Consider the following 57,671-nt stretch of genomic DNA (forward strand, 5'->3'; position numbering starts at 1 on the left):
CGGGCTGAACAGGTAAATCAAAAGCTCCTGTGTATCGAACTAAAATTAAAGATGAATGTGTTTGAAAAATTCTATGAACGCATTTATCTATTTGTTGGTCAGGGAAAGAACGCGCGAGATTATAGAGAGAGCGCTTATAAAATACAAATCAAACCGAAGACGAATAGCATGCCAAATGTTAAGCTATCGTCCTTATTAATAAGGCTTTTATTGCTAAGCACTATCGGCTTATACAACTCTTAGCCACATAATTGCACAGTCGGCGAAAAACTGAGCTATTTGTGTTCAAGAGTAGTGCAATAACGGAAGATATTCAAAATACTTGTCTATACTCCAGCTAATAGAATTGACAATCCTTGGCGTAGCCTTATAGTTGTCCTCCGCAATTTTTCCGCTGCGACAGCATTTCTGCCTTGCCAGACGACAATTCCTTTCGAACGTGAAGTACTTACATACAGATACAGGAGTCATTAATGACCAACAAGAAGGCCCAACTCGTTATAGACGGCGCTCAGCCAATTGACCTACCTATCCTTTCCGGTTCAACAGGGCCCGATGTTATTGATGTAAAGAGCCTCACGGCAAATGGCTATTTCACCTACGATCCCGGCTTTGTTTCTACGGCATCCTGTGAATCTAAAATTACTTATATTGATGGCGACAACGGTATTCTCTTACACCGAGGCTATCCCATTGATCAACTCGCAGAGCATTCTGATTACTTAGAAACCTGCTATTTACTCCTACACGGTGAATTACCTGATCCGACTCAGAAAGCTGAGTTTGTCGATATCATTACTCACCACACCATGGTTCACGAAGGTATCGTCAATTTTTACAAAGGTTTTAAGCGAAGCGCGCATCCAATGGCGATCATGTGCGGTGTTGTCGGTGCGCTGTCGGCGTTTTATCACGACTCTCTAGACATCCATAACGTTGAACACCGGCTAATTTCAGCACACAGAATGATTGCCAAAATGCCCACACTTGCGGCAATGTGTTACAAACACCATATCGGTCAACCCTTCCTCTACCCCAGCAACTCCCTCAGCTACAGCGAAAACTTCTTACACATGATGTTCGGAACGCCGTGTGATCCACCTAATGTAAGCCCTGTACTCGCCAAAGCAATGGATAAAATTTTCTTGTTGCACGCTGACCACGAACAGAATGCATCAACGTCGACGGTTCGTCTTGCCGGCTCTTCTGGCGCCAACCCTTTCGCTTGTATGGCTTCGGGTATTGCTGCTTTATGGGGTCCTTCACACGGAGGCGCTAACGAAGCCGTGTTAGAAATGTTGAATGAAATTGGCGATGTGAAAAATATCGACAAATACGTTGCGAAGGCAAAAGACAAAGATGATCCTTTCCGCTTGATGGGTTTCGGTCATCGAGTTTATAAAAACTTTGACCCACGCGCAAAAGTGATGAAACAAACCTGTGATGAAGTATTAAGCGAGTTAGGCATCGACAACGACCCATTATTACCGATCGCCAAACGTTTGGAAGAAATCGCCTTGTCTGACCCTTACTTTATCGAGAAAAAACTCTATCCGAATGTCGATTTTTATTCCGGCATTATTATGAAAGCAATTGGTATCCCAACGGATATGTTTACCGTGATATTTGCAACGGGCCGAACCGTTGGTTGGATCGCGCACTGGCATGAAATGCTTAGCAGTCCATTCAAAATTGGCCGTCCACGCCAACTTTATACTGGCCACACTCAACGCGATTATCCAGCCAAGTAAAAGGTATTACCTAGCCAAGTAACGGGCTAAAAAACCTACCACAACATTCCCACCTCCGCTTTTAATTCTGCGGAGGTGGGAAGATTCAGCAACTCCCAACCCTCCTCATTAATTCCAAACCTAATTTAATTCCAAACCTAATTTAAAAATTACTTTTAATAAAATTGGTAAAATTGGGGTTAAAATTGGGGTCAGATGAGAATTAAATTTGCCTCCTAATTTTCCAATCGGGGTCTACCAACGACACCTCTCGTCACACGCCGTTGATAGAGCTGTTCAACCTCCTCCTTAAATCTTGGGCTTCCCAAAGCGAGCCCTTGATTTACAGTTGCACTTATCTCCGCAATTAAATTTCCGCTGACATGAACTTTGAATAAATCGCGATAAATTTCCAACCTTCTTTTCTCATTTTTATCGAGATGTAAATATTGTTCGTGAGGAGTGCAAAGCCTAATTCTTTTCCCAAGCGCATTGGCACTGTAACTCGACCACGCGTATTCAGAAGGATCTACCACCATACCGGCACGAACCGGATTTAATTCGATATAACGTTGGCAAATTAATAAATACTTGTCCGATTGCACAAGACAACTTTTAAATCGTCCCTCCCACAAAGTCCCCGATCGACTATATTCACGATTAAAGTAACGAACATAGCGCCGCCCTAATGCCTGCATCATTTTCGACAAACCTTCACGCTTATTGGGTGTTGCTAAAAGATGAATATGATTAGTCATAAACACCCAAGCATGGACGGACACATCGAACTCTACAGAATATTCATACAACCAATTCGCATAGACGGCAAAGTCTTGCGAACTCGCAAAACAAACCTGGCGATTATTACCGCGCTGAATAATATGCTGTGGAAGCCCGACTGGGCAAAAACGTCGAAGACGTGCCATTGTTACATCCTTGTAAACTAATGGTGAATTTGAATTGGAGTACTGAAAAACTTATTGAATTTATTGCAAGTTAATTCTCATCTGACCCCAATTGATTGAACTCTACAGAATATTCATACAACCAATTCGCATAGACGGCAAAGTCTTGCGAACTCGCAAAACAAACCTGGCGATTATTACCGCGCTGAATAATATGCTGTGGAAGCCCGACTGGGCAAAAACGTCGAAGACGTGCCATTGTTACATCCTTGTAAACTAATGGTGAATTTGAATTGGGGCACTGAAAAACTTATTGAATTTATTGCAGGTTAATTCTCATCTGACCCCAATTGATTCATTCTCATCTGACCCCAATTGATTATTACATCCTTGTAAACTAATGGTGAATTTGAATTGGGGTACTGAAAAACTTATTGCAAGTTAATTCTCATCTGACCCCAATTGATTCATTCGGATTCGCACCCCAATTGATTCCGTTTTTTCGAATTGATTTATTCTTTGATTTGTAAAGAACCGACCCATTTATTTGGGATCCCATCAAAATAATCACGCAATCTGTCTTCAACATGCGACGCACTCCAAACCGCAGCCTTTTCTAGCCCTATGCACTCTTCTCGGCTTGCTGGCAATACTTTTGAATCCCTATACAAATACAGCTTTTTACTAATCGAATCTTGCTTGAAAAACGTCACCGATTTCAATAAAGATTCATCTAAATCTAAATGTCCTACGATTGGCCATCTACCAGAAGTAACAGCATTGTTCATAACCCAAATTTTAAACAAAATTTCTTTCGATACTATTTCCTCCACAGAAGGGGTTGCCGTAGCTCGAAAACCATAAAAAGCCATCAATGGCTCTTTAAGAACTCGACCAAAAGCAAAATACCCATTCTTTAAATCAATTTTGACAATGTCTCCTACTTTACGTTTGCTCATTTATTTCATACTCATTAATTCGTTTCATAGTTACTCATTGATTCTGCATCATCTGCAGCCTTCAAATACTGCTCTCTCTTTGCGTTTTTCTCAGAAATACCGTTTATTTCATTGCCCGATGTTCCTCCTGATCTTTTAGCACCTCCATTACTTTCAATCACCCTCTGCTCCCTCCCTCTTATAGCGTCAGGGTTGGTTGATGACCTGTCAAGATCGGCTGGCGCGAAGCCTTTCTCGTTCATATGATGGCCAGAATCCCTCCTTGCTATATTTTGCTCAGGGGTGCCGCATCCACTAGTCCTTCCACAGTAGACCTCTCCAGTTTCAGGGTTAGTTTTAGTGTAAGTTTGATATGTTTTCTCATTAGGTTTTGAATCTTGATCCCCCAAATCACTCTTCTTATCCGCTCCAGTTCCATTTCGATTTGCTCCATTCGGCTGAGCGTCGACCCCAGGTGCATCAGCTTTATCCGATCCTCTAGTGAGCTTTTGAAAACCGTCCGATATTTTATCCTCAATAGCTTTTACTTGATTGGGTGCAATTTTCTCAACAATATTCTTAGCATATTTTGCCTTTGACAGTACAATCGTCCCACCAGCCGTTATAGCAAGGTTTTTTACAACCCCCGCTCCATCAATTTCCCCCGTTTCCTGATAATTATCATAGGCTTTCTTAGCCTCTTTCACAGTCTGAGAAGCCCCATAAGCCGTCATTCCCCAGCCAACCACTTTAATCCCGATCATTACTGGAACAAAAAACAGTTCGCCAGTAGGATCTGAATACTTCAAAGGATTATTTAATACATAACTATAACGATTGTAACTTTGACTAAAATAAGGAGCCTGGATATACGGGTCTGCAGACATAAACCGACCCAATATTGGATCATAGACTCTACCATTCATATGAATGAGGCCTGTGGTCTCTAAATGCTCGTGCCCAGTAAAACCTCGGCTGGTATGTTGATACTGATCCTCGATACTTTGCTCAGGCGCTAACTGAGTCCAGCTTTCGTCACGTCGCTCACCAAATGGGTCAAACCCATTATTCCGCACAACGCTCCCTACATCATCAGTAATAACATCTATCGAGCCCAGGTAATCTGTGTGTAAATATTCAAAGCGCGTAGTGGCTCCGGCTAACGTTACTTCTCGTATGTGGAGTACTTCGTTGAATTTGGTTTTTTCATAAGCATTTACATTCCCTTCGGCAGGAATATTTAATTCAAATTTCCCATCATAAAGGTAAATCGTTTTATCGTAAGCGGAGCTTGGCCAAGCAATTGTTGTGTCATCTTGATTCAAAGTTTCTTTATAGAAACGCTTACCGTCGGCGTCATATTCGAAGGTATCTTTCGCCACAGGAGTATTAAGATCACCTTTAACTATTTCAACGGGAAGGCCCGATGCGTCATAAGTTATCCTTCTGTCTTCATCATCGGTAGGCGTATCTTCGAATATCATGTTTCCAGCATTATCATAATCGTAGTCATGCTGGACACCATTAACCTGTACGCTGTTAACGCTGTGCGGGCGCCCGTCATCGGTATAAGTGTAATTGGTTAAGTCATTGCCCCCACCCGTTTTTGCAAGTACGTTGCCAAGCTTATCGTATTCAAAGTCTAGATTTCTTGAGCCGCCAGAATAATTTGTCTGAGCGATGTCTAAGCGGTTGAGATTGTCATAGGTAAAGGTTTCAGTAGCACCCACTCTTAAATTGGCACGCTGGTGCAAGGTGCCATTTGACCACCAATCATAGGTATTATTTTGAACATTTCCGCCGACGCCAGTTTGCAAGGACGTAACCCGACCATTCTTCGAATCGTACCCTCGAATTGATTGCAAACCATTGCCAAATGTTTGCTGAACGATATTACCAAACGAATCGGTGTTATTAACTAGTGTTAGTAACTTGTTCGTATTGTGTTCGCGAAATTCACTGGAATAACCTTGGGCATTATATTCAGAACGCGTAGTTAGTCCCGAAGGGTATTGCTGGGTTTTTTCTCGACCGAAATTATCGTAGGTTAAATGAGAAGTAAATGAATTAGTATAATTTGGTAAATCAATTGTGGTGTCGATACGATCAACCTGTCCAAGGCTGTCGTAGTTGTAACTTTCAAAAAAACCTGGACTCGCTCGCGAACTTAAAAATCCGACCAGCAACGTATCATAATTCCAAATATGAGTTGCAGGCTGCACACCACCAAAATCAACAATACGCTGATTCAAACGCCCAATATCATCGTAGCTAAATTGCGTCGTTAATTGTCGCGCGTCTATCTTGGTTTTTAACTGATTCAATCCATCATAAAAATAGTTAGTTGTACCTGTATTTGGATCACTCAATAAAACCCGATTGCTAGCGCCATCGTAGCTCATCAAAACAACGGTAGTATTATCGCCATTGACCCTGGACCACCTTAAATTATCCAGTTGGTCATACTTAAAATCGCTAACCACCTCATCAAGAGTGCCCGAGGCATCAATCTTTTTAATAACTAAACCGAGGCTATTGTATTCTTCTACAGCAACCTGCGTCTTGCTTGCTCCAACCCTCGCAACAGTCTCGGTCGTTGTGACTCGATACTTATCATTGAGCCGCTCATATTCCGTATAAACCGAACCAGAATCTGGATAAGTACTACGCTCAAGCAAATGGAAGTCGTTTTCATATTCGTAGATAACAAACTCAGGTGTCGCTGTGGGCGTAACAACATAAGGTAAACTCCGCTGCTCAACCAGCCCTAGATGATTATAGAGCGTATCAACAGCTACCCATTCTCCCGTGTTAAAGCCTTCCTTTTCGGTTCGTATTACACGGCCTAATGCATCAAAATATTTAATATCTGTAGGCGCGCCTTTGATATTTTCAAACGGGTGTGTCGTTGTGATGGTAATTTTAAACGCGGGATTTACATAATCAAAACTACGAATAGAACCGCAACTGCCACTACAAAAATCGTAACTTGTCGATATCACAGTCCCATTGGGCTGTATTTTTTGAATTAACTGTCCTAGATCATTGTAAGTTTCGGATGAACTTAAACCGGTATTAGTATCTACCGAATGACTTACCTCTCCGAATCTAAGATCGTAAGTGAAATCATTTGAAAGTGCATGTCCAGTACCGGTCGGCTTGACGACAGTACCAGGATAAATATCGTCAACATAATTCAGATGTTGTGTGGTTCTTGTATTAAAATCACTTCCGGATACTATCGTGCTTATTAAATTACCTTTAGCCGAATAGTCCAATGTCGATGTCGACTTTTGGTAAAAACCTTGCCCGTCGTTAACTGATTGAATTAACTGTCCTACTTTAAAAGTATTGTACCCGGGAAAAACAAAATATTCGTTTTTGACACCCTTACTTTCGGATAGATCGGGAACTGAAATATCTGTTTCTATTTTAGCTTTAAAAGCGATAATCCAATTGGCAATATCGTTGCTATAAGTCGTTGTCGTTGTACTTTGTTTTTCGATTTTTGTAGCGATCGTCTCTCCGGACGTATCGTAACCAACAACGGTTGTCGCGGTTTCACTGTTGAGAACCCCAAGGGCAGCATCCCAATCGTAAGAGTAACTTGTATAACTCCCTCCTATAATATCCCCTTGTTCATTTAAAAAATGTTCTTTGTATGATGTAGGAACTTTGTACATCGTTGTTGAAAACAAAAAAGAAATCGGGTGAGGTTGTCCATTAGACCAAACAAGATCTTGCACATCATTCTCAACAAATGATAGCCGCCTAGCGCCAGGCTGACCGGCTATTCCAGAGTACCTAGCTTGCCGGTAGACGTGCCCCTCACCTGAAACTACTCCGCTTAACTCGGTATTTGCGTCATTAGTAGAACCCCAAGAGGCCGGATAATAGCTGGTATACAGATAGGTTCCGTCTGGTAAGGTTTTTCTTACCACCGTATTCCCTTTCGCAACACTCGGTAAATCTCGATATCTATAATCTGTAACGCGTTGCCCACCGATGCCGTCATCAACCCTTATTTGAGTAACAAATTGGTGGGTGAAGCTGAGGCCGGCTGTATAACTACCATAGTTATCTACAGGAATTTCAGTATCTGGAATCTGATAAATTGAAGCGTCCGAATCAACGGGGTTCTTATAATCAATTTCCGTTCGAATCCCAAAACCGTTGGTAATAGCATCCAAGGTAGTTAAACCAGGAACCTGGCCAATGGTCCAATCGAAAGTTGTAGCAGCCGAACAACTTCTCGCTGAGCCAGTCTGATCAAATCCACATTTCTGTATAGTGTTAAGAAGCTTTCCACTTGCTCCACCAGGAGGATTACGCTCTAATCGATATTCTGTAACGGGCACCCCATTAACTAGAATCAAAATATTCGTTAACACCGTATCTATAGTAACAATCGGATCGTTAGTATAAGAAAACTCTACCCTTCGACCAGCGTACTCTATTGACGAAACATTTTTATAGGCAATGCTCCCATCATAATTAATTGATATTACATTCCCAAATTCATCTTCGATTTCTTCTAGTAGCCAATTATCATTGCCAGGCCCATCGAAACATGTATCGGTCCTTCCAGATGACGTTATTCCATATTTATATTTTTTCCCGTCCTTAAGAGCGATATACCAAGGGTCGCCGTTAGCATCGGTTTGTTTTTCGACTCGTGTTTTATAATTTAGAATAGACCGATAAACTTCACCATTTGTAGTATCAACATCTTGTACAAGCGCACCATCTCCCGATAAGCCGAGTCCTATTAAAAGTGTTGACGGTGAACAAGATCGATTTATCTGGCTTACCCCTCCCAATTTCCATCTGTTAACGTGCCACGTGCTGCTTTGGTGGTAATTAAATCTCAATGAAGGCGTTAGCCCATTCACACCTTCAGGCACATCGATCCCGATACTGAGCGATAAACTACCATTTGCATCCACATCCACTAAATGTTCCAGCACTCCAGGTATGGTAGCCGGGATAATCGAAGGTGTTGTCGTTACAGAAACCCCAACCACCCCACCCCAAGCCGAACACGCACCAAAGTCACAAGCTCTAACCCGATAAGAATAAGAATCAACCACCAAACCAATTTCGTTACGAATTGCTGAGCTGTTGTTTTGAATAGTCGTCCAGCTACCGGAGACCGATTTGCGCTGTAGTTCATAAGAGCTAGCGCCACCTGGTGATAAACCCCACGAAAGATCGAAAGTCCCATCGTTATCAGGATTTGAATAACTGATCGCTCCGGGAACAGAAGGTGCATTTGCATTAACAGTGATATTGATTCGCTGAGTATCACTGAATCCAGCGGAATCAGTTATTAATGCGGTAATCTGATGATTCCCAACCGACAGCACGTTAGTACTAAAGGAACTTCCTAGACCTAAAACACCATCAGCATGAGAACTCCACTGTACAAAAGCGCTCAGATCGCCGTCTTGGGCATCAGTAGCGCTGGCTGTAAAAGTCGCGTTAGAACTTTGCGAAAAGGTCGAGCCTTCGATCGGAGACGTAATTGAAATAGTAGGCGGCGTATCAATCACGGCAACAACGTCAACGGTAATAACATTTGTACTCATCGAGCCGTCTAAATCAGTAATACTCGCTGTAATTTGATGAGGACCTAAACTTAAACTACTGACGTTAATTAATCCGCCGCTACCTAGGATACCGTCTAGGTTGGAACTCCATTGAATCGATGAACTTAAATCACCATCTTCAGCATCATTTGCCATTGCAGAAAATATTACTGTTTGGCCTTGCGGAAAACTGGAAGCACCGGTTGGCGCAATGATGTTAACGCTGGGTGCGGTGTTACTGGGTACACCACCGGTCGCGGTAAGGACAACGTCATCAATCCACATTGACGTAAATTCACCGGCAGAGGTTTTGTAATTGTTGTAGGCACCAATATCGATAGTATGCGTGCCCGCACCTAACTGGCCCAGATCAAATGTTTCTGTTATCCACCCGTTGGTACTAAGTGCAACACCGCCGTCGCCGTCGCCTGCTACGTGAAACAAATAGTCGTTACCTTGTGTTCCAATTTGTACACCGTCAACAGCGAAGATGGCTTCGCTGAATTCACTCGGCTCATAGTTGGGGCCTTGATCGAAAAAATAACGGAAGGAGATGGAAGCTGACTCGCCGGCATTGAGGGTGAAGCTTTTCTGCCAAGCACCGGACATGTCAGTAATGTTGTTACTGTCGATCCCGGCGAGTTCGACATAAAGGCAACCGCCGTTATCGCAACTGGAATCAATGACATGATTGCCACTCGCGTAGTTGGGGCTCGCGGAGTTTTTGAATACATCATCCAAGTAGATAAACCCTTGGGTATCTCCAGATGAGTCAAAAGTGCCACTAAAGACTTCACGGTTGCCTGATCCACCCGACCCAGAACCGGAATTCAAAACGGTAAGATTGGTGCTCGCTAAAGCGGATAAGCCCGAACTGTTCACCACACTGGCATTAATGATGTGAGTTCCAACGCTGAGCGAATTTACTGTCACGTCATCACCGACACCGAAAAGGCCATCAATATTTGAAACCCATTGCACGTTGCCACTAAGATCACCGTCAATCGCATCGGTTGCAGAAACGGAGAAGGTGACGGAATTTCCTACTGTGATTTGACTACCCATCGAAGGCTGGGTAATCGACAGTGTCGGTGCATTATTGGCAGGCGTATTTACCGATATGTTCAATACATCGCTACTCAGGGCACCGCTTGAGTCCGCAACGCTGGCGGTAATTTGGTGGCTGCCGGTGGTTAAACTATTTATGTTAATTGACCCGCCAAAACCTAGGCTGCCATCGAGATTGGAACTCCACTGAATGAGTGCACTTATATCACCCTCCTCAACGTCAATGGCTGTACTGGTAAAAGTAATAGTTTGGCCTTGGATAAAACTGGCATCGCTTGCAGGCGCCGAGATATTTATAGTGGGTGCCGTATTGCCGGCAACACCACCGGTGGCGGTGAGCACCACATCGTCAATCCACATTGAGGTAAATTCACCGGCAGAGGTTTTGTAATTGTTGTAAGCACCAATTTCGATGGTGTGCGTGCCCGCACCTAATTCACCCAGATCAAATGTTTCGGTGATCCAACCACTGGTGCTGAGTGCCGGGCCGCCGTCTCCATCACCTGCTACGTGAAATAAATAATCGTTACCTTGGGTACCGATGAGCACACCATCCACTGAGAACAAGGCTTCGCTGAATTCGCTCGGCTCATAATTGGGGCCCTGATCGAAAAAATAGCGGAAGGTGATGGAAGCTGACTCGCCGGCATTGAGGGTGAAGCTTTTCTGCCAAGCACCGGACATGTCAGTGATGTTGTTGCTGTCGATCCCCGCGAGTTCGACATACAGGCAACCGCCATTATCACAACTGGCATCAACTACCTGATTGCCACTGGCATAGTTGGGGCTCGCTGAGTTTCTGAATGCGTCGTCCAGGTAGGCAAAACCTTGAGTATCACCAGCTGCATCAAAAGTGCCGTTGAAGACTTCGCGGCTACCTGAACCACCCGATCCTGAATTCACTACCGTTAGATTGGTATTTGTCGAAGCAGACAAACCTGAACTGTCTGCCACACTGGCAGTTATGGTGTGGATTCCAAGGCTGAGGGAGCTGACGATTAAGCCGTCGCCACTGCCTAACACGCCATCAAGATTGGAACTCCATTGCACGCTGCTGCTTAGATCACCATCGTTATCATCAGTGGCGGTGACTAACAATGCGACGGGATCACCTAAGGTAATTTGGCCACCCGCTAGCGGTGCATTAATGGCAAGAGTAGGTGGTGAGTTTGATGGGATAGAAACTACTGATGGCGACGAGGTTGCATAAGCACTGCAATTAGTCGTGCTACCTAAAGTATGACACCCTCGAACGCGGTAACTATAATCGCCATCACTCAACTCTGTGTCGGTGTAGGTCCAAGGAGCATTTGAAATAGTTGCAATACTTGTCCATGCGCCTCCGTTATCTTGTCGTTCAAGGTTGTAAGAACTCGCGACGCCACTCGACACGCCCCAATCGATAGTGAAGTTACCATCGGTACTTGTGGTTGGTGAGACGTTAATTGAGGAAGGGACTCCCGGCGCAACAACTACATCGACGGTATGGACTGAAGTCCAACTTGAACATGACAAACTATTGCAAGCCTGTACTCGATACTCATAAGTATTGCTCGATAGGCTCGCTTCAACAACGGACAACGCGTTTTCATCTTGACGCACTCCCCAAGTCCCGCCGTGAACGCGACGTTCGAGGATATACGAATCCGCAGTCCCATTGGCAGCGCCCCAAGACAAATTGTAACCACCATTTGCAGAGTTAGGCCCAACAATTGAACCTGGTGTGCTAGCGAAATTAACTACCTGAACTGACGCAATTGACGTCCATGAGGAACAGGAATACTGATTACATTTCTGTGCTCTATATTGATAATTCCCATCTGTTTTTCCACTAAAAACTTTGAACAACTCAGAACTATCTTGAACTATTGAAAATGCACTTCCGTTCAGGCTCTCTTGTAAAATGTAATCTCCGGTTCCGGAACTCGCTCCCCACGTAAGTGTATAACCACCATCTGAATCCTGGTTGGAACCACCATGTGAAAGCCCAGAAAAACTAACAGATCCGGGCGTACCTGGAGTTTTTACTATATTAATGACTTGAGTCGCTGTATATCCGCTACACCCATTTGCACTGCATGCCCTAGCACGATACTCGTACGAACCATCTGTTAACCCTCCAAATGGTTTAGACAATCCAGAACCACTGTAAACTTGCGACCAATTGCCTGAATTCAATCTTTGTTCTAGTTCGTAACTTGTTGGGTTATTTGCAGATGCACCCCAATTAACACTGAACCCGCCATCAATGTCGACTGCTGGCGGATTTGACACATCAATAAAAGAAATTGCAGCGGGGATGGTTGGGGGAGCTAAAGCTACAGTGACTTGGGTAACGCCAACTCCAACCTCGAATGGTCCGATGCAAATGTTGTAAGGGGGATAACAGGTTTGTTCGGTCAGATTATAAAATGAATAGACATACACGCCATTGGACTTACCAGAATATGGAATTGATGATCCAACAGTAATATAGCCATCATAAATAACAACCCCATCCTTCATTTCTCGTACACGGTTAGGGTTGGACGGAGAGGTTGATAAAGTATAGCTCCCTGTCGTGTTTGTTACAGTACTCCCAATCTCATAAGTTTGCGCTTGGGAATTAATGCTAAACAAAAAAATTGCGAGTAACAGAAGTACAACACACGATTCAATGGTTATTTTTTTCATGAATTCCCCAAGCTCGTCCTGATGAAGACGCAGGCATAGTTATTATAAAAATATTTAATCCGAAAAATACCGATAGAAAGTAAACTGAATCTATTTTTTAAATTAAACTACGATTATGTACAAACATAACTTTATTAATTTAACGAACACATCTTCTTATCATTATTTTATTTAACCAGTCGACACTACCCGATTTCCAAAACTTTTCCAACAAATAATTTACCAGTGTTTATCTCTAATCTGTATTTAAGCGATACAAGCTATTTCGATTGCGGGCACATCAGCCAACAATGCCGGGATATCAGGCTTGTTGATTTGGATGCCAGATGAACTATCAACCATACGAGAGCGAGTTAAATATCCTTCAGGCGGCAATACCTTGTGGATGAAACAGATTCATTTGCGGCTTTTATAGTTAAGAATAAATACGGCTGACAACGTGATACGGCTAGAACCATTTAAATAAAGCAAAGGAAAGCTACAAGAGAACAAATGGCGGACGAAAAAGGTTTTTATTTGATCAGTTACAGTTTTTTAATTATGTATATCGTGAATTGAAAGGAAACGTTAATAACGTTTAAAAAAATAAAAGTAATTATTTGATGGTTAAAAACATACTTAAAAAAATCAAATTTAAATTAAATTCGTGTATTTTTAATCAATACGCTAGTTTAAAGGCTACTTTGTAGCATCGCGAGCCTTATCCAAATGCTCACACATCATCGCTGTACCCAATAATATTCTCGTGGTATGTCGCTGGATAAGATCGGGTGGAATATAAAACACTGACGCATTTTTAACGGCGGTAATTGAACCCCACTGCCGCCAGTCGCTGAGCCAAGGAGGTTCTTTTTCATCGACACCGCTAGCGACAATCACATCGGGATTGCGCGCTATTACCGATTCTATTGAGATCTTTGGTGCGAGCGGAATGGCATCGGCGAATAAGTTTTCCCCTTGGCAAACATTTATCACACTACTGATAATGTGATTTTTATTTAAAGTTTGTAACGGCTCGTGCCAGACTTCGTAAAACACACTGACGACGTTTTTATTTTCACTATTTAGTCGCAACTGAGTGAGCTGCGCCTCAAATTGCTCGGCAACGTTTTCACTCACGGTTTCCGTCCCAGCCAAGATACCAATATCTCTTATTGACTTCGAAATATCTGCCATCGTTATAGGCTCATCAACGTATACCGGCAAGCCAAGCGATTGTAGCTGAGCGATAGTTTGCGAGCCATTTCCCGAACCCCACGCGATCACCAAATCTGGATCAAGCGCGACAATCGTTTCTAAGCTTAAGGTATCAAAACCGCCAACTTTTCTTATTGAATTTGCTTCCGGCGGATAAAGGTTGTAATCGATCGTTCCGAATAACTTATCTCCGGCCCCTGCGGAAAAAACGTTTTCAACAATGTGCGGTGACAAGGCGATTATTCGTTGCGCTGGTTTATCTAAGTGAATTTCATTACCAACGTAATCAACAACAAATATTTTATTGAACACTTCATCAGATTCACTAGCCGCATCCACACTTGCAAGGAGTGTTACTAAAAATGCAATTAACGGAATCGCCTTTATCAACACTGAATTAATCATGTTTCGCTACACACGCTGATATAAAAATGTGACGATTGGAGTATTTTTATGCGGACAAGGTACCAAGGTCAATGACACTGAAAAAACAGGTTCCAATATTTCAGCGCGAATTACCTCGTTTGCATTCCCACACGCAACTAACTCGCCTTCGGACATACATAAAAATTTATCCGAATACTCCAAGGCCAAATTAATATCGTGAGCAACCGCAACCACGGCTACGCCTTGATCAGCAATCGTTTTGATAGCCGCTACCAAGAGATTTTGATTTTTAAGATCTAATGCTGTGCTTGGCTCATCCAACAACAATACTCGAGGCCACTTTTTTTCGCTTTGATCATTCACCTGCCAAACCTGGGCCAACACCCGCGCGAGCTGTACACGTTGCTGTTCTCCACCGGACAATTGTGAATAGCATCGGGCTAACATATGATCCAATTCCAGCAAAGCGCAAACGTCAAATACGATTTTTTCATCGATCTCTAAACCAGTTGTATGTGGTGTACGCCCGAGAGCGACAACTTCTGCAACGGTAAAGGGAAAATCTAATCGGGTGTTTTGGGACAACACGGCTAGTCTTTGCGCTTTTTCCTTGATCGAATAACGATAGATGTTTTGACCGGCGAGATCGACTGAACCCGTCGTTACGTTTTCTTTCAGGCTTCCGCCTAACGCAGCAATTAAGGTTGATTTTCCTGCGCCGTTCGGCCCTATAACCGTCATCACTTCGCCAGCCGCCAAAGAAAAACTTAAATTCTTCAAGACAGCTTTTTTACCTCGACGTATCGAAACCGAGTCTGCAATTAATACGTGTTTGTCAGTCATAATGCCGCCTTTTTACCAATAAAAAGATAAAAAACGGAGCACCCAGTAAGGCGGTAACCAGACCTACCGGCAATTCAGCCGGTGCAACAATAAAGCGCGCTAAGGTATCTGCAATCATCAATAAAATTGCCCCAGCTAGAGCGGAAAAAATTAGCAAATATCGATGATCAGCGCCAATTAAACGGCGCATAATGTGCGGCACAATTAAACCAAGAAAGGAAATAGTTCCAGCGACTGCAACGGAACTCCCCACTGCCGCAGCAACTAAAATAATTAACACTTTTTTTACTCTTTCGACATCGACGCCTAAATATCCCGCTTCGGATTCCCCTAACAGCATTGCATTCAAAGCCGTCGCATATTTCGGCAAAATAATTAGAGTGATGGTTAAGACAAATAACACGATTAAAATTCGTGGGTAATCTGCACCTTCAAGACCGCCCATTTTCCACAAACTAATTCGTCGTAACATTGCATTATCTGCAACAAACTCCAAACCACTGGTAACACTACTAGCCAAGGCTGTGATGGCAATACCGACTAACAGCATGGTTGCAACTGACGTCCCTCGATCAGTGGTAGCCAAGCGGTATACTAGCCAAACCGAAACAATGCCACCCAAAAATGCGCCCACAGAAACCAACCATAAACTAAAAACGTATTGCGATAAGCTCGCGCTCATCACGATAACCACACTCCCGCCCGCAGAGGCACCCGCAGTCACACCAATTAAAGAAGGATCGGCCAAAGGGTTTCTAAACAAACCTTGCGTCACGGCACCACTGACCGCCAATAAAGCACCGACGATAGCGGCCAGCAAAACGCGCGGAAAACGAATCACGCTGACAATTGTTTCTGCTTGGGTTTGTAGGCTTGAATCGAGCAAACCTAGATAAAATTCACTAAGACTAACGGGAACGGAGCCGAAAAATAGAGAAAAGATTAGCACCAGTATTAAAACTGATAGCATTATAAGCAACACTAACCCGAAAGATTTTTTGTTGCTTCGCGATGCCTGAAATGAATTTCTTAAAGCATCAAAGGTAGCCACTAGAAATCCACACCTTTGCGCGCTTTTATTCCAGCTTTGAAAGCGTGTTTTACATCTTTTATTTCCGAGATCGTATCTGCAATTTCACGCAATGCACTACCACCGCCTCTGCCAGTAATCACAACACTTTGTTCACGTGGTCGATTATTAACTGCATTTACAATACGAGCTTCCTCGAGATAATCAAAGGCTAACATATAGGTCAATTCATCGAGCACAACTAAATCATAGCTCGCATCTTGCAACATCGACTCACACACCAACCAGGTTCGCTCTGCGGCTTGAATATCACTGCTTCGATCTTGAGTATCCCAGGTAAAACCTGTTCCCATTTGATAAAACGCTAAGTCAGGATAGCGTTGTTGCAAATAAATTTCTTCACCAGAAAGTTGTTCGCCTTTTATAAATTGAACCACCCCCACCTTTTGCCCATAACCGAGCGCTCGCATTACCATGCCGAAAGCGGAGCTACTCTTTCCCTTACCATCGCCAGTCAACAATATCACGACGCCACGATCAATCGATGCCGCTTGTATCGCGGCATCGACATTCGTTTTTTGCTTTCTCATCGCCGCATTATGTTTGTGATCTTTTCGCGATGATTTTTCGTCTTGTTTACTAATAAGCTCACCCTGCTCGCTGATTAAAAACGGCTTTAAGAAAATAAAAAATGGTTTAAAAAGACAAGCTCAGACCTAAGTTAAAATAACGCCCTGGCGTTTGATAAGATATTACTTCCTGATAATCTTCATCAAGCAAGTTATTGATCGACGAAAAGATATTAACAACTGAACTTAGCTGATAGGAAGCGCCCACATTTAGCAGCAAATAGGAGTCCAAACGAGATTGCCCAGTTGAACCCATTCTAAAATCATTATCCAATTGAGTACCGCTGTACAGCGCACCAAAATTAATTTTCGCTCTATCATCAAAGAGAACGTACTGAATATCTAAACTTGCCGTATTTTGCGGCCGACGAACTTCACGCTGATCATTTTGTTGTGAATTGGTATAGGTATAAGCACCGGATAGCGAAATGTTGCGCAGAAAATTCCCTTGAAAACTCAATTCAACACCTGAGCGATCACTATCAAGCTGGGAATTTTGTGGTGTCGCAGCAAAAGTAAACGGGTCAAAGGCTGTGACAATTTCATTTTCCAGATCAGCCTTAAAATAAGTTAGATCAACCGAGAAATCACCATCAAGAAAGATTCGTTCGAGACCGAGATCCCAAGCAAATGATTTTTCTGGCAATAAGCCAGGGTTGCCGACAAAAGTCGCAGGAATAAATCCAAACTGCTCGAAAAAAGAGGGATTGGTTACACCCGTACCGACGCTGGCATGCATCCTAGTTTCATCACCAAGCCATAATGCACTGGTAAAACGATAGGTCGACTCATCCTCAAATGCATCGTTATTATCGTTACGTGCCGTTAAAGACAAAAACAAACGATCGGCAAAATCTGATCGATATTCCACACCAACCCCCTTCAGCACCCTAGTTTTCTCGACGCCTTGGGAAGGATTAAAAAACATTAGCGAACCTGGAGCTTCCGGTGTTTTCTGCTTGTGCGTTTCTTTTTCACGCTCAAAAAACACCGCAACTTGATGTGAATAATTATTTACATCCGGAAAAATAAGCGCCGATGACAAGGCCAACTTTGATCTCGAGTTATCATCGCCAAAATCGATCAAGCCCGCATCAGTGAGACTTTGATTATCCCTATCAGTGTAATCATAAGAAAAGCGATTAATGAGATGGCCATTCATTAAACTCAAGTTTATACCCGCAAAGTAGTTTTTCTCTTCAAGCGTAGCCGAGCCTCGAGTATCAACTGCAACGCCTTGCAAGGCCGTTCCAAAAAAACCACTGCCATCAACATCGGAGTCTTTATCGACATAACGAATCCCAGCGTCGACGGAAAAAATATCCGTTAACTGAAATTTTACACTGCCCGATAAAGAATTATTTTCGTCCTTATCGTCATCTTCTAAAGCATTACTATAAATGGAAGCATCAAACGCGCTCTCCTGATGAAGCAATTGTAATTTTCCGCTCACCCGCTCAGAAGCCGCATAAGCATGAATTGTTTCTCGGTTATAATCTAAGCTGCCCGCCTCCACACTGACGTCCAGACCCATCCCTTGTTTATTACGACTGATGATATTAATGACGCCCGCCGTTGCATTCGACCCGTACAAACCGCTTTGCGGCCCGCGCAATATTTCTATACGGTCAATATTAGCGGCAACCAACGAAGAAAAATCGAAGCCGCCATTGGCATCATTCACCTTCACACCATCAATAATTACCAAAACATGATTTGCTTCCGCGCCTCTGATTCTAACTTCAGTAAAACCTCCGCCGGCGCCAGTACGCGTTATTGCCAAACCAGGAACACGACGTAAGACGTCAGAAACATAAGGGGTCGCGAGTGCATCGATCATTTCGGAGGTCACCACCGTGACAGCACTACCGAGCTGACCTTTTTCAATCTCAAAATTAGAACCAACAATTACTATTTCATCCATATCATCCGCGACGAGAGAAGACGGAAGAAAAAAAACACTAAAGATTAATAAGACACTAAAAATTATTTTCGATACAGAAGATCGAGATCCAAAATTTTTGGATTCTAAATTAGAAACAATCACACAACACCTCAATGGCCGTAATATTTAAAAGGCAATCGAGAGAGGACAAGGACAAGATGACGGATGATAAGTCGAATAGAAGAGTCCTGGATGGTAGCCCTCCGCTCCATCAGTTAAACCATCACAAGGCTGGTATCGGGCTCGTGTTTTAAATTCACTTACCGTTGCGGGGGCAGCACTGGTATTACACCAAGTTTCCCATTTAACCTACTCAGCTTTTATGCTCGCAACTAAGCGAAAAAAAGCAGTAGGCACCATGCGTTAGTGCTGCGCAATTTAGAGAGTCTATGAGCCAAAGTCAAGAAATAAGGTGGGTAAGATAAATCGCAGGAATAAAAAAACGAGCTCTTAGAGCTCGTTTTTAACAGAAGCGGAAACGATGCCGGCGCTTAAGCGTCAACAACCTCTGCGCCATGTTTTTTGTCCGCAGTGCGTTTGTTTTCTTCTTCTTGAAGAATACGCCACATAACTTTGCCGCTTCCTGACTTAGGTAGCGCATCGACAAACTCGACAATTTTCGGCACCTTGTATGCGGCCATATGCTGCTTAGACCATTCAGTAATTTCTTCTTCCTTGATTTTTCCTTTCGCTTTTTCCATCAACACAATACAGGCTTTTACTGTTTCACCACGATACTGATCTTTACTACCGATGATGCAAGCTTCTTGAACGTCGGGATGGTTATACAAAAGTGCTTCCACTTCGGCCGGCCACACTTTAAAACCAGATGCATTGATCATGCGTTTTAATCGGTCGGTGATAAAGAAGTAACCTTCTTCATCGATCTTGCCTAAATCACCCGTTCTAAAAAATGTTCTACCATCAAATTCAATCATCACGTCTTTGGTAGCTTGCTCATTGCGCCAGTAACCCAACATGACTTGCGGACCGCAAACAATAATTTCACCTGTCTCACCTTGCTCAACTTCTTTTAGTGTTTCTGGATTAATGATTGCCGCGTCCGTACCAAAAGTCGGCAAACCTAAACATTGACGTTTTGGCCGGTACATTGGGTTGGAGTGCGTTGGCGCAATGGTTTCTGATAAGCCATAGCCCTCTAAGAAATCCAAGCCAAAAGTATCTTTCACTTTTTTCGCAACAGCTTCCGGCATTGCCGCACCGCCGCCGCCAATATAACGAAGCGTATCGACTTTGAAATTTTCGATATTTGGACTGCCAAATAAATCGATGATCATCGTAGGGATTGCCGTCCAATGAGTAACGGAATAACGAGAGACGTAACTTCCCGCCACTTCTCTATCCCAGCGTGGCAACATCACGACGGTCGAGCCTAAGGCAATGGGAGTATTCATCCCGTACTGCATTCCGGTGACATGGAATAGGGGTAATACAGATAGTGAAACGGCATCCGCTGTCAGGCTGTTCGAATAAGCCCCACAAAATAAGGTGTGCTGGACGGTTCGATGACTGTGCATGCACCCTTTTGGAAATCCTGTTGTGCCTGATGTATATGGCATCACAGCAAGATCATCTGGTTTCGCAGTATGCGGTCCTGGCTTATGAGCAGTGGCCAAAGCATCAGTCCATTTTTCAGTACCAGAAGGCAGTTCATAATTGCCTTCTAATAGCGGCTGCATAACTGGCGGTGGCGCATCTTCAGGGTGTGGGTAGGTTTCAGGTAAGGCTTCAGCGTAATTAGTCACCAAAATGTGTTTTAGTTGATTCTCTTTGGGTAATTTATCGCTGGCATTTTTTGCGTAGGTCGCCAACTCAGCCGCACATAAAGCGACTGTCGCATCAGTATCCGTAATGTAGTGCTGAAATTCTTCCTCACGATTCATTGGATTAACGGGAATAACAACCGCATTCGCTCTCAAGATCGCGTAGTAGCCGATGATAAATTGTGGCGAATTTTGCATGTACAACAAAACTCGATCGCCTTTTTTAACGCCGCCGACTTGCTCCAACCAACCCGCTACACTCTCGACATCCTGGTACAACTGACGGTAGCTGATCGAATTCCCAAAAAACATAATTGCGGTTCGATCAGGGTAGCGTCGGTGGGTAATGTCCAAATTTTCCCACAAGGTCACTTCTGGCAAAGCAATATCACGAGGCAAGTGTTTAGGCCAAAAATCTAAATAGCGTTTATCCACCGTAAAATATCTCCATCGGCTGAAGGGTTTCCCCAGTTACATTTTATTGTTGATGATCGTTGTTGACGTTTCTAGCTTTGACCAAGTCGATTTACAGCTCACAAATAAGCCTCAGTCCAGAGACTGATGGCTCTTAGCAACACAAGATATTATCGGTTTGGGATGGTGCTTATTATTATCAAACGCCTCTTTTAGGGGGCGCATTCTACCCTATTTTGCCACCCCAACAGAAGTTAATTTGTGCAATATATAGCCTAAAAGAACGGCTAGAAGGCCCAAAAGTAGTGACTTTCTCCCACCTTTCTGTCACCGCGAATACTTTATACGGAATTTATGGATTTCCGATTGAACCTCCCAAAAACTTATTGGTCGAAGCCGACTAGCCAATCTTCTCAGCGAGGAGAATCCCCCTTACCAATTAATCGAGAATTGAGAATCGTAGTCACTTCAACATCAACTTCGTTTAAAAAATAAAAAGGAAAGCTAAGCATGTTTACCACCAAACCTTCTCATCGTGTACAAAATACATTGAAACAGCGCATCTGCTTAGTCGCCACTGCGGCAGCGACTATAATTGCTCTATCCGTGCAAAGCCCCGCTTTTGCGTTCGACAAGGCTTCTCTTGATGCTGCGCTGAACGGATCACATCGATCGGCAGAGAATAAGGCTCGCGACCAGTATCGAAAACCCGCTGCTGTTTTGGAGTTTTTAGGTATCGATAGCTCGCAAACCGTTGTCGAAAGCTGGCCAGGTGGCGGCTGGTATACCCAAGTTCTTGCGCCCTACTTTAAAGGCAAAGGGAAGTTCATTGCTGCAGAAGGGCGTGTGAATCCAAATTTTGCCAAGATGCTAGAAAGCGACGCAGTATACAGTGAAGTGGTTAAAGTGACCTTTGCCGACGGTATCGCAGATCCAGGCACAGTCGATGCAGTCCTTGATTTTCGTAACGCTCACAACTGGTTAGGCAACAAAGATCGTGCGGAACCACTAGTCAAAGCCTGGCATCACGCCTTAAAAACCGGCGGTGTTGTTGGTATCGTCGATCACCGTATGGATGATGACAGTACCGTTACCAGAAGAACGGGTTACATCAAAGAAAAAGACCTAATCGCTTTTATGGAAAGCCATGGTTTTTCTTTTGTTGCGCGCTCCGATGCACTAGCAAACCCAAAGGATACTAAAGACTATGAAGGTGGTGTTTGGAGCCTTCCTCCCGTACTGCGCAACAAAGAAGTCGACAAAGAAAAATATTTAGCAATAGGTGAAAGTGATCGTATGCTGCTTAAATTTGTCAAAAAATAGTGCGCGATTTTTAAAGAATAAAAAAGGTGGGCTTGCCCACCTTTTTTATTCCCCATTTTCCAATTTCCCTCACCTGAAACAGCACACCAATATCTTGCAACGCGAAACCTCGCCACCGACGCCAATCGCCTTGTGCCTCGAATATATGAAAAGCTTAAAAAGCTATCTTGTCGAAAAAAATTCAAAATAAATGTGACTTTCATGCCTTTACGCTCGTCTAATTCCCGACCAAAACGGAATCGATTGAAGTTCGTCGTCCGAACAACACCAAAATCGATAAGTTATTACCATTAGGAGAATAATTCATGAAACTGCAGAACCGATTCAAACAAGTCTTTTTAATTGGAAGTCTTAGCCTGATAGCTTGCTCATCAGTATTCGCGGATGAAATGCGCGACTCATTGTTTAAACAAGTAGACCTCGCCTTAAAAAGTGCCAACGAGGCACGCGCTTCTGTGCTTGCGCCAAAAAGCTACGAAGAGGCTGCCATACTCTACCGAAAAGCAGAAGATCGCTTAAAGAAAGGCCAGAGTATTGACCGTATTCGAAAAGACCTCGAAGAGGCGGTTGAACACTTTAATACTGCAGCCGATGCGACTCGCTTAGCCGAAGTCACTTTCACCACGACTATTCAAGCAAGAAATGATGCTGAAGCTGCGCAAGCGGAAACATACGCCAGTGAACTATGGGAAAACGCGGAGAAATCCTTCGCGATTGCAGCTCGACGTTTAGAAGCAGGTAATGTAAACCGAGCCCGTAAGGAATCACAGGAAGCTGAAACACAATATCGATCTGCCGAACTACAGGCAATAAAAATCAATTATCTAAGCGAAACTACCAAACTGATAAGCAATGCAAAACAAAATAGAGTTGACCGTTATGCGCCATTGACTCTCTCGAAAGCAGAATCTTTGCTGGCAGAAGCCGAAAGAGAACTAGTTGAAAATCGTTACGATACAGATCGGCCACGCTTGCTGGCAAAACAAGCTCGCTATGAAGCGAAACATGCGATCTATATTGCCGACGCAGTAAAACCTCTACGTGAAAAAGACCAGTCTCCAGAGGAATTCATCTTGAGTGCTGAAATACCCGTTGCCGAAATTGCTAGCGGATTAGATCTTGTTGCTGAGTTTGATACCGGTATGGAACAACCGACCAAACAGATTCGCGATCAAATCGCTGTACTCCGCACAGAATCTGCGGAGTTATTTGAACGAAAAAATGACATCCTCAGTTTGGAAGCAGAAATTCAACAACTTGAAGCGAGACTCGGCGTACAATCAGAGCGTTTAGCCAATCAAGAAGAATACCGCCGTCGATTTACCGCTATTGAAAACCTTTTTACTAGCGATGAAGCGATCGTACTTTCACAAGGCGGTAATGTGGTTATTAGAACTATCGGTTTAAATTTCGATCCAGGTAGCTCACAAATAGGTACACAGTATTTCAGCTTATTGAAAAAAGTACAGGAAGCTTTACAGCAATTCCCAAATAGTGCCGTAGTTGTTGAAGGGCACACTGACTCTTTCGGTGGTGACGAAGCGAATTTAAACTTGTCTGTCGCGCGTGCCGAAGCTGTTCGTGAATACTTATTGGCAAACATGTCAGATCGCTCAACGGCCAACATTGAAGCCGTGGGTTACGGAGAAACAAAACCTATTGGCAATAACGAAACTGTTGAAGGTAGAACTAAAAATCGCCGAATCGATTTGGTGCTCAAATCCACCTTGCGATAAGTCACCAAGCTAACTCTGAACAATCAATCCGGCCGATACGGCCGGATATTTAAATAAGCACTCAATGTTCTATTTAAAAAGTTCTCTTCACCCAAAAAACCAAAAAAGGAGATTCCATGCTCAACAATGAAGAAGAAGTGATCGGTCAATTATTTCGAGAGCAACTCCATCAATCTCAACTGGAAGACGATTTTCAGAATTCAAGTGCAGACAAAAAAATAGAAAACTCAATAAAAATTGCGAACCATCAAACAGGTACCCGCGATTTGATCGCTTTATTTTTAGCAGGAACTTTTACATTCTTCATCGCGCTTCTTGCACCTTTAAGCACTAAAATTATTCGCTCTAATAATAAATAACTCGGAGTACAAACTATGGAAACCACCGCGAATTGGGCACAACCATTTTTTAACGCGATGTCTTCAGTCTGGGAAAACACAATTAGCTTTCTACCCAACCTTATCGCTGCAATTGCACTGCTGATTATTGGTTTTTTCGTGGCGAAAGCGTTGAACATTCTAATTTCTCGAATTTTGGCTTCGGTAGGCTTTAATTCTCTCGGCGTTAAAACCGGGGTAAGTCAAGTATTAGAAAGGTCAGGTATCACTTCGAAATTATCTGATCTCACTGGAAAATTTATTTTTTGGATTATATTTTTAACTTTCCTAGTATCTTCTGCAGAAATCCTCGGACTTGATCGCGTTTCAGACACAATTGATCAATTAATTAAGTATTTACCTAAAGTCGTGGGCGCGGGGTTCGTTTTGATTGTAGGTCTATTTCTCGGCAACCTTATCAAAGACCTAATCGAAGGCAGCGCAGAGACTATAGGCATTGAATACACCAAACCATTGGGTAATCTCGTCTTCAGTGTAATTTGTATCATCGTTATTTCCCTTGCCATCAATCAACTCGAAATTGAAACGGACTTATTAAACTTAATCATCTCAATTTTAATCGGCGCGCTAGCCTTAGCTATAGCCATATCGCTGGGCCTTGGTACGCGCGATCTTTCGAAAAATGTAGTAGCAAGCGTATATGCCCGAGATTTGTTCAAAGTCGGAGATCGCGTTAAATACGAAAAAATAGAAGGCTCTATTGTTCAAGTCGGAGCTGTGAAAACCCTTGTGCGACTCAAAGACGGATCGATAACTACCATTCCGAACAACGCCTTAATCACTTCCACGATAAATACTCGTAACGATTAATTGAATTGTGGTAACTTCAAACCCCTTCAGAATCTAGCGAACTTACAAAAATATCGTGAGGCTTTACCAATCAATAATAAACATGGAAGCGCTTCAAGTGACGAAGAACTGGTAGCTCTAGCTAAGCTTGAGCTACCCTACGTCACAACTTCTTATGAACAACTCGTCCGGCGCCATGAAAAGCTGATTCGCCACGTTTGTTATGGCATTGTGAAAGACAAATCGCTCGCTGACGACATTAGTCAAGAAGTTATGCTGAATGTTTTTAGAAAGTTATACAGCTTCGAAAACCGATCCAGCTTTAAAACTTGGTTAATGACGATCTCTGTTAATACAAGTATTTCATATTGCAGAAAACGTGAAAGAGACGAACTTTTTATCGAATACAGCTCTCAAACAAACCCAAAAAACAATGGCAATTCGGAATCGCGCTCTGAGCAATCCAATTTAGAATCAAGTACAGATCCTTTCGAGCAACTTGTATCACAGCTCGACGAAAAGGAACGACAAATCGTTACACTTAAGTTTGTGGCAGAATTAGAATTTAACGAAATCGCGGAAAGTTTAGAGTTGGGCACAAGCGCAGTAAAAATGCGTTATTATCGGGCATTAAAAAAACTCAAAATTAATTTAAAAAATCAAGAATAACAAATCAAAAGAATTAAAAATTCACCAGCAATCTTCAACAACTTTTGACTTGTATCTCTATTTGGATTTTTTATCGTTATACCTTAAGTCCAAGGTATAAGGATGTTCTGGATGGGGGTATTCACGTGTGACTTTTACCTTACCCTGACTATGTCCATGCGGCCAAAACCTCGCCATTCTTCTCGCCTCTGCCTCATTGGCATTTACTGGGAATGTATCGTAGTTACGGCCACCCGGGTGAGAAACATGATAGGTACAACCACCAAGCGAATGGTTATTTAAAGTATCTACAACATCAAACACTAGGGGCGTGTGTACATCGATAGTGGGATGCAAAGCAGACCATGGCGCCCAGGCTTTGTAACGAACACCACCAACCGATACTGTATTTACGTCTGTATTTAACAAGGGAATTTGTCGCCCATTACAAGTGACAATATAACGACTATTATCGAGACCCCGCGTTAACACTTGCAATCTCTCTACCGAGGAATCTACATAACGCGCGGTACCGCTTCCGGTGGATTCTTCACCTAAGACATGCCAAGGCTCAATGGCCGTCGAAATTTCCACATCTATATTGGCGACGCTAATCCTCCCACAATGAGGGAAGCGGAATTCTTGGAATGGCGCAAACCACTCAAGATCTAAACCGTAACCTGCCTGATTTAGATCTGCGATTATCTGTTTTAAATCTTGCCATACAAAATGGGGCATCATAAACCGATCATGCAAATCCGTACCCCAACGAATAAGTTTTTGTTTGTAAGGCTTTTTCCAAAACCAAGCGACGAGACTGCGCAACAATAACATTTGCACCGCACTCATCTGCGGATGAGGTGGCATTTCAAAGTTTCTAAACTCAACCAAACCAAGTCGCCCAGTCGAGCTATCCGGCGAATATAATTTATCAATGCAAAATTCGCTACGGTGAGTATTTCCCGTCAAATCGACTAAAAAATTTCGTAAAATACGATCGACCAACCAAGGTTGGTTTGATTCACCGTCAGGCAACTGTTGAAAAGCAATTTCTAATTCATGCAGATGATCATTCCGCGCTTCGTCTACGCGAGGTGCCTGGCTCGTAGGGCCGATGAACATGCCGGAAAAAAGATAAGACAAACTCGGATGATTTTGCCAATAAGTAATTAAACTTTGTAACAAATCAGGTCGACGTAAAAACGGGCTATCTTCCGCTTTAGCCGCACCAAAAGTAACGTGGTTCCCTCCTCCAGTTCCGGTGTGCCGGCCATCAAGCATGAATTTTTCTGTGCCGAGTCGCGCTTGGCGGGCTTCCTCATAGAGAGTTTCTGTGATCGAAACAATTTCCGACCAAGATTCTGCGGGATGAATATTCACTTCAATAACGCCAGGATCCGGCGTTACTTGCAACTTCTTAACGCGGGGATCACGAGGCGGCTCGTAGCCTTCGAGCACAATGGGTAGAGATAATTCTCCGCTACAAAATTCTATTTCAGTTAAGAGTTTTAAATAGTGTTCCAACTCCGAAACAGGTGGCATGAAAATATAAAGGCGACCATTTCGAGGCTCAACACATAAGGCTGTGTGAATTATCTCGGTTGACTCTTCTTTAGGTTGTTTTTTTATTGAAAGCTTTGCTTCCGGCGCCTCATCCTCAACATGAATACTGTGGTGATCCAATGGATTACGATCGGCAAAGGGATCACGTTCGTGTTGGATCTCTTTTGATTTTGGGTCTTCCCAAGGCAAACTATCCAAGGGTAAACGCAAGCCCATAGGAGAATCGCCAGGCAACAAAAACATATGTTCGCGGCGAAACTTCCAAGAACTGCTTTGCCAAACACTACCGTTTTTGCTCTCCTTAAACCGTAAAGGAATGGAATAGCCGACAGGTTTATCTAAGCCGCGCGCGAATACTTTTTGTAAACGCTTTCGTTCTAGGGGATCTTTAAGTCGGTTATCGGAAGGATCCAAATTGTCGGGTAAGGCTGCTTCTTGTTTTAGGTAATGAAGATTGTCTTCATACCCGACACCAATACATTCTTCTTTGATAGACAAACGTTTTGACAACAAGAAAGCAAATTTTTTCGCGTCTTCAACGTCAAAACCATAGTCCTTCCCTGCGTCGGCGATCAGCTCTTGATTATTCCATAAGGGTAAATTATCGACTCGCCAAAACAGTGACAAAGCCCATCGTGGTAAGGGCTCACCGGGGTACCACTTTCCTTGTCCGTAATGGAGTAAGCCTTGGGGTGCATAGTGTTTTTTTAATCGTAATAATAATTCACCGGCTAGAACACGTTTTTTATCGCCGAGGGCAGTACTATTCCACTCTTCGCCTTCCATATCATCAATAGAAACAAAAGTCGGCTCGCCACCCATCGTCAAGCGAACATCGTCTTTCTTTAACTGCTTATCTACTTTATTGCCAAGTGCGAGAACTGACTTCCACTGCACCTCGGTATAAGGTTTGGTAACCCGAGGGTCTTCATGAAACCGCGTCACCTCATTAATAAATTTAAAGTCTACTTCACAGGTCGAGGTAGAACCCTCAATCGCAGCAGCAGTTGATGGATCGGGTGTGCACGCTAAAGGTATGTGGCCTTCCGCAGCAAACAAACCAGAAGTGGGATCTAAACCAACCCAGCCTGCCCCCGGCAAAAACACCTCGGTCCATGCATGAAGATCAGTGAAATCTGACTCAGGTCCCGATGGCCCATCTAAAGACTTAACATCGGAAGTCAGTTGTACCAAATAACCAGACACAAAACGCGCAGCCAAACCTTGATGCCTTAAAATTTGTACCAACAACCAAGCGCTATCTCGACAAGAACCTTGCTTAAGCCCTAGCGTTTCCTCGCAACTTTGTACTCCTGGTTCCATCCGTACCAAATAACTAATATCACTTTGCAGCCGAGCATTTATATCCACCAGGTAGTCGACGGTTTGTCTCGGCGTCCGATCTATTTTTTCTAGCCAAGCCAGCAGCAGCGGTCCGCTTTCTTCTACCTCTAAATAAGGAGAGAGATCTTTTGCTAACTCTTTCTCATAGCTAAAAGGAAATTGTTCGGCAGCTTCTTCTAGAAAAAAATCGAAAGGGTTTATTACTGTCAAATTAGCAATTAATTCCACATCAACCACTAAAGATTTTGCTTTTTCTGGAAAGACAAATCGAGCCAAGTAATTTGCAAAAGGATCTTGCTGCCAATTGACAAAATTATTCTCCGGTTCAACTTTCAAGGAGTATGATTCGATAGGTGTACGGCAATGGGGCGCCGGTCTGAGCCTGACCACATGCGGATTAATAGTGGTGAGGCGATCGAAGTGATATTCAGTGCGGTGGCGAATGGCTACTTTAATGGTCATAAGAAAGTTACGAACAGAGTCAATTGTGGGGTTGGATCGATTGTGCTAAGTTAGCTAGCAAAGGTATAGGGAGCGGTACTTTAAAGCAAGCACTATCACGAAAACCTTGGGCTTTCAAACCACTGTTTGCAACCATGCCTAAAAAGCAATAAATTTGGACCAAAATCAACTGTAGACTTTTTGAAATATTTCCCAATTACAGAAGCTTCTCAGCAAAGCCTTTGTTTGAGAACACCCTTACAAACGTAACACATTAATAGCAGGTGATTATGCAGATCGACTGGAGTAAATATGATAGCAAGCGTTTCTACGACGAATTAATTACGCCTGCAGGCAGACCACGACAGGCCGCCAGTCAGTTAGCACGCTATTTAAAATCACTCAAAAGTGAAGAGTTACAAGAACGGAAGGCTTCCGCAGAACTAGCCATTAAAACCATGGGGATTACCTTTACCGTATACAGTGAAGGTGAAAACATCGACCGAGAATGGCCATTCGACATTATCCCGCGGATCATCCCCGAGAAAGAATGGAGCAAAACCCAACAAGGTTTAGAGCAGAGACTTCGCGCACTGAATTGTTTTATCGATGATCTCTATAACGAACAAAAAATTATCAAAGATAAAGTTTTCCCAAAACATCTTCTCAGCAAATCAAAAAATTATCGCAAACAATGTGAAGGTATGAAGCCTGCTTATGGTGCTTGGGCGCACATTTGTGGTTCTGACTTAGTACGTGATGGCGATGGGCAATTTTATGTCTTAGAAGATAACCTTCGCGTTCCTTCTGGCGTTTCTTATATGCTCGAAAACCGCAGCGTTACCAAGCGAGTTTTCCCAGAACTTTTTGATAACCATAACATCCTTCCGGTTACTGACTATCCCGCCCAACTCTTTGATATGTTAGCCGCAATCTCACCTCGACCACTCGACTACCCTGAGGTGGTCGTGCTTACTCCTGGAATTTTCAATTCAGCCTATTTCGAACATTCTTACCTCGCGCAAAGAATGGGCGTTGAGTTAGTTGAAGGTAGCGATTTAGTCGTCGAAGACGATTGTGTTTACATGCGGACGATTGACGGACTGTCTCGCGTGGATGTGATTTATCGTAGAGTTGACGACTTATTTATTGATCCAGATGCATTCAACCCAGACTCAAAATTGGGAGTACCTGGTTTAATGCGCGCCTGGCTGAAAGGAAATGTTGCCCTAGCAAATGCTCCTGGCGCCGGCGTTGCCGATGATAAAGTTGTCTACACCTATGTTCCCAAAATGATTAAATACTATTTGGATGAAGATCCAATATTACCCAACGTTCCCAGTTATTTATGCATCGACAAAAAAGAATGCGAGTACGTATTAGCGAATCTAGACAAATTGGTGATCAAACCTGCTGACGAATCTGGTGGCTACGGAATGCTAATTGGCCCACAGGCGAGCAAAAAAGAAAGAGATGAGTTTGCTCGTCGTATCAAAGCAGACCCACGAAACTATATGGCACAACCATTAATCTCATTATCGACAGCGCCCATTCTGACAAATTCCGGCGCGGAACCTAGGCACATTGATTTACGACCTTTTGTGCTACAAAGTAAAGACACCTATGTCACTGCAGGTGGGCTAACTCGAGTGGCACTGGTGAAAGGCTCTTATGTTGTAAACTCTTCACAAGGCGGCGGCAGTAAAGATACCTGGATCATCGCAAGTGATTAATTAATATCGCGAATTTATACAAAAATGTTTTTAGACATACTAAAAACGAAACTAATTTTATTGGTAACTGCTTTAAAGCACGCAGCCTAAATTCCAAAGGAATTATCATATGTTATCGCGAGTTGCAGAACGTGTTTATTGGCTAGGTCGTTATATGGAGCGGGTGGAAAATACCGCTCGCCTGATTAATGTCAATTCTAATCTTTTGTTAGACCTTCCCCGCGGCTCGCAAATCGGATGGTCATCATTAGTTGATATAACCGGGGCATCAGAAGAATTTGCAGAAAAAGAAAGTAAAGGAGACGAAATTTCGATTATTCGATTTCTAATCGCAGATCTCAATAATCCCGTTTCGATTATAAGCTCACTAAAAGCAGCACGCGAAAATGCACGGACCACGCGAGAAATAATTCCTTCTGAATCCTGGGAGCTAATCAACAATTTGTATTTTTTTGCAAAAGAGAACGCGTCAAAATCTGTTTCTCGCGCTGCACGCAGTCAATTCCTAATCCATATCATTCATCAAGCTCAGCAATTAACCGGCGGGCTCGCCGGCACAATGAGCCACACTAACGCCTATGAATTTATTCGTCTGGGTCGAAATTTGGAACGTGCAGATATGACCACGCGGATTGTCGATGTTGGTACAGTTAATTTAATCACCAATCTGGGAAATAAAAACTCACAAGCAGACTCCCTTGAACCCTTCATTAACATTTTATGGATGAGTGTGCTGCAATCTTTGAGTGCCTACCAAATGTATCGACAAAATGTGCTGGATCGAGTTAACGGTGAAGATGTCGTTGACTTCTTGTTAAAAAACCCCAAGTTTCCTCGTGCCGTTGCCAGTTGCTTCAAACAATTATTAAACTGCCTTAAACAATTACCAAACGCGGACGAAGCACTACGAACAGTCGCCAGCGCGCAAAGACATATTGACGCAGCCAATATCGAAGAAATGCTCGCGGAAGAAACTCTTCACGACTACATAGACGACGTTCAACTCAACATTAGCAACATTCATAATGAAATAGCGGCTGCCTGGTTTTTACCGTCCGTTACCCCTTCTTCAGCCTCAAGCGCGTAAAAATTCTCAAATGAAAATGTTCAACTGCGACTGTGGTCGCATGGTATTTTTTGAAAATACCCAATGCACCACTTGTCATAGAAAGTTGGGTTTCGATCCAGAATCATTCCGCTTACTGTCTTTTGAAAAAAATGGCACCGATACATGGCTGTCTTCAGAACACCAAGCATTTAAAGAATGTTTAAACGGTAAACAATACAACGTCTGTAATTGGATGATTCCAGCAAGATCCAGCGACACTTATTGCCTGGCTTGTAACCTTAATGAAATGGTGCCAGCAATTGCCGCGCCTAAAAAAAGGCTTTGGTGGTCAAATATGGAGATAGCCAAACGTCGACTACTCTATACCCTACTGCGTTTAAATCTTCCCATCGTTAGCCGAAAACTTGATAGTGAAGGAATAGCCTTTGCATTTTTGGAAGACAAACGTATTAACCCAAACGTTAAAGAAGAAATTGTTTCAACCGGGCACGCACAAGGTTTAATTACTGTTTATTTGGCGGAAGCCGATGATGTCAGTCGAGAATTAGCACGGGTAAAACTGGGCGAAAACTATAGAACTCTGCTTGGACATTTTCGGCACGAAAGCGGCCATTATTATTTCGATCGAATACTTAAAAATAGCGAAGAAATTTGGAAGTTCAGAGATTTATTTGGCGACGAAACTCAAGATTATAAAGCCGCATTAAAAAAATATTATTCAGAACCACCTCCGCCCGCTTGGCAAACCGATTACATTAGCGATTACGCCCAATCCCACCCACTGGAAGACTGGGCGGAATGCTGGGCACATTACTTACACGTAATCGACACGCTGGAAACAGCAACTGAATTTTCGATTGTGGATGTTGACCCTTTTCACCATACCGTTGATGAATGGCTCGGCGATTGGGATCGAGTTACCGTGGTGTTAAATGCGTTAAACAGAAGTATGGGTATGCGCGATGCCTACCCATTCGTTTATTCGAATGCAACTATTGAGAAGATCCGTTTTGTCCATTCGATTGCGAGTCCCATGAGAAGGACCAATTGAGAGGAGGCATTTGTCGGAATGCTTCGATTAATTTTGCATCCCAAGTTCGGTGTAACTGCAACATGTATTCGCTATCACCTTCAAAACGATGATACCGATCTAAATTAAAACTGTCTTTTTCGTAAACTTGCACTTCTATCGGTGGGCCAACCGTTAAATTACTGCGCATTGTTGAATCCATTGATACTAAAGTGCATAGGCCTGCAGTTTCCAATGTCGTTTTCAAGGTAAGAATGCGATCTAAAATAGGCTTACCGTATTTACTCTCACCGATTTGCAAATAAGGTGTGTCTGCTGAAGAAATAATGTGGTTACCTTGCGGATAAATCAACGCAATTTGATGTTTGCTGCCACTGATCTGACCACCAAGAATAAAACTCGCCTCGAAGTTTGTACCTGCCGACTCATGCTTATTTTGTTGCGTTAAATTAATATCACCAAGATAGTCTGCGGCATCGTTCAAAGACGAAACATTATTAAGATTTACGGGGGCATCATCTTTAATATCTTTTTTTACTTTAGTAATTACGCCTTGCGTCGTCGCTAAATTTCCCGCACTTAAAATAACAAACTGCCGCTGGCCTTCGATACCAAACTTATGCATTTTGCTATACGTGCTTATTTGATCTATTCCAGCATTCGTTCGCGAATCAGAACAAAATACAATTCCTGCGTTTACGCTCGCAGCTACACAATATGTCATCGTTATTCAACCACCGCCAATTACTGCCCCTCCGAAACCGCCGTCAAACGCACTGCTCGAGGTAACACTTGCCCTAAAATTTGAGAGATAGTACCAGGTTTATTGGACCTGGATATAAATATATTTGCCTTATCAGTCTTGACATTTTAAGCCTAGCCCAAGGTCTCAACTTACGACAAAAAAGAATCAATCGGTCTCTATTCAGTCACCCAATTCCACTTATAAAAGTAGGAATTAATGCTTATTTTTAGCTGAATTAGAGCCGCGATTCCCCTTCTTAAACACCAAAAAATTCCGCAAACCAATAAAAAGCCCAAAAGAAAGCTTGATTAATCTTTTTAAATGCGAATAATAACGCTTCTCATTTAGATTATATTTATTATTGGAGTGATTAAAGCTAATGGCCCTTGACCCTTATACAGACTATTCACAATTGCGCACTTCAGCGAGAACAATCAAATTGAGCGACTCCAGCGCAATCGCTGATAGCACTTCTCGCAAACCTGCCCGCACAGCCTTATCAGTAGCAATCTCCACAGTAATTTTGGGGCTCACTTCCACAGCCATGGCCCAGCAAGCAACAAACAATAAACAAAACGACCCTTCAATTGAAGAAATTATTATCAACAGTGAGCGAGACGACAACAGACTGTCATCCCGCCGCTTCGTCCGACCTCTCGTAGATACGGCGCAGACAGTGAACGTTGTGACCAGCGAACTTTTAGAAGCGCGAGGTGCAAGTACATTACGGGATGCCTTGAGAAATTCCAGCGGCATCAGTATGCAAGCGGGTGAAGGCGGTACCCCCGCCGGAGATCAACTATCTATTCGTGGCTTTTCTTCAAGAACGGATATTTTCATCGATAATGTTCGAGATTTTGGTGGCTACACCAGAGACCCTTTTAATCTTGAGCAAATCGAAGTAGTTAAGGGCCCCTCTTCCGACTATTCGGGCCGAGGCTCCACTGGTGGCTCAGTCAATTTAGTGAGTAAAACTCCGCGCTTGGCCGACTCAATGCAAATGAATCTTTCTGCGGGCAGCGACTCGTTTTCTCGATTAACAGTTGATGCAAACGCCGCAATTCCCGGAACCGATTCCAGTGCAGCGCGCTTAAATGTTTTGTATCACGATCAAGATGTTTCTAATCGCGATGAAGTCAGCAACAGTCGCTGGGGTATCGCGCCTTCACTTGCTTTTGGAATTGATACTGCCACTCAAGTCAGCATCAGTTTCTTTCATTTATCACAAGACAATGTGCCCGATTACGGAATTCCGTGGGTTCCAGCTAGCAACGTGCCACTCAGTGCGTTTGCAAACGAAGCGCCACCTGTAGATTTTAATAATTGGTACGGCTTACTTGAAAGAGATTTCGAAGAAACCAAAACCACACTGGCTACGCTACGACTAGATCAACAAATCAGTGATAATTTTAGTTTTCGCAACACTACACGTGTTGGTCGCACTGATCGCAATTCAATGATTACCGCTCCTCGTTTTATTAGCACAGATAGCACCGACATCCGACGCAGCGACGAGAAATATCGCGATCAAGAAGATGGGATTGTTAGTAACCAGAGCGATTTTAATTTAACGCTTAACTCTGGTGATGTAGAACACAAAATTTTGTTCGGTTTTGAGATCGCGCAAGAAGGTGAAAAACGATATACCCAAGCCTTAACAGGTATCGATTCCCCAAGTACGGATCTTTTTTCTCCGAATCCGAACGATCCCTATTTAGAAAACTATCAACGCACCGGTGGATTAAGTGAAACAGACTCTTCAACTATCGCAGCGTATTTATCGGATTCAATTCAACTCAATGCACATTGGCAGTTAAACGCCAGCATTCGCTGGGATCGTTTCAGTTTGGAATACCGACCAGATGGCGCTGAGTTATTAGATCGAACGGACAAAATGCTCAGTTATCGTGCGGGGATCGTTTATAAACCGGCGAGAAATGGCAGCATTTATTTCGGCTATGGCACTTCTTTTAACCCAACTGCAGAAGGCTTGCAGATTTCAACCAGTTCTCGAACACCAAATATTGCCGAGCTCGACCCTGAAGAAAACGAAACCTTTGAGATTGGAACCAAATGGGAATTGCTAGACCGTCGCGTATTAGTAAGCGCGGCAGTATTTCAGACATTAAAAACTAACGCTCGTACCCAAGTTGAGCGAGGCGAAGATTTAGTGTTGGAAGGCGAGCATGACGTACGGGGTATTGAACTAGGATTTGTCGGCAGTATTTCGGACAAATGGCAAATCTATGCGGGCTACACGCATATGGAGAGCGAAGTCGTCGACTCAAAAAATATTGACGAGCTTGGCAATCAATTGAGCAACACGCCTGAAAATTCAATGAACTTTTGGTCTTCTTACCAAGTTATTCCTTCAGTGAAAGTTGGCCTTGGTACTTTGTATGTCGATGATCGCTTTAGCAATAACGCCAATACACGCTCCGCACCTAGCTATTGGGTTCATGAAGCATCGATGAATTATATTATGAATGAAAAAATTAATTTTCAACTCAACATACAAAACCTTACTGATGAAAAGTATATCGATTATGTCGGCGGTGGCCACTTCATCCCCGGGACAGGCCGCACAATTTTATTAAGCTCACATTTTAAATTTTAAGCGAGCGTAATCGATGCTATTACAAATCCCCGATGTTTTAACGCCCGAGCAAGTTTTATTTGCTCGGGAAAAACTCGGCAGTGCGCAATGGGTTGATGGTCGCGTTACTGCTGGCCATCAAAGCTCGCAAGCTAAATTTAACCAGCAGTTACCCGAAGACTCCCCAGAAGCCGGTGAGCTCGGCAAACTAATAATGAATTCTCTGCAAAAATCACCACTGTTTATGTCCGCTGCACTTCCTCATTCGGTTTTCCCGCCGCTTTTCAATAAATATTCCGGGGGTAATCAGTTTGGAAATCATGTTGACAACGCAATTCGCTATCTCGCAACAGGTGGAAAAATTCGTACAGATTTATCTGCGACCTTATTTTTATCCGAGCCTAGCGAATACGACGGTGGCGAGCTACTCATTGATGACACCTATGGTGCGCACAAGGTGAAACTACCCGCTGGCCACATGGTGCTATACCCCGCCACCAGCTTACATCGTGTTACTCCCGTCACTAAAGGCGCAAGGATCGCGTCGTTTTTTTGGATACAAAGTTTAGTCAGAGATGACGGTAAGCGAACTTTATTGTTCGACTTCGACGCTTCCATTCAAAACTTGCGCAAACTACACGGTGACAACGAAGCATTAATTGCGCAAACCGGTGTTTACCACAATTTACTACGACGCTGGTCAGACGTTTAACATAATTATCAGTTTATTATTAACTTAATTTAAGAGCCCCGGAATGTTGAAAAAACTGCTGTTTAATACGCACTGGCTTATTGGTATTAGCGCTGGAATCATACTTTCTATCGTCGGCGTCAGCGGCGCCATCCTATCTTTGGAACACTTCACCCTTGATCAACTAAATGCAAAAATTTCAACAGTAGAGGTTACAGGCCCGAGCTTATCGCCAGCTCAGCTATCTCGAAGGATATTAGAAGAAAACGAAAACAAAATAATTCGTTCTCTCGTCATCTATTCCGATGCGAATAAAGCCGCAAAAATTCAGCTGACCGCAGCGGATAATCCACGTGAGCGGATTGAATATTGGATAAATCCCTACACTGGAAAAACTCTTGGCTCCCCCAAAGGTGAAGATTTTTTTAATGGCGTAATGAGATTACACCGCTGGTTATTCAATCGAGAATACGGCAAGCACGTAGTCGCCGGCTCAACTATTGCGCTAGTGTTTCTTTCACTCTCTGGGCTGTATCTCCGCTGGCCTAAACTCGCGTTGCGCTGGCGCAGCTGGTTTTATTTGAATTTCAAACTAAAAGGCCGAGGATTTTGGTGGAGTTTTCATTCAGTTATCGGTACATGGTTACTGCCTATTTATATTTTAGCTTCCCTTACCGGTCTTTACTTCTCATACGATTGGTATCGAGATATCGCATACACGGTGGTTGGAGTCGAAAAACCTGCACCCAGAAATAGAAATTCTCGCATCTCAAACTCCCCAGAACTCGCTTTATCGGATCCCGCGTATTACTCACTCGATCAAGCTTGGATAGTATTTAAAGAGAACGTGCCGAGCTTTAGTATGGCGACCTTACCGGCTCCTAACGCTGAGCAGTCGACGTTTTCAATTCGTTATCAAGATTCAAATCCAGAACACTCTCGTGCAAATAACACGATGATTATTGACCTACAACACGATGAACGTATCGTAAGTCACCTGCGTTACGACACTAAAAAGATCAACGAAAAAATTATAGGAAGTATGCTGCCTTTACACAGCGGAGAGTTTTTTGGAATTTCCGGACAACTAATCATTGGGATTGCTAGTTTGTTCATGCCATTTTTCGCAGTTTCCGGTTGGATACTTTATTTACAAAGGCGAAAATTAAAAATTGCTAGAGCACTAAGAGAAAAAAATCTGCTTACCTCAGCAATGGATACCGCATAGTTCACGAAAAAATTATTTAAGGCCTTACTCACGCTTTACAACGCTTGATAAATAGTGCTCCAGGTTTTTTGATTCCGATAATTCGAATGTTCGATCCGTCGCATGCAGGGCTTCTATTCTATCCAAGCGGAAAGTGCGGTAATCATTACGGGTTTGACACCAGGCTAACAGAGTCCAAACGTTCCCCCAGAAAAACAATCCGAGGGGTTCGATATGACGGGCACTTTTTTCGCCGTCCGCTCGCTGGTAGTCAATCGAAATAACATTTTTATCGACGATCGCAGGGCGCATGATGTGAGAATAGGCAGCGATTTTTTCAGTATTCGCAAAATCAGGCACATAAACTGGGAACTGTTTTTCTTTTTCCCTTAGCGCGGGCGGAACCACCGCCATAATTTTTTGCAATGCGCTATTTGCACTTGCAGCCAACTCCTTATCACTCCAAGCTCTCACCATTCTGACACCCAGCAACAGTGCCTCTAGTTCACGGACATCAAACATAAGCGGTGGTAAATCAAAATTTCGTTGGAGGCGATAACCCACACCAGCCTCACCTTCAATAGGAACGCCGGATAAAACCAAGGATTGAACATCGCGATAAATTGTTCTCACCGAGGTTTCGAGAGTATCGGCCAATTGATCAGCGGTAATCACAGTACGTCGATTCCGCAGCAAATTAAGTAATTGAAATAAACGTTCGGCTCGCCGCATATTAGTATTAACTCAAAAAATGCTTCTAAAATTTTGGATCAGAAATTATCGCATTTTCTTATCCATTTATCGCCCATTAACCGACCATGAAATACAGGTATTTCATGGTTGATTCGCCTGCGTCTATTCGTTACTTCCTCAACAAACAGAGAGTTGTGAATATTCCTAAACCCGCTAGGCGACTATTGCCCCAAAACAAACTTTATTGTTATCTAAATCTCTCACATAGGCTGAAAAACGGGGGCCTCTTTGACCGGGCTCGCCCTCACAGGTACTGCCCAAATCGATAGCCTTTTTATGAAGCCTTGTTACTTCTTCGCTAGAATCAACACTAAAACCAACCATCGTTCCGTTACCATTGCTGGCGGGTTCCTCATTAAAAGGAATAGCAACTGCAAATGCAAAATCTTCACTTTGGTTTTCACTCTGCCAAAAAGTCATTCTTTCAGTCGCGAAAACTTGTTTAAGTATTGTTTGCTCGAAGAGTGAATCATAGAATTTAATCGCAGCTGCCATATTGTTTGTTCCAACAACGCAATAATTCATTTTCATTATTTATTCCCTCATATATTTAATGATGCCAATACTCAAATAGGCAGTAGGTTAAAATAGTTGCGCAGCCTAAACTTCGAGAGTTGCAGCGCCAGATAACAGCACAGCACTACGTTCCACGGACAGAGTCGGTTGATCGATCATACTCAGAAAACGCTTACAATCTTCCTGTTCGGCAAACTCTGCGTCGAGTGTTTCTAATGCTTTATCATCGCTCCAATAATTGATATCCAAGATCTCACCGTCGCTCGACTTAGAAACGGAACGATAACTAAAGCCCCGCTTGGCGGACAGAAACTCTTGAACCTTATTGCTGATGTCTAAAAACTGGTTTTCATCAACGCCGGTTTGCAAACGGAATTTATAAATACTAACAATTGAAGTCGCCATAATTTTTTCCTTATCCTTTTTGTGAACTACGTTTGAATACCATTGAGCTTCTCCAGAGAGGTGATTCAGTGCTCTCTGATAAGCGTGAGGTAAGTTTATGAGATCGTGCTGCCAGTTTCTGTCAGTAGTCTTTGTACCGGTCGATAAGCGGCAGGTCTACGGAGAAGCCCGTAGAAAGATAAGGAAACAGTAGATCTAGAAGATTTGAGGGAAGTGCTGTGAATACAGCGAGGATTTACTTAGAGCAACGAGTTGTACGCATTATTATTTAAAGCCGCCATAAGCCATAGACGGATCTATTTCTCGCCAGATGCCGACTCTCGATCTACACCCGGTGTAACAAGGGAGCTTGATTAGGTATTGGGAATTAGGCCTGCGACACCTTTTCAAGCGCAAGTTGATGATCCAAATATTCTTCGTAAGTGCCCTGGAAATCTATCAACGATTTATCTTTTATCTCAATCACTCGTGTTGCTAGCGAAGAGACAAATTCGCGATCGTGACTGACGAAAATCAAAGTACCGTCGTAATGCTCCAACGCTAAGTTCAAGGCTTCAATCGATTCCATATCGAGATGGTTGGTGGGCTCATCCAAGATCAATACGTTGTTATCCTGCATCATTAATTTACCAAACAGTAGCCGATTCTTTTCTCCACCAGAGCAAACCTTAACGTGTTTATTAAAATCATCGGCTGAAAAAAGTAAGCGACCTAATGTAGCGCGAACAATTTGATCATCGTGATTTGCCTTTCGCCACTGACTCATCCATTCAAACAAAGTCAATTCACATTCAAAATCGTCGGTACTATCTTGTGGACAATAACCAAGAGATGCGTTTTCGGCCCATTTAATAAGCCCAGTATTCACTTTTAGCTGCTCCATTAAACAGCGCAACAAGGTTGTCTTACCCGCTCCGTTTTCACCAATTATTGCTAAGCGAGCACCAGCCTCCAAAATCATATTACCTTTAGAAAACAAAGTGTCATCATCAAAGCCATGGCCAATATTTTCTAGCGTCAGTGCTTGTCGGTGTAATTTCTTATCTTGTTTGAATCGAATGTAGGGGCTTACTCGACTTGAAGCTTTAATGTCGTCGAGTTTTATTTTTTCAATTTGTTTGGCCCTTGATGTTGCTTGTTTCGCCTTTGAAGCATTTGCCGAAAATCGGCTAACGAACTGTTGGAGATCGGCAATCTGTGCAGATTTTTTTGCGTTCTCTGAATACAAACGCTCCCGAGCTTGTGTTGCGGCCGTCATGTAATCATCGTAACTGCCGGGATAAACTCGCAACTCACCATAATCAATATCTGCCATGTGGGTACACACTGCATTCAAAAAATGACGATCATGAGAAATAATAATCATGGTACTTTTTCGTTCGTTAAGAATGCCTTCTAACCAACGAATAGTATTGATATCCAAGTTATTGGTAGGCTCATCCAACAATAAAATATCGGGATCTGAAAATAGGGCCTGAGCCAACAAAACTCTTAACTTCCAACCCGGTGCCACCTCACTCATTGGCCCGAAGTGAAGTTCTTGATCTATTCCCGCCCCCATAAGAATTTCACCGGCTCGGCTTTCTGCGCTGTATCCATCCATTTCTGCGAATTGAACTTCTAGCTCAGCGACTTTCATACCCTCTTCTTCAGACATCTCAGGCAAACTATAAATTCGATCTCGTTCCTGCTTAACTCGCCACAGTTCGGTATGACCCATAATCACCGTATCGACGACTGAAAATTTTTCGAAAGCGAACTGATCTTGATGTAACTTGCCAACACGCTCGTTAGGTGTAATCGATACATTGCCCGCGGTGGCAGCTAAACTACCGTCGAGAATTTTCATAAACGTTGACTTACCACAACCATTTGCGCCAATAAGCCCGTAGCGATTACCATCGCCAAATTTAACGGAGATGTTCTCAAATAAAGGCTTAGAGCCAAATTGCATGGTTACGTTTGCGGTGGTAATCAAAGGGATATCCTAAACAGTAATGATTCGTGTAAGTGCTGATGAAAGTAAAATGACGTTCCCCCGATCTATAGCGCCTAAAACTAAAGGGCTTTTGCGGGAGACGATCGAAAAAAGGGGCGTACTATAAGGATTTGCGCTGTTGAGGTCGAGTGAAAACCCAACAATTCACATTTTTTTGCTGTTTTTCCAGATTATTGTCGATAAAATCCTGCCAACGAAAATTTGACTAGGTTGTTTTTGGCAATATTCTCAGTGACTTAGCTTAGCAATGCTCTAAACATAGGCAAGGAAAGACCATTTTTCACCTCTTATTACATTTTCTGGTTCCGCTGATAACCGTATTCGTTTTCGTAAAAAAGGAACGTAGAGTTAAAGTCTTCGCCTTGCTAATGATTACAATGCTGATCGATTTAGATCACCTGTTCGCAACACCAATTTACGACCCGCAGCGATGCAGCATCGGCTTTCATCCCTTACACACGATAGTACCGATCATTTTTTATAGTGGATTAAGTATCTTTCCGAAAACACGCTGGATTGGAGTTGGTTTACTCATTCACGTGGCGCTGGATGGAATCGACTGCTGGGTGTAAAAGGCGAAGTAAACTTTAACGTGGTCTCGCAATAAGAATAATAGCGAGTGCCTGTTTGGAATTATTCTCTAATTTTCGCAACTGAATCTCACTTGATCCAGCAGCAATTAACACTGCATTTTCAGCGCCGAGTTCAGCACCATCAATACTGCAAAGACCGCTGACACCGACTACCAAATGATAATTGCTGGAATCGCAAACATAATTAAATACTGCATCATCTTTAAGCGTAATACGATCAACAATAAAATCGTCGAAGCTAACAATTTCTTCAATCGTTGCCGAATCGCTTTCTAATTTCGTTGTTAATGATGCAAGTGCCTTCGTATCTAGCTCAACGTTTTTTATCGCTTCTTCTGTATCCCAATGTTGCTGAGTCAAAACCTTTTGTGCGAAGGATAAAATTTTTCGTTCATAGACCGGTGTTTGAAATTCAATAGTTCGGACGCCGTGGAGCAATGAATGGGGGGTTAAATGCGGCACTTTAACAACATCACCAACTGACAAGGGCGCAACATGAATAAAACTTTCCATCTCTTCACGCAGCACTTTCTCATCTTCGCGCAACTCTGCAGATATTTCAGCGAGCCAACTTTTCAAAGTATCGCAATTGAGAGGTGCATCTAAAGCAATATTATTTTTCTGTTTGATGCCGTCTATTTGTGCATCGATAGCTTCACGCACAACACGATATTCATTTACAGAAGAGACATAGCCTGCCTTAAAAGCTTCATCATTAGCATAGGAGCGACGCTTAACCTGATCAAAGCCAAAACGAATACCTCCTTTACCATTGGGCCATGCCTGAGCGTCGACATTGGTAACAACGTAGACCTCGCGCTTCTCTTCATGGAGTTCAAAATATAAATCACCAAAAACCGGTTCCGGTAACGGATCTAATATCTTCAACAAAATTAAGTTTTTGTGTCGAGCCAGAAGAGTCTCAGAAGCGAGGGAAAACAACCAAGGCAAAGGAAGTGAATTGCCAAATTCGTCAACGACACTAGATTGTCCACGCTCTTCTATTCCGGTATACCAAATCTCCTGTCCCCAAGGCTTAGAAATCTTTACAACATCTAGGCGCAAGGGACGATTTAGATTTAAACAGGCTAAACCTTTGTCCGCGCAATATTGCCTCATTGAATTCAAATCAAAATTCGAAGTAGCAATTTCAGCTTCAAGCGAGAGATCGTCAGAAATAAAAACCTGTAATACAGCACCCGAAGACTGCTGGGATTTCTCGACGAACACTACGGCGAGCAGCGCAACAGCAGGATTACCAGGCAAGTAAGTCTGGATGAAATTATATTTGAGCGCAAAACAATGAGCGCGTGAGCCAGAGCTAAGAAACTTTTTTAGTTCTTGCTCGAAGCTTAGCTCAGGTTTTTCACTTTTAATAAACTCAATCACTGAATAATCACAATTGCCGTATTACTGAATGGTTTTAACTTACCTTTTGAATGAACCCAAACAAGAATCCCCTCACAAGAGGGGATCTAAATGTTTTCATTTCGCTCTATGCTAACTTTAATCAAGCCTTTCAACGATGGTGCTAATACCCTGCCCCATACCAATACACATTGTCGACAAACCAAAAGTCGCATCTTTTTCTTTCATTACAGTTAACAAAGAACCCGTTATCCGTGTCCCTGAACAGCCAAGAGGATGACCTAAAGCAATCGCACCGCCATGCAAATTGACTTTATCTTCCATACTATCCAATAATTTCAAATCTTTTAGTACGGGTAAACTTTGCGCTGCGAATGCTTCGTTAAGTTCAACCACATCGATGTTTTCGATTTTCATGTCGATTTTTTTCAAGGCTTTTTTCGTTGCCGGTACCGGACCATAACCCATAATTGATGGATCAACTCCTGCTAACCCGGTTGAAATTATTTTAGCCAATGGTTTCAAACCTAAAGCCTGGGCTTTTTCTGCGGACATAACTAACATAACCGAAGCGCCATCAGACAGTTGCGATGAAGTGCCTGCGGTAACCTTGCCATTTTTGGGATCGAACACCGGACGCAATTGTGCGAGAGCTTCTACGCTAGTGTCGGGACGAATAGTCTCATCGTGCTCAATCATCACCGGATAACCGTTTTCATCATGCCCTGCTACCGGAATGATTTCTTTTGCAAATTTTCCCGCTTCTCGCGCTTTCGCCGCTAATTGATGAGAGCGTACGGCAAAGCTATCCATATCTTCACGTTTTATACCGTGCAGCATCGCCAAGTATTCAGCAGTCATCCCCATACTGCCTGCAGCTTTTGCAACTGATCGTCCAAGCAAAGGATTGGGATCAACGTCATCCGTCATAGGTAAGTGACCTAAATGTTCAACACCACCGACTACATAAACATCGCCTTGCCCAGAATTAATATTCGCGGTAGCGATATGGATCGCACTCATTGACGAACCACACAAGCGATTAATAGTTTGACCGGGCACGGTATGCGGCAAGCCAGCTAACAGCCAAATATTACGGCCAACGTTAAAACCATTCTCTCCGCGCTGGATCACACAACCCCAGATAAAATCGTCAACTAATTCTGGATCAAGTGCCTCATTGTTTTTCAATAACTCACTAACGATGGCTGCGGAGATGGTATCGCCACGGGTGTTGCGAAAACAGCCGTTTTTGGACCGACCCATTGCGCTGCGGCCATAATCTACAATCACTGCGTCTCTTGGATTTAAACCCACCTTGTTCTCCTAACTGACAATATTGTCAGACTTCAAATTTATAAAATTAGATTCAAATAATAAGTACAACTATGGAAAATACTTTCCGTTTTCTTTAGCCATGTCTCGCATCGATTGCGTGGCTTCATAAATTTTTCCGAGATCTTTATGCTTGTCAGACATAGCACACATCGCCTCTGCACCGATAGAATCTATCCAACTGAACAATCCACCGCGAAAGGGAGGAAAACCAATTCCGTAAACTAAGGCCATATCGGCTTCTGCAGCGGACTCAATAATTCCCTCGTCGAGACAGCGGGCTAATTCTGTAGCCATTGGCACCATCATACGAGCGATAATCTCTTCATCTTCAAATGACTTCGATTCCGCAACGTGGGGCTTTATGAGTGCATAAGACTCTTCGGTAACTACTTTTTTGGGCTTGCCTTTTTTATCCAGCTCGTAGTTATAAAAACCTTTACTATTTTTCTGACCCAATCGATCATTTTCAAAAAGCACTTCAATACAATCTTTAAATTCTTTTGACATACGATCGGGAAAACCTTCCGCCATTACATTGGCAGCATGAACACCGGTATCCAAACCCACGACATCGAGTAAATAAGCTGGGCCCATAGGCCACCCCCAGCGCTCCATGACCTTATCGACTTGTTGGAAGTCTGCACCATCGCGCACTAACATTGAAAAGCCCGCAAAATAAGGAAACAGCACTCGGTTAACCAAAAACCCTGGGCAATCTTTGATAACGACAGGTTTTTTACCCATCGCATTCGCATAAGCAACAGTACGAGCAATGGCTTTATCGGAGGTTTTCGTTCCGCGAATCACTTCAACCAAGGGCATCGCGTGAACCGGGTTGAAAAAATGCATACCACAAAAATTTTCTGGCCGCTTTAACGGCTGGGCTAAAAAGTCTATTGATATTGTTGAAGTATTACTTGCGACTATCGTGTCGTCCGACACCTTGGTTTCCACTTCTGCCAATACGGCATGTTTAATTTTTGGATTTTCAACAACCGCTTCAACAACAATATCGACGCTATCAAAACTGCCATAATCCATAGATGAATCAATTTTCGTCAGTACTTCGCCCATTTTGCTGGCGGTCATACGGCCACGATCAACGCGCTTGGTGAGCAATTTATTTGCTTCGCTGAGACCCAAGTCGATGCCCGCTTGGTTGATATCTTTCATGATGATGGGCGTACCTTTTAATGCAGATTGATAAGCGATTCCGCCACCCATAATCCCTGCACCTAGTACCGCCGCTCTAGCAATTTTTTTATCGGCTTTCTTTTCCCAACTTTTTGCTTTTTTCGACAACAGTTGATCGTTAAGAAAAATGCCGACCAGAGCACGCGCTTCAGACGTTTGCGCTAATTTTACAAATGCCTCTGTTTCAATTTTTAATGCACCATCCCGATCTTGGGTGCTGGCTTTTTGCATCGCTGCTACAGCAGTGACCGGCGCAGGATAATTTTTACCTGCCATACCACCAACAAACGCTTTCGAGGTTTCAAATGCCATCATTGTTTCCATCATATTCAATGGCATAGGCGAACGTTTTTGTTCGCGACGTTTTGCATAATCCAATTTACCCGCAATACATTGTTTCACCGTATGAAGCGCTGCTTCCCGTAATTTTTCCGGTTCAACAACAGCATCGAGAACTCCGGCTTTTAACGCTTCTGCTGGTCTTTGTTCTTGTCCACTGGCAATCCAACTAACAGCGGTATCAACACCGGCTACACGAGGTAGACGAACTGTGCCGCCCCAACCAGGTAACAGGCCTAATTTAGATTCTGGCAAACCGACTTTGGCGGCAGTGCTAGCAATGCGGAAATCGCAGGCTAATGCGAACTCCAAACCTCCACCTAATGCAAAACCGTTGATTGCAACAACTACCGGGACTTTTAAGTCTTCTAGGCGATTATTGTTCGTATTGTTTTCTTGCAGCATCGCGGCAATCGCTTCAGGACCCGCATCAAAAACGCCACCGAATTCAGTAATATCGGCACCAACAATAAAAACACTCTTTGCACTTGTCGCGATCACACCTTTTATCGAACTGTCCTCTTCGATTGCTGTGATGGCTTGAGAAAGTTCTTTTACCACAGCGGAATTAAAGGTGTTAACCGAAGCACCGGCCAAGTCGAATGACAACTCAGCTATTTGATCATCGAGTAACGAAACTGTTACTGCATTCCCTTTAAATATCATTGTTAACCTCACTAATAATTTGTGTCTTTCTACAACTTTTTAAAATTAATTCTTTAATCATCTTGGACTTATAATGCGTACCCTGAACGAAATATCACTACTGAGTCAGCTTTGCGACCGTGTTTCAATTATTTTTTACGACGATCGCGGGGCGGCACTATCGTATAAACGATTTCCGCGACACTATCACTTCGATTAACAAAACGATGTGGGCGTCGTCTCTCAAAATAAAACCCATCACCAAGATGTAATACTTCCGCATTTCCACCGATAGACAACTCAATGGTGCCTATGGTCACATATCCTATCAATTCACCTTTATTAATTAATAGCTCATCACCACTACTTTCGCCTGCAGGGAAGCTCGCGCGAACCATTTCCACAGCCTGATCTTGACCCTTGGTTTTTAATCGCCAGCGTCGAACTGAGTCATCTGATTGCTCCAAAGTTTCCTGCTGGTTAAAAAAAACTTTGATTTGAATATTCAGATCGAGGGAAAAAAAATCTGCCAATGATATTGGCACACCGTCGAGTACTTTTTTAAGGGAGTTAATTGAAGGGCTAACTTGACCATGTTCGATCATTGATATTGCACTATGGGGTACGCCTGAGCGCTTCGCTAATTGACGCTGAGACCAACCATTAAGTTTGCGCAAGACGAGCATGCGCGCGCCAACATCGCTATTCATATCATTTGATTTTCTTAATGCTAAAGAAGCGGACAATATACTGAGAGGACGAGCAAAAAGCGACCATTGCAGAGCAAAAAGTCAAAAAAAAACTGCTCGGTTTTGCCAATTGAAAGAGCCTTTGAGCAAGACTAAATAGTCTCTAGTACCTAGCCTTGCTTAACGACTCACTAGGTCATGTCTTGATAGGGGTTTTCAGCCTCCAACGATACGGCATTCTTAAACCCGGGCACTTTTAATTCGGTAGTACTTAATTCAATTGCTGACTCATCAATCATGTTTTGACCAAAGCCATAAATGGTATCGAATTGTCCTTTACTCGCGCGCTGATCATAAGCAGCCGCCTTCTCACGAACGCCCTCACGCTGTTTTTGATAGGCAGTAAAAGCCTTACTCCCGTAACGCTTCGCCAACATTTTTTCGACAACTTGGGGCGATAACACCGCCGCAGTCGCGTTGTTGCCACCGAAACCTTTTGAATTCAAAAAGGACACCTCGGGAGCTTGCTCAAATTCTTGGTCTTTATTGGATATGCCAAGTCGCTCAGCATAGACGTCATCTGCAACTTCGCTAATGGTTTTGATGCCAGGCAAAATCCCGTGTTTGTATACTCCCAAGGTTGCAACCAACTGGTCTGCACTAGCGGGGCCAATGGAATGTCCGACATAGGCTTTAACCGCCGCCAAAGGCCAGCGTTCAATACCAAAATTTTTCGCAACTTTGTCAAAAATCAACGATTCAGTGACGCGATTTTGTGGTGTTCCCGAACCATGAGCCTGAAGAAAGCTACGCTTTTGAATCGCTTCTTCACCTAGAATTGCTTGTGCTGAAGCAACGCTTTTCGCCAAAGTTATATAGTTACCCGACCCTGGTGCAGATATAGATTTTTTAAAGCCATCCGCATTGATGAAAGCATTGGGAACCGCGCCGTAAATATCAGCGCCAAGTTCAATCGCTAAGGCATCGTCCATAAGCATGATGTACTGCGCCGATTCACCGACAACGAATCCGCAATTTTCTGCAAAGGGCCGACACGCGCGGCGGTAATCCACATGATCGGTCTTATCGAGATAACGAAGATTAGCGTCACTCGCTAAAGCACTCATCGCATTAAAACCTTCGAGGACTTCTGGAGAGATTGCAGCCTCGCTAGCACCCACCAAAACCACACGACGCCGACCGCTTTGAATGTCCTCCATACCTTGACGAAGGGTATATAGAAAGGTCGCACAGGCGCCAACAGCACCACCGGTTGTCCCCACGCTACCCAAAACGTAAGCATTAATGAAATCGCCCGGCATCGTGCTCATGCCCATTGCTAATTGCTTGGAAGAAACACGTCCACCTTTCAGGCGCGTTTGAATTAAACCGATGTTACTAAACTCATCTAGCTGGCTGAGTACGCTGCCGGCGTAAACGCCAATCTCGTCAGGGCGTACCGCGGAAACAACCGTCTGCCAATCAATACCCAAAGAATGCACGGCATCAGAAGCACCGGTAACCGCCATTTGTAACCCACGTGGATGATAGCGAGAATTATAGAGACTGGCAGGGTCAAAACCTGTTGGTAGTTGCCCACCAGACTGCACCGGAAGAGATCGATAACTATCAACCTTACATTCAAAGCCACCCTTCACCTCTACCTTGACGTTACCGTCAACCAACTGTTCAACATGCCAGTTTGCGGGCAGCGGCTCAGGCAATTGCTTACTTAGAGTGGTGAAAGTAAATGACCCGCCGTCGTTCGCTTGCAACGATAAATTCTTGTGCCAGTGAACGGCATCAGCATTGAAATGATGACCTTCAATACGGCGGACGAGAGTAGCCGCTTCAATCGCTTCGCGATATAGCGATCCTACCTGCTGCAATGACAATTGCTTGCCGTCACTATCTTCAAATTTATCGCCGACGCTTTTCACCATGCCGGTGAGCACCGCGAGATCTGCGACGGTTTGATTTGACTGTTGCTCTGACAAGCTTTCCATAATCATTCGGTGATAGCCGTGATGAAACGAACTACGACCAGCCGCATTAAAACCGCCAAAACCAACAATCACAGGTAACTTGCTATTAGACATTAATATTCCGCATCAATTTAATTTCGGCAGGATTGCCAGATCAGGATCGAGACAACGTTGTCGACTAGTGTACGGTGATGCTTAGGTATTTATATTGGCATTCTGGCAATTAAGTGTGGTATTTTGGCCATTTTGTTGTCCACACGCTTTTTCAGATAGCGGCAAGCTTATCAAGCAATAAACACATTATCCGAGGTGAGGATGAACCAGCGCCGAATTCAATTCTTATTGGTAGAGGATATGCTCGCAACTAGCGCTACTTTGCCGGCTGAAATGCTGCTTGCAGCAGAGAGCATTGCACGCGGCAAACGCCACCCTTCTCCCGCACTCAACATTGTTAGAGTCGCGACGCAGCAACGAGCCGTTCGCACCCAAGCTGGCTTCGCCATCAAGCCAGATCGCAAATTACAAAACCCAGAAACTGGCGACATTATTTATGTGCCGGCGTTGTGGCGAAATCCGAGACCTATCGTTTTAAAGAATTACTCTGTGATTGACTGGTTAAAAAAAGCGTCTTTAGCAGGCGCAACGATTGCTGGAGTCGGCACTGGTTGCTGCTTTCTCGCTGAAGCTGGTTTGCTAGATGGAAAACCAGCGACAACACATTGGCATTATTTCGATCGCTTTGAGCAAGATTACCCGAAGGTGAAATTAAAGCGGGATTTTTTTATTACCCAAGCCGACGAAACATACTGTGCGGCAAGTTTGAACTCACTAGCAGATTTAACCGTGCACTTTATCCAAGATATTTTTGGTAAGGATATTGCCCACCAAGTAGAACGGAATTTTTCTCATGAAATTCGCCAACCCTACGAAAGCATGCGTTATTTCGAAGGCAGCACCAATAAACACGCCGATGAGACCGTACTGCAGATTCAAATTTGGCTACAGGATAACTACCAAAAAGAAATTATTCTCGCCGAACTTGCAAAGCAATTTGACATGAGCGTGAGATCTTTTAATAGGCGCTTTAAATTAGCCACGGGGAAATCGCCATTGCAGTACTTACAAGAAATTCGCATGGCAACTGCACGGGATTTACTTCAAGCAAGCAATCTTAACGTTAGTGAAATTGCTTACAATGTCGGCTACCAAGATCTTGGACATTTTTCTGCATTATTTAAAAAACTGTATCACGCCACCCCGCAAGATTACCGCACTACGGTTCGGGCTAAACTGTTCCAACTTTAAGGAAAACCACCCTTAAAGATAAAAAACCTACAAAAAAGGCGCTCGATGAGCGCCTTAACGGATACATTGAATAAGCAATTTTAGATTACCAACAAATCCATAAATTCGTTTACTGGTGTATTTGACAGCTTTTCTGCATCCTTACACAAGGCGAATATTTTTTCACTTCTTGCAGCGGGAAAACGTGTAGCCAGATTATTTTTAAATTTACTTTCCAACAAAGGAATACCGTCTTTACGACGACGGCGGTGACCAATCGGATATTCAACTTCGATTCGATCAGTTGAAGTACCGTCTTTAAAAAACACCTGCAAGGCATTGGCGATAGAACGCTTGTCCGCTTCAAGATATTCTTCGCTGTAGCGCTTGTCTTCAACGATTTCCATTTTCTCACGCAACTCGTCGATCAAAGGATTGGCAGCATGGAAACTATCTTCGTAATTTTCTGCAATAAGATCACCAAAGATTAACGGCACAGCAGTCATGTATTGCAAGCAGTGATCGCGATCCGCCGGATTATTCAACGGACCCACTTTACTAATAATTCGAATGGCCGATTCATGTGTGGTAATGACAATTTTATCAATCTCAGCTAAACGATCTTTTACTAAAGGATGCAATGTAACCGCGGCTTCAGCAGCCGTTTGTGAATGGAATTCAGCGGGGAAAGAAATTTTAAATAATATATTTTCCATCACATAACTTTCGTATGATCGAGTGAACTCTAACTTCTTACCTTTAAAGGACACATCCTGAAAGCCCCAGGTTTTTGCACTTAACACACTGGGATAACCAATTTCACCGCGCATCGTTAAATCGGCCAAGCGTACTCCGCGAGACGTTGCGTCGCCCGCCGCCCAAGATTTTCTCGGCCCAGCGTTTGGCGCATGTCGATAGGTACGCAAACTCGAACCGTCAAGCCACGCGTGCGACAAAGCATCAATGATTTGCTGCTCAGTTCCGCCCATCATATGGGTAATAACGGCAGTCGTTGCAACTCGCACCAACAAGACATGACACAAACCAACACGATTAAAACTATTTTCCAAAGCGATCACACCCTGAATCTCGTGCGCTTTAATCATTGCAGTGAGCACGTCGCGCATGGTTAGGGGTTCTTTACCTGCAGCAATATTTTTCTGCGAAAGATAATCAGCAACGGCTAAAATTCCGCCCAAGTTATCTGAAGGATGTCCCCACTCCGCCGCCAACCAAGTATCGTTGTAGTCCAACCAACGAATAATACAACCGATGTCCCACGCCGCTTTTATTGGATCTAAACGCAATTGCGTACCGGGAACTCGCGCACCGTTTGGCACAACTGTTCCTTCAACAATAGGGCCTAATAATTTTGTACACTCGGGAAAACGCAACGCTAACAAACCGCAACCCAAGGTATCCATTAAGCAATTACGCGCGGTGTCGTAAGCTTCATCTGAATTAATAACATAATTGGCAACATACTTTGCAATATCTACCAATTCTTGATCAGGCGCGGGGCGCTGATTTAAATCTACATTCGCTGACATGACTTACCCTTTCAATAAAAAATAAATTTCTGAGCTAAAAACTTTTAACAATGTAAAGCAACTAACGCTTACTGATATCCACCCATGTTGCGGTTTCAGGGCCTGTGTAATCTGCGCTGGGCCTGATGATTCTATTATTACTACGCTGCTCTTTCACGTGTGCCGCCCAGCCGGTGAGTCGGGACATCACAAATATCGGTGTAAACAATTTGGTGGGAATACCCATGAAATGATAGGCAGAGGCATGAAAGAAATCGGCGTTACAGAATAATTTTTTCTCTCGCCACATTACTTCTTCACAGCGAACCGACACTGGATACAGCACCTTATCTCCAACAAGATCGGCAAGTTGCTCTGACCATTTTTTGATGATGGTATTACGCGGATCTGATTCACGATAAATCGCATGGCCAAAACCCATAATTTTTTCTTTGCGTTCCAACATACCCATAATTTCACGCTCGGCTTCATCAGCAGAACCCCATTGCTGAATCATATCCATGGCCGCCTCATTCGCACCACCATGCAAAGGACCACGCAAGGTGCCGATAGCACCGGTAACACAAGAATGCATATCAGATAGCGTCGAAGCGCAAACTCGCGCCGTAAATGTTGAAGCATTAAACTCATGCTCAGCATACAAAATTAAGGATACGTGCATCACTTGAGTAAAAAGTTCGTCAGGCTTCTTGCCGCTTAACATATGAAGAAAGTGTGCGCCGATACTTTCGTCGTCCGTTTCGGTCTCAATTCTTTTTCCATTATGAGAAAACTGGTACCAATAACAAATAATTGACGGGAATGCGGCAAGCAATCTATCAACAGCATCATCTTGCTGTGAAAAATTTTCTTCAGTTTCTAAATTACCCAACACCGAACAACCGGTGCGCATAACGTCCATTGGATGAGCATCCGCAGGTATACGTTCCAAAATTTCTTTTAAGGGTTGTGGAAGACCGCGCAATGATTTTAGTTTTTTATTGTAGGCATCTAACTCGGCTTGATTCGGCAAGTGTCCGCGAAGCAATAAGTGCGCGACTTCTTCAAATTTTGCCTTTTCAGCAAGTTCGCTGATATCGTAACCGCGATAAGTCAAACCAGTTCCGGTTTTACCAACTGTACACAAAGCGGTTTCTCCAGCCACTTGTCCACGCAAACCTGCGCCACCTACCTTCTTATCTACCATATTGATGCCAACTCCTATGATTAAAAAATTTTTGAACTGAATTTAACAACTTTCTTTATCTAAAAAATACGTTGAGAGACCATTTACTCTTTATTAAAAAGCGCATCGAGTTTTTGTTCGTATTCGTGGTACCCCAGCACGGCATACAACTCTTCACGAGTTTGCATTAAATCAACAACCGCTTTCTGATCACCATCATTTGCAATTGAGCTATAAACATTTAATGCTGCGTTACTCATCGCTCTAAACGCGCTAAGCGGATACAAAACCATCCCAACGCCGGCCCCAGCAAGCTCTTGGCAATTAAATAAAGGGGTTGCACCAAATTCTGTAATGTTCGCTAATACAGGAACGTTAACCGCATCGACAAACTGCCGGTACTGGGAAAGCTCGATCATTGCTTCCGGAAAAATCGCGTCAGCTCCCGCTTCAACACAAGCAATAGCTCTTTCAATTGCTGCCTCCATACCCTCTACGGCTAAAGCATCAGTGCGCGCCATTACGACAAAATCGGCATCCCGCTTGGCGTCAACAGCCGACTTCACTCGATCTACCATTTCTGACTGACTGACAATGGCTTTATTGGGTCGATGACCACAACGTTTCTGTGCGACCTGGTCTTCAATGTGTACTGCTGCCGCTCCAGCTTTTTCCATTTGCTGAATAGCTTTGGCGATATTAAACGCGCCACCCCAGCCAGTATCGATATCCACCAAGAGTGGTAGATCGCAAGCGTCAGTAATCCGCTGTACGTCCGCAACGACGTCGTTCAAGCTGGTAATTCCCAAATCGGGTAAACCATAGCTTGCGTTAGCAACACCACCACCAGACAAATAAATAGCTTGGTGTCCAGCCGTCTTCGCCAACATTGCGCAATAAGCATTGATAGTGCCGACTACTTGCAGCGGCTTATTATTTGCCAATGCTTGGCGAAATTTCTTTCCTGGAGACAGATGATTTGACATAAACTACTCACAACTATTATCTAGACTTATAGGTTTGTATTAAAAGAGCTAGGATAAAGCTCAGCAGAAGGCATAGTGCGAAGATTACGGACGCTATATTAAGCTCAACGGCAAGCTTCAACGCAAACTAATCGGACTCACCACCTTGAATAGCCACTACCGATACCAATATAAGCCATGATAAAGATAGTGCCATTAAAAGAGGCGCAAATTTTATTCGTTTAGACGGCACGAAACAAGGTAATGTTAACCATATTGAAAATAATTCAGCTAAAAATATCATCCAACACTAGAAGATAATAGATAAAATTGTTCAGCCTCAGACTCACTATTGCGAACATATAAAGTAAGCGCAAAAAGTAAAGTCATAATAATTTATAGGTATCTATAACATTAGCTGAACAAAACAGCTTGCCACAAATAAAACAACGGTAACAATAATTGGCAGACTACTGACGCCTGTCAAAGACAATTTTTTAATTTGCATCAATCTGTGCGAAAACAATTCGACTCATTTATCTTTTTAGCTTTAATTTAATTACGAGACTTAGCTATGCGAAACAACTGTATTATTATTGGCGCGAGTCATGCGGCTTGCCAACTTGCTTTTTCACTCAGACAAGAAGGCTGGGAAGGCGGAATACATATCATAGGCGATGAAGATTATCTCCCTTACCAACGCCCGCCGCTTTCAAAAACATACATACTTGGCGAAACAAATGAAGAAGAATTATTGATTCGCCCTGAAAAACTTTATGAAAAACATAACATCAAGGTTAGCTTAGGAACCCGTGTTGGTAAAATTGATCGTAGCGCACAAACAATTACTTTAACAAACAAAGACGTATTACCCTATCACCGTCTCGCCATTTGTACCGGCTCTAGAGTTCGAAAGGTTAAATTAAAAGGAAGCGAACTAGAGGGTGTCCACTATTTACGAGATATTAGTGACGTCAAAAAAATTAAAGCAAGTACTTCCAATGCAAAAAATGCTGTCATCATTGGCGGCGGCTACATCGGTTTAGAGACCGCCGCTTCGTTGCGGAAAAGTGGTTTAGAAGTGACCGTTCTGGAAATGGCCCCACGCGTGCTTGAGCGCGTAACGGCGCCAGAAATTTCAGAGTTTTACACCCGCGTTCACAGCGAGGAAGGTGTGGTGATAAAAACCAACGTTGCGGTTAGCGAAATTACCGGCAGCTCGGGAAAAGTCGAAACAATAGTTTGCTCCGATAATACCGCCTACCCAGCTGATCTTGTCGTCATTGGTATCGGCATCATTCCAAATATCGAGCTAGCAGAAGAAAGCGGCCTCGATATAGACAACGGCATTTCTGTCAATGAGTTTGCACAAACCTCAGACCCATATATCGTGGCGGCCGGCGACTGCACCAATCACCCAAACTCAATTTATGGAAAGCTGAGATTAGAGTCCGTTCCCAATGCGATGGAACAAGCCAAAACAGCCGCCGCTACACTGTGTGGAAAACAAAAACCTTACGATTCTCTACCTTGGTTTTGGTCGGATCAGTTTGATTTAAAATTACAGATCGCTGGCTTAAATCGCGGCTATGATCAAGTTGTCATTCGAGGAGACCAAAAACAGGGTCGAAGTTTCGCGGCATTTTATTTAAAAGACAAAAAATTACTCGCCACGGATTGTATAAACAGGCCGCAAGAATTTATGATCAGCAAGCGTTTAATACCACAACAAAGGGAGATGGACGTGAATAATTTAGAAAATGAAAGCTTTGATCTTAAGGATCTTCTGTAGATTTAATAGTTGAATCAACTACCAGCTCAATTGATAGTTACTCCCACGGCCCGCTCTCTTTTAGTTCCTGACTTAATTTTTGGTTTAACCCTTAGGCACGAAATGGCCCAATAGCGGCAAAAAGTTGCCGCTATTTTTATTTTCTCTATATATATTTCGCGTTCGTCGTCGCTTAACGCCATTATTTGCTTGGCTCGAAGTTTGCTTGATTATATCAAACAAAATTTCAGCCTCATTTAGGATAACGAGTTATGCAGACCGCCAGCGAACAAGAAATAATTAATACTCTCAACACCTTTCTGCAAGCGGGCCGACTGAATGAAGCCCACAAATTTGCGTCAACCAGCATGCCTTATAGTCTCGAAAATGTTGATTTTATAAATCTGCTTTCTACTAGCCTCCAGCAGCTAGGCTTCATCCCCGAATCTAACTCTTTGAAAAGTTTCGCCGATAATTTGCGTAAACACAGAAACAACCAATCTAGAAAAGATACACAAAACTTTCAAATCGCAAACACAGCGGATCACTCAGCGGAGTACAAAATCGATGGTAAAACTTTTGCTTGCGAAAACCCCGTTTGGGATAGACGCGCTATGCTAATCGCGAATAACATCAAACCTGAAGCATCGCTGCTCGATCTTGGCTGT

The 57,671-nt window shown here is 43.3% G+C and carries 40 protein-coding genes and 1 riboswitch (1 of these 41 cut by a window edge); of the genes, 16 read left to right on the forward strand and 24 right to left on the reverse strand.

Annotation, left to right across the window (positions count from 1 at the left end; translation table 11 throughout):
• Positions 1–473 precede the first annotated feature (473 nt).
• Positions 474–1,751: a citrate synthase gene (gltA, locus tag ACYUCY_RS08325; RefSeq protein ID WP_460226006.1), complete on the forward strand. Its 1,278-nt coding sequence runs from the start codon at positions 474–476 to the stop codon at positions 1,749–1,751.
• Between the two features lie 215 nt (positions 1,752–1,966).
• Here the strand turns inward: gltA and ACYUCY_RS08330 are convergent, their stop codons facing one another.
• The 10 genes from ACYUCY_RS08330 to ACYUCY_RS08375 all read right to left on the reverse strand — a co-directional run bounded on the left by ACYUCY_RS08330 (position 1,967) and on the right by ACYUCY_RS08375 (position 21,152).
• Positions 1,967–2,656, reverse strand: coding sequence for a transposase (locus ACYUCY_RS08330; protein WP_460226007.1), 690 nt, complete (start codon positions 2,654–2,656; stop codon positions 1,967–1,969).
• A 70-nt stretch (positions 2,657–2,726) separates the two neighbouring features.
• Entirely contained in the window at positions 2,727–2,894 is a 168-nt protein-coding gene (locus tag ACYUCY_RS08335; protein ID WP_460226008.1) for a hypothetical protein, read from the reverse strand.
• Between the two features lie 253 nt (positions 2,895–3,147).
• Complete coding sequence (locus ACYUCY_RS08340; protein ID WP_460226009.1) at positions 3,148–3,594, reverse strand: immunity 26/phosphotriesterase HocA family protein; 447 nt, start codon at positions 3,592–3,594, stop codon at positions 3,148–3,150.
• 14 nt (positions 3,595–3,608) lie between these two features.
• Entirely contained in the window at positions 3,609–12,902 is a 9,294-nt protein-coding gene (locus tag ACYUCY_RS08345; protein ID WP_460226010.1) for an RHS repeat-associated core domain-containing protein, read from the reverse strand.
• A gap of 678 nt (positions 12,903–13,580) precedes the next feature.
• Positions 13,581–14,504, reverse strand: a complete 924-nt coding sequence (locus ACYUCY_RS08350; RefSeq protein WP_460226011.1) for a cobalamin-binding protein — start codon at positions 14,502–14,504, stop codon at positions 13,581–13,583.
• Positions 14,505–14,510: 6 nt separating this feature from the next.
• The gene (locus tag ACYUCY_RS08355; protein ID WP_460226012.1) at positions 14,511–15,329 is read right to left on the reverse strand and encodes a heme ABC transporter ATP-binding protein; all 819 of its coding nucleotides are present in this window, start codon (positions 15,327–15,329) and stop codon (positions 14,511–14,513) included.
• Entirely contained in the window at positions 15,322–16,299 is a 978-nt protein-coding gene (locus ACYUCY_RS08360) for a FecCD family ABC transporter permease (protein WP_460226013.1), read from the reverse strand. Before ACYUCY_RS08360 ends, ACYUCY_RS08355 begins: the two co-directional genes overlap by 8 nt.
• Before the next feature lie 80 nt (positions 16,300–16,379).
• Positions 16,380–17,003: a cob(I)yrinic acid a,c-diamide adenosyltransferase gene (cobO, locus tag ACYUCY_RS08365; protein ID WP_460226230.1), complete on the reverse strand. Its 624-nt coding sequence runs from the start codon at positions 17,001–17,003 to the stop codon at positions 16,380–16,382.
• A gap of 52 nt (positions 17,004–17,055) precedes the next feature.
• The gene (locus ACYUCY_RS08370; RefSeq protein ID WP_460226014.1) at positions 17,056–18,912 is read right to left on the reverse strand and encodes a TonB-dependent receptor plug domain-containing protein; all 1,857 of its coding nucleotides are present in this window, start codon (positions 18,910–18,912) and stop codon (positions 17,056–17,058) included.
• 233 nt (positions 18,913–19,145) lie between these two features.
• A riboswitch (cobalamin riboswitch) is annotated at positions 19,146–19,271 on the reverse strand.
• 153 nt (positions 19,272–19,424) lie between these two features.
• The gene (locus tag ACYUCY_RS08375; RefSeq protein WP_460226015.1) at positions 19,425–21,152 is read right to left on the reverse strand and encodes a long-chain fatty acid--CoA ligase; all 1,728 of its coding nucleotides are present in this window, start codon (positions 21,150–21,152) and stop codon (positions 19,425–19,427) included.
• Between the two features lie 489 nt (positions 21,153–21,641).
• Between ACYUCY_RS08375 and ACYUCY_RS08380 the strand changes: the two genes are divergently transcribed.
• The 5 genes from ACYUCY_RS08380 (at position 21,642) to ACYUCY_RS08400 (ending at position 26,046) form a co-directional block, all read left to right on the forward strand.
• The gene (locus tag ACYUCY_RS08380; protein ID WP_460226016.1) at positions 21,642–22,454 is read left to right on the forward strand and encodes a class I SAM-dependent methyltransferase; all 813 of its coding nucleotides are present in this window, start codon (positions 21,642–21,644) and stop codon (positions 22,452–22,454) included.
• 305 nt (positions 22,455–22,759) lie between these two features.
• A complete protein-coding gene (locus ACYUCY_RS08385; RefSeq protein WP_460226017.1) occupies positions 22,760–24,190 on the forward strand; it encodes an OmpA family protein in 1,431 nt (476 codons plus the stop codon).
• 116 nt (positions 24,191–24,306) lie between these two features.
• Entirely contained in the window at positions 24,307–24,549 is a 243-nt protein-coding gene (locus ACYUCY_RS08390) for a hypothetical protein (protein WP_460226018.1), read from the forward strand.
• A 15-nt stretch (positions 24,550–24,564) separates the two neighbouring features.
• Positions 24,565–25,398: a mechanosensitive ion channel family protein gene (locus ACYUCY_RS08395; RefSeq protein ID WP_460226019.1), complete on the forward strand. Its 834-nt coding sequence runs from the start codon at positions 24,565–24,567 to the stop codon at positions 25,396–25,398.
• Positions 25,399–26,046, forward strand: a complete 648-nt coding sequence (locus ACYUCY_RS08400; RefSeq protein WP_460226020.1) for an RNA polymerase sigma factor — start codon at positions 25,399–25,401, stop codon at positions 26,044–26,046.
• 57 nt (positions 26,047–26,103) lie between these two features.
• Here ACYUCY_RS08400 and ACYUCY_RS08405 read toward each other — a convergent pair whose 3' ends face one another.
• A complete protein-coding gene (locus tag ACYUCY_RS08405) occupies positions 26,104–29,394 on the reverse strand; it encodes a transglutaminase family protein (protein ID WP_460226021.1) in 3,291 nt (1,096 codons plus the stop codon).
• A gap of 269 nt (positions 29,395–29,663) precedes the next feature.
• Between ACYUCY_RS08405 and ACYUCY_RS08410 the strand changes: the two genes are divergently transcribed.
• The 3 genes from ACYUCY_RS08410 (at position 29,664) to ACYUCY_RS08420 (ending at position 33,226) form a co-directional block, all read left to right on the forward strand.
• A complete protein-coding gene (locus tag ACYUCY_RS08410) occupies positions 29,664–31,106 on the forward strand; it encodes a circularly permuted type 2 ATP-grasp protein (protein ID WP_460226022.1) in 1,443 nt (480 codons plus the stop codon).
• Positions 31,107–31,215: 109 nt separating this feature from the next.
• Positions 31,216–32,193, forward strand: coding sequence for an alpha-E domain-containing protein (locus ACYUCY_RS08415; RefSeq protein WP_460226023.1), 978 nt, complete (start codon positions 31,216–31,218; stop codon positions 32,191–32,193).
• A 10-nt stretch (positions 32,194–32,203) separates the two neighbouring features.
• Positions 32,204–33,226, forward strand: coding sequence for a zinc-binding metallopeptidase family protein (locus ACYUCY_RS08420; protein ID WP_460226024.1), 1,023 nt, complete (start codon positions 32,204–32,206; stop codon positions 33,224–33,226).
• Here ACYUCY_RS08420 and ACYUCY_RS08425 read toward each other — a convergent pair.
• Positions 33,168–33,929 (reverse strand): peptidase, encoded by a 762-nt coding sequence (locus ACYUCY_RS08425; protein ID WP_460226025.1) that lies wholly within the window; start codon positions 33,927–33,929, stop codon positions 33,168–33,170. The genes ACYUCY_RS08420 and ACYUCY_RS08425 overlap by 59 nt on opposite strands.
• A 400-nt stretch (positions 33,930–34,329) precedes the next feature.
• On the opposite strand from ACYUCY_RS08425, the gene ACYUCY_RS08430 reads away from it, so the two are divergent.
• Genes ACYUCY_RS08430 through ACYUCY_RS08440 form a run of 3 tightly spaced genes read left to right on the forward strand, consistent with a single transcriptional unit; the run spans position 34,330 to position 38,465 of the window.
• Entirely contained in the window at positions 34,330–36,567 is a 2,238-nt protein-coding gene (locus tag ACYUCY_RS08430; protein WP_460226026.1) for a TonB-dependent receptor, read from the forward strand.
• Between the two features lie 13 nt (positions 36,568–36,580).
• Complete coding sequence (locus ACYUCY_RS08435) at positions 36,581–37,258, forward strand: Fe2+-dependent dioxygenase (protein ID WP_460226027.1); 678 nt, start codon at positions 36,581–36,583, stop codon at positions 37,256–37,258.
• Between the two features lie 43 nt (positions 37,259–37,301).
• Positions 37,302–38,465 carry a PepSY-associated TM helix domain-containing protein gene (locus ACYUCY_RS08440; RefSeq protein ID WP_460226028.1) on the forward strand — a complete coding sequence of 388 codons (1,164 nt, stop codon included), beginning with the start codon at positions 37,302–37,304 and terminating at the stop codon, positions 38,463–38,465.
• 24 nt (positions 38,466–38,489) lie between these two features.
• On the opposite strand, the gene ACYUCY_RS08445 is transcribed toward ACYUCY_RS08440, so the two are convergent.
• The 4 genes from ACYUCY_RS08445 to ACYUCY_RS08460 form a co-directional block, all read right to left on the reverse strand.
• Positions 38,490–39,176, reverse strand: coding sequence for a helix-turn-helix transcriptional regulator (locus tag ACYUCY_RS08445; protein WP_460226029.1), 687 nt, complete (start codon positions 39,174–39,176; stop codon positions 38,490–38,492).
• Between the two features lie 174 nt (positions 39,177–39,350).
• Positions 39,351–39,728, reverse strand: a complete 378-nt coding sequence (locus ACYUCY_RS08450) for a VOC family protein (protein WP_460226030.1) — start codon at positions 39,726–39,728, stop codon at positions 39,351–39,353.
• A gap of 69 nt (positions 39,729–39,797) precedes the next feature.
• Positions 39,798–40,118 carry a hypothetical protein gene (locus tag ACYUCY_RS08455; RefSeq protein WP_460226031.1) on the reverse strand — a complete coding sequence of 107 codons (321 nt, stop codon included), beginning with the start codon at positions 40,116–40,118 and terminating at the stop codon, positions 39,798–39,800.
• Between the two features lie 367 nt (positions 40,119–40,485).
• Entirely contained in the window at positions 40,486–42,096 is a 1,611-nt protein-coding gene (locus ACYUCY_RS08460; RefSeq protein WP_460226032.1) for an ABC-F family ATPase, read from the reverse strand.
• A 296-nt stretch (positions 42,097–42,392) separates the two neighbouring features.
• On the opposite strand from ACYUCY_RS08460, the gene ACYUCY_RS08465 reads away from it, so the two are divergent.
• Entirely contained in the window at positions 42,393–42,689 is a 297-nt protein-coding gene (locus ACYUCY_RS08465) for a DUF6122 family protein (protein WP_460226231.1), read from the forward strand.
• Positions 42,690–42,704: 15 nt separating this feature from the next.
• Here ACYUCY_RS08465 and ACYUCY_RS08470 read toward each other — a convergent pair whose 3' ends face one another.
• From ACYUCY_RS08470 to ACYUCY_RS08490, 5 genes are all read right to left on the reverse strand, one after another.
• Positions 42,705–44,099, reverse strand: a complete 1,395-nt coding sequence (locus ACYUCY_RS08470; protein WP_460226033.1) for a hypothetical protein — start codon at positions 44,097–44,099, stop codon at positions 42,705–42,707.
• A 117-nt stretch (positions 44,100–44,216) separates the two neighbouring features.
• Positions 44,217–45,395: an acetyl-CoA C-acyltransferase FadA gene (fadA, locus tag ACYUCY_RS08475; protein ID WP_460226034.1), complete on the reverse strand. Its 1,179-nt coding sequence runs from the start codon at positions 45,393–45,395 to the stop codon at positions 44,217–44,219.
• Positions 45,396–45,464: 69 nt separating this feature from the next.
• The gene (gene fadB, locus ACYUCY_RS08480) at positions 45,465–47,615 is read right to left on the reverse strand and encodes a fatty acid oxidation complex subunit alpha FadB (RefSeq protein ID WP_460226035.1); all 2,151 of its coding nucleotides are present in this window, start codon (positions 47,613–47,615) and stop codon (positions 45,465–45,467) included.
• A gap of 128 nt (positions 47,616–47,743) precedes the next feature.
• A complete protein-coding gene (locus ACYUCY_RS08485; RefSeq protein ID WP_460226036.1) occupies positions 47,744–48,304 on the reverse strand; it encodes a helix-turn-helix domain-containing protein in 561 nt (186 codons plus the stop codon).
• 170 nt (positions 48,305–48,474) lie between these two features.
• Positions 48,475–50,382, reverse strand: a complete 1,908-nt coding sequence (locus ACYUCY_RS08490; protein WP_460226037.1) for a beta-ketoacyl synthase — start codon at positions 50,380–50,382, stop codon at positions 48,475–48,477.
• Between the two features lie 201 nt (positions 50,383–50,583).
• On the opposite strand from ACYUCY_RS08490, the gene ACYUCY_RS08495 reads away from it, so the two are divergent.
• Entirely contained in the window at positions 50,584–51,573 is a 990-nt protein-coding gene (locus ACYUCY_RS08495; protein ID WP_460226038.1) for a GlxA family transcriptional regulator, read from the forward strand.
• Between the two features lie 80 nt (positions 51,574–51,653).
• Here the strand turns inward: ACYUCY_RS08495 and prpD are convergent, their stop codons facing one another.
• From prpD to prpB, 3 genes are all read right to left on the reverse strand, one after another.
• Positions 51,654–53,102 (reverse strand): 2-methylcitrate dehydratase, encoded by a 1,449-nt coding sequence (prpD, locus tag ACYUCY_RS08500; RefSeq protein WP_460226039.1) that lies wholly within the window; start codon positions 53,100–53,102, stop codon positions 51,654–51,656.
• Positions 53,103–53,163: 61 nt separating this feature from the next.
• Entirely contained in the window at positions 53,164–54,288 is a 1,125-nt protein-coding gene (gene prpC, locus ACYUCY_RS08505) for a bifunctional 2-methylcitrate synthase/citrate synthase (RefSeq protein ID WP_460226040.1), read from the reverse strand.
• An 83-nt stretch (positions 54,289–54,371) separates the two neighbouring features.
• Positions 54,372–55,253: a methylisocitrate lyase gene (prpB, locus tag ACYUCY_RS08510; RefSeq protein WP_460226041.1), complete on the reverse strand. Its 882-nt coding sequence runs from the start codon at positions 55,251–55,253 to the stop codon at positions 54,372–54,374.
• Between the two features lie 553 nt (positions 55,254–55,806).
• Between prpB and ACYUCY_RS08515 the strand changes: the two genes are divergently transcribed.
• Together ACYUCY_RS08515 and ACYUCY_RS08520 are read left to right on the forward strand one after the other, a co-directional pair.
• Entirely contained in the window at positions 55,807–57,024 is a 1,218-nt protein-coding gene (locus ACYUCY_RS08515; RefSeq protein ID WP_460226042.1) for an NAD(P)/FAD-dependent oxidoreductase, read from the forward strand.
• A gap of 251 nt (positions 57,025–57,275) precedes the next feature.
• On the forward strand, positions 57,276–57,671 hold the beginning of the coding sequence (locus ACYUCY_RS08520) for a methyltransferase domain-containing protein (protein ID WP_460226043.1). It continues 399 nt past the right edge of the window; only the first 396 of its 795 coding nucleotides appear in the window; it begins with the start codon at positions 57,276–57,278; the stop codon falls past the right edge of the window.

Source organism: Aurantivibrio infirmus, from assembly GCF_054767315.1.

What these genes read in the sequence shown, in the direction of transcription:
- gltA (WP_460226006.1), top strand. Translation starts at nt 474, where the DNA reads ATGACCAACAAGAAGGCCCAACTCGTTATAGACGGCGCTCAGCCAATT.
- ACYUCY_RS08330 (WP_460226007.1), bottom strand. Translation starts at nt 2,656, where the DNA reads ATGGCACGTCTTCGACGTTTTTGCCCAGTCGGGCTTCCACAGCATATT.
- ACYUCY_RS08335 (WP_460226008.1), bottom strand. Translation starts at nt 2,894, where the DNA reads ATGGCACGTCTTCGACGTTTTTGCCCAGTCGGGCTTCCACAGCATATT.
- ACYUCY_RS08340 (WP_460226009.1), bottom strand. Translation starts at nt 3,594, where the DNA reads ATGAGCAAACGTAAAGTAGGAGACATTGTCAAAATTGATTTAAAGAAT.
- ACYUCY_RS08345 (WP_460226010.1), bottom strand. Translation starts at nt 12,902, where the DNA reads ATGAAAAAAATAACCATTGAATCGTGTGTTGTACTTCTGTTACTCGCA.
- ACYUCY_RS08350 (WP_460226011.1), bottom strand. Translation starts at nt 14,504, where the DNA reads ATGATTAATTCAGTGTTGATAAAGGCGATTCCGTTAATTGCATTTTTA.
- ACYUCY_RS08355 (WP_460226012.1), bottom strand. Translation starts at nt 15,329, where the DNA reads ATGACTGACAAACACGTATTAATTGCAGACTCGGTTTCGATACGTCGA.
- ACYUCY_RS08360 (WP_460226013.1), bottom strand. Translation starts at nt 16,299, where the DNA reads ATGCTATCAGTTTTAATACTGGTGCTAATCTTTTCTCTATTTTTCGGC.
- ACYUCY_RS08370 (WP_460226014.1), bottom strand. Translation starts at nt 18,912, where the DNA reads ATGGATGAAATAGTAATTGTTGGTTCTAATTTTGAGATTGAAAAAGGT.
- ACYUCY_RS08380 (WP_460226016.1), top strand. Translation starts at nt 21,642, where the DNA reads ATGTTTACCACCAAACCTTCTCATCGTGTACAAAATACATTGAAACAG.
- ACYUCY_RS08385 (WP_460226017.1), top strand. Translation starts at nt 22,760, where the DNA reads ATGAAACTGCAGAACCGATTCAAACAAGTCTTTTTAATTGGAAGTCTT.
- ACYUCY_RS08390 (WP_460226018.1), top strand. Translation starts at nt 24,307, where the DNA reads ATGCTCAACAATGAAGAAGAAGTGATCGGTCAATTATTTCGAGAGCAA.
- ACYUCY_RS08395 (WP_460226019.1), top strand. Translation starts at nt 24,565, where the DNA reads ATGGAAACCACCGCGAATTGGGCACAACCATTTTTTAACGCGATGTCT.
- ACYUCY_RS08405 (WP_460226021.1), bottom strand. Translation starts at nt 29,394, where the DNA reads ATGACCATTAAAGTAGCCATTCGCCACCGCACTGAATATCACTTCGAT.
- ACYUCY_RS08410 (WP_460226022.1), top strand. Translation starts at nt 29,664, where the DNA reads ATGCAGATCGACTGGAGTAAATATGATAGCAAGCGTTTCTACGACGAA.
- ACYUCY_RS08415 (WP_460226023.1), top strand. Translation starts at nt 31,216, where the DNA reads ATGTTATCGCGAGTTGCAGAACGTGTTTATTGGCTAGGTCGTTATATG.
- ACYUCY_RS08420 (WP_460226024.1), top strand. Translation starts at nt 32,204, where the DNA reads ATGAAAATGTTCAACTGCGACTGTGGTCGCATGGTATTTTTTGAAAAT.
- ACYUCY_RS08425 (WP_460226025.1), bottom strand. Translation starts at nt 33,929, where the DNA reads ATGACATATTGTGTAGCTGCGAGCGTAAACGCAGGAATTGTATTTTGT.
- ACYUCY_RS08430 (WP_460226026.1), top strand. Translation starts at nt 34,330, where the DNA reads ATGGCCCTTGACCCTTATACAGACTATTCACAATTGCGCACTTCAGCG.
- ACYUCY_RS08435 (WP_460226027.1), top strand. Translation starts at nt 36,581, where the DNA reads ATGCTATTACAAATCCCCGATGTTTTAACGCCCGAGCAAGTTTTATTT.
- ACYUCY_RS08440 (WP_460226028.1), top strand. Translation starts at nt 37,302, where the DNA reads ATGTTGAAAAAACTGCTGTTTAATACGCACTGGCTTATTGGTATTAGC.
- ACYUCY_RS08445 (WP_460226029.1), bottom strand. Translation starts at nt 39,176, where the DNA reads ATGCGGCGAGCCGAACGTTTATTTCAATTACTTAATTTGCTGCGGAAT.
- ACYUCY_RS08450 (WP_460226030.1), bottom strand. Translation starts at nt 39,728, where the DNA reads ATGAAAATGAATTATTGCGTTGTTGGAACAAACAATATGGCAGCTGCG.
- ACYUCY_RS08455 (WP_460226031.1), bottom strand. Translation starts at nt 40,118, where the DNA reads ATGGCGACTTCAATTGTTAGTATTTATAAATTCCGTTTGCAAACCGGC.
- fadB (WP_460226035.1), bottom strand. Translation starts at nt 47,615, where the DNA reads ATGATATTTAAAGGGAATGCAGTAACAGTTTCGTTACTCGATGATCAA.
- ACYUCY_RS08485 (WP_460226036.1), bottom strand. Translation starts at nt 48,304, where the DNA reads ATGAATAGCGATGTTGGCGCGCGCATGCTCGTCTTGCGCAAACTTAAT.
- ACYUCY_RS08490 (WP_460226037.1), bottom strand. Translation starts at nt 50,382, where the DNA reads ATGTCTAATAGCAAGTTACCTGTGATTGTTGGTTTTGGCGGTTTTAAT.
- ACYUCY_RS08495 (WP_460226038.1), top strand. Translation starts at nt 50,584, where the DNA reads ATGAACCAGCGCCGAATTCAATTCTTATTGGTAGAGGATATGCTCGCA.
- prpD (WP_460226039.1), bottom strand. Translation starts at nt 53,102, where the DNA reads ATGTCAGCGAATGTAGATTTAAATCAGCGCCCCGCGCCTGATCAAGAA.
- prpC (WP_460226040.1), bottom strand. Translation starts at nt 54,288, where the DNA reads ATGGTAGATAAGAAGGTAGGTGGCGCAGGTTTGCGTGGACAAGTGGCT.
- prpB (WP_460226041.1), bottom strand. Translation starts at nt 55,253, where the DNA reads ATGTCAAATCATCTGTCTCCAGGAAAGAAATTTCGCCAAGCATTGGCA.
- ACYUCY_RS08515 (WP_460226042.1), top strand. Translation starts at nt 55,807, where the DNA reads ATGCGAAACAACTGTATTATTATTGGCGCGAGTCATGCGGCTTGCCAA.